Source organism: Marinobacter sp. LQ44 (genome assembly GCF_001447155.2).
Classification (GTDB): Bacteria; Pseudomonadota; Gammaproteobacteria; order Pseudomonadales; family Oleiphilaceae; genus Marinobacter.
On record NZ_CP014754.1, the window covers coordinates 4,293,716 to 4,351,386 of the forward strand.

The 57,671-nt window shown below is 57.6% G+C and carries 43 protein-coding genes and 4 tRNA genes (2 of these 47 running past the window's edge); 28 read left to right on the forward strand and 19 right to left on the reverse strand.

All coding sequences use genetic code 11. The features are described 5' to 3' along the window. Positions 1-679, reverse strand: partial view of a bifunctional methylenetetrahydrofolate dehydrogenase/methenyltetrahydrofolate cyclohydrolase FolD gene (folD, locus tag ASQ50_RS19645; protein ID WP_058090433.1) — the 5' portion only. The gene continues 197 nt to the left of window position 1, outside the view; 679 of the gene's 876 nt are visible here — the first part of the coding sequence; it begins with the start codon at positions 677-679; its stop codon lies beyond the left edge, outside the window. A 246-nt stretch (positions 680-925) separates the two neighbouring features. Here folD and ASQ50_RS19650 point away from each other — a divergent pair. The 11 genes from ASQ50_RS19650 (at position 926) to ASQ50_RS19700 (ending at position 12,289) form a co-directional block, all read left to right on the forward strand. Beyond that, positions 926-1,002, forward strand: a tRNA-Pro gene (locus tag ASQ50_RS19650). Between the two features lie 32 nt (positions 1,003-1,034). Continuing rightward, positions 1,035-1,111: transfer RNA gene (locus ASQ50_RS19655), tRNA-Arg, on the forward strand. Positions 1,112-1,193: 82 nt separating this feature from the next. Further along, positions 1,194-1,269 (forward strand) — tRNA-His (locus tag ASQ50_RS19660). 68 nt (positions 1,270-1,337) lie between these two features. After that, positions 1,338-1,422 (forward strand) — tRNA-Leu (locus ASQ50_RS19665). 216 nt (positions 1,423-1,638) lie between these two features. Continuing rightward, positions 1,639-2,943, forward strand: a complete 1,305-nt coding sequence (gene tig / locus ASQ50_RS19670) for a trigger factor (RefSeq protein ID WP_058090434.1) — start codon at positions 1,639-1,641, stop codon at positions 2,941-2,943. A 164-nt stretch (positions 2,944-3,107) separates the two neighbouring features. Then, positions 3,108-3,743, forward strand: coding sequence for an ATP-dependent Clp endopeptidase proteolytic subunit ClpP (gene clpP / locus ASQ50_RS19675; protein WP_058090435.1), 636 nt, complete (start codon positions 3,108-3,110; stop codon positions 3,741-3,743). Positions 3,744-3,819: 76 nt separating this feature from the next. Continuing rightward, positions 3,820-5,103, forward strand: coding sequence for an ATP-dependent Clp protease ATP-binding subunit ClpX (gene clpX / locus ASQ50_RS19680; protein ID WP_058090436.1), 1,284 nt, complete (start codon positions 3,820-3,822; stop codon positions 5,101-5,103). A gap of 788 nt (positions 5,104-5,891) precedes the next feature. Continuing rightward, on the forward strand, positions 5,892-7,169 hold the full coding sequence (ltrA, locus tag ASQ50_RS19685) for a group II intron reverse transcriptase/maturase (protein WP_068351537.1): 1,278 nt from the start codon (positions 5,892-5,894) through the stop codon (positions 7,167-7,169). Between the two features lie 192 nt (positions 7,170-7,361). Then, positions 7,362-9,779, forward strand: a complete 2,418-nt coding sequence (gene lon, locus ASQ50_RS19690) for an endopeptidase La (RefSeq protein ID WP_058089489.1) — start codon at positions 7,362-7,364, stop codon at positions 9,777-9,779. Positions 9,780-10,016: 237 nt separating this feature from the next. After that, a complete protein-coding gene (locus ASQ50_RS19695) occupies positions 10,017-10,289 on the forward strand; it encodes an HU family DNA-binding protein (protein ID WP_008174603.1) in 273 nt (90 codons plus the stop codon). 146 nt (positions 10,290-10,435) lie between these two features. Next, entirely contained in the window at positions 10,436-12,289 is a 1,854-nt protein-coding gene (locus tag ASQ50_RS19700; RefSeq protein WP_058089490.1) for a SurA N-terminal domain-containing protein, read from the forward strand. Positions 12,290-12,360: 71 nt separating this feature from the next. Here the strand turns inward: ASQ50_RS19700 and ASQ50_RS19705 are convergent, their stop codons facing one another. The 4 genes from ASQ50_RS19705 to ASQ50_RS19720 all read right to left on the reverse strand — a co-directional run bounded on the left by ASQ50_RS19705 (position 12,361) and on the right by ASQ50_RS19720 (position 18,700). Then, a complete protein-coding gene (locus tag ASQ50_RS19705; RefSeq protein WP_058089863.1) occupies positions 12,361-12,789 on the reverse strand; it encodes a hypothetical protein in 429 nt (142 codons plus the stop codon). Between the two features lie 61 nt (positions 12,790-12,850). Further along, positions 12,851-16,009: a pullulanase-type alpha-1,6-glucosidase gene (gene pulA / locus ASQ50_RS19710; RefSeq protein ID WP_068351614.1), complete on the reverse strand. Its 3,159-nt coding sequence runs from the start codon at positions 16,007-16,009 to the stop codon at positions 12,851-12,853. Positions 16,010-16,233: 224 nt separating this feature from the next. Next, on the reverse strand, positions 16,234-17,559 hold the full coding sequence (gene lamB, locus ASQ50_RS19715) for a maltoporin LamB (protein WP_058089492.1): 1,326 nt from the start codon (positions 17,557-17,559) through the stop codon (positions 16,234-16,236). Positions 17,560-17,827: 268 nt separating this feature from the next. Next, entirely contained in the window at positions 17,828-18,700 is an 873-nt protein-coding gene (locus tag ASQ50_RS19720) for a MurR/RpiR family transcriptional regulator (protein WP_058089493.1), read from the reverse strand. Positions 18,701-18,904: 204 nt separating this feature from the next. Between ASQ50_RS19720 and zwf the strand changes: the two genes are divergently transcribed. Genes zwf through ASQ50_RS19735 form a run of 3 tightly spaced genes read left to right on the forward strand, consistent with a single transcriptional unit; the run spans position 18,905 to position 21,789 of the window. Continuing rightward, the gene (gene zwf, locus ASQ50_RS19725; protein WP_058089494.1) at positions 18,905-20,380 is read left to right on the forward strand and encodes a glucose-6-phosphate dehydrogenase; all 1,476 of its coding nucleotides are present in this window, start codon (positions 18,905-18,907) and stop codon (positions 20,378-20,380) included. After that, positions 20,373-21,086: a 6-phosphogluconolactonase gene (pgl, locus tag ASQ50_RS19730; RefSeq protein WP_082888526.1), complete on the forward strand. Its 714-nt coding sequence runs from the start codon at positions 20,373-20,375 to the stop codon at positions 21,084-21,086. Before zwf ends, pgl begins: the two co-directional genes overlap by 8 nt. 52 nt (positions 21,087-21,138) lie before the next feature. Then, positions 21,139-21,789, forward strand: coding sequence for a bifunctional 4-hydroxy-2-oxoglutarate aldolase/2-dehydro-3-deoxy-phosphogluconate aldolase (locus ASQ50_RS19735; protein WP_058089496.1), 651 nt, complete (start codon positions 21,139-21,141; stop codon positions 21,787-21,789). A gap of 81 nt (positions 21,790-21,870) precedes the next feature. Here the strand turns inward: ASQ50_RS19735 and pyk are convergent, their stop codons facing one another. Together pyk and gap are read right to left on the reverse strand one after the other, a co-directional pair. After that, complete coding sequence (pyk, locus tag ASQ50_RS19740) at positions 21,871-23,319, reverse strand: pyruvate kinase (protein WP_058089497.1); 1,449 nt, start codon at positions 23,317-23,319, stop codon at positions 21,871-21,873. A gap of 22 nt (positions 23,320-23,341) precedes the next feature. Then, positions 23,342-24,346: a type I glyceraldehyde-3-phosphate dehydrogenase gene (gap, locus tag ASQ50_RS19745; protein ID WP_058089498.1), complete on the reverse strand. Its 1,005-nt coding sequence runs from the start codon at positions 24,344-24,346 to the stop codon at positions 23,342-23,344. A gap of 163 nt (positions 24,347-24,509) precedes the next feature. Between gap and edd the strand changes: the two genes are divergently transcribed. The 3 genes from edd to ASQ50_RS19760 are packed head-to-tail and all read left to right on the forward strand — an operon-like array spanning position 24,510 to position 27,937. Then, positions 24,510-26,330 carry a phosphogluconate dehydratase gene (gene edd / locus ASQ50_RS19750; protein ID WP_058089499.1) on the forward strand — a complete coding sequence of 607 codons (1,821 nt, stop codon included), beginning with the start codon at positions 24,510-24,512 and terminating at the stop codon, positions 26,328-26,330. Beyond that, positions 26,327-27,292 (forward strand): glucokinase, encoded by a 966-nt coding sequence (locus tag ASQ50_RS19755; protein WP_058089500.1) that lies wholly within the window; start codon positions 26,327-26,329, stop codon positions 27,290-27,292. Before edd ends, ASQ50_RS19755 begins: the two co-directional genes overlap by 4 nt. Before the next feature lie 42 nt (positions 27,293-27,334). Continuing rightward, the gene (locus ASQ50_RS19760) at positions 27,335-27,937 is read left to right on the forward strand and encodes a uracil-DNA glycosylase family protein (protein ID WP_058089501.1); all 603 of its coding nucleotides are present in this window, start codon (positions 27,335-27,337) and stop codon (positions 27,935-27,937) included. A gap of 2 nt (positions 27,938-27,939) precedes the next feature. Here ASQ50_RS19760 and ASQ50_RS19765 read toward each other — a convergent pair whose 3' ends face one another. Together ASQ50_RS19765 and ASQ50_RS19770 are read right to left on the reverse strand one after the other, a co-directional pair. Further along, positions 27,940-28,824: an aldo/keto reductase gene (locus ASQ50_RS19765; RefSeq protein ID WP_058089502.1), complete on the reverse strand. Its 885-nt coding sequence runs from the start codon at positions 28,822-28,824 to the stop codon at positions 27,940-27,942. Continuing rightward, entirely contained in the window at positions 28,824-30,653 is a 1,830-nt protein-coding gene (locus ASQ50_RS19770) for an alpha-amylase (protein WP_082780491.1), read from the reverse strand. The genes ASQ50_RS19765 and ASQ50_RS19770 overlap by 1 nt, the downstream gene beginning before the upstream one ends. A gap of 263 nt (positions 30,654-30,916) precedes the next feature. Here ASQ50_RS19770 and malE point away from each other — a divergent pair, with 263 nt between their 5' ends. From malE to malG, 3 genes are all read left to right on the forward strand, one after another. Further along, positions 30,917-32,116 (forward strand): maltose/maltodextrin ABC transporter substrate-binding protein MalE, encoded by a 1,200-nt coding sequence (gene malE / locus ASQ50_RS19775; RefSeq protein WP_058089503.1) that lies wholly within the window; start codon positions 30,917-30,919, stop codon positions 32,114-32,116. 109 nt (positions 32,117-32,225) lie between these two features. Next, entirely contained in the window at positions 32,226-33,767 is a 1,542-nt protein-coding gene (malF, locus tag ASQ50_RS19780) for a maltose ABC transporter permease MalF (protein ID WP_058089504.1), read from the forward strand. A 10-nt stretch (positions 33,768-33,777) separates the two neighbouring features. Then, complete coding sequence (gene malG / locus ASQ50_RS19785) at positions 33,778-34,668, forward strand: maltose ABC transporter permease MalG (RefSeq protein ID WP_058089505.1); 891 nt, start codon at positions 33,778-33,780, stop codon at positions 34,666-34,668. Positions 34,669-35,096: 428 nt separating this feature from the next. Here the strand turns inward: malG and malK are convergent, their stop codons facing one another. From malK to ASQ50_RS19810, 5 genes are all read right to left on the reverse strand, one after another. Then, the gene (gene malK, locus ASQ50_RS19790; protein ID WP_058089506.1) at positions 35,097-36,212 is read right to left on the reverse strand and encodes a maltose/maltodextrin ABC transporter ATP-binding protein MalK; all 1,116 of its coding nucleotides are present in this window, start codon (positions 36,210-36,212) and stop codon (positions 35,097-35,099) included. 31 nt (positions 36,213-36,243) lie between these two features. Further along, positions 36,244-37,857, reverse strand: a complete 1,614-nt coding sequence (locus tag ASQ50_RS19795) for an alpha-glucosidase family protein (protein ID WP_058089507.1) — start codon at positions 37,855-37,857, stop codon at positions 36,244-36,246. 211 nt (positions 37,858-38,068) lie between these two features. After that, positions 38,069-40,843 carry an HTH-type transcriptional regulator MalT gene (malT, locus tag ASQ50_RS19800; RefSeq protein ID WP_227510064.1) on the reverse strand — a complete coding sequence of 925 codons (2,775 nt, stop codon included), beginning with the start codon at positions 40,841-40,843 and terminating at the stop codon, positions 38,069-38,071. Positions 40,844-40,898: 55 nt separating this feature from the next. After that, on the reverse strand, positions 40,899-42,431 hold the full coding sequence (glpD, locus tag ASQ50_RS19805) for a glycerol-3-phosphate dehydrogenase (protein ID WP_058089508.1): 1,533 nt from the start codon (positions 42,429-42,431) through the stop codon (positions 40,899-40,901). 149 nt (positions 42,432-42,580) lie between these two features. Beyond that, complete coding sequence (locus ASQ50_RS19810; protein WP_058089509.1) at positions 42,581-43,831, reverse strand: ABC transporter substrate-binding protein; 1,251 nt, start codon at positions 43,829-43,831, stop codon at positions 42,581-42,583. A gap of 362 nt (positions 43,832-44,193) precedes the next feature. Between ASQ50_RS19810 and ASQ50_RS19815 the strand changes: the two genes are divergently transcribed. Next, a complete protein-coding gene (locus ASQ50_RS19815; RefSeq protein ID WP_058089510.1) occupies positions 44,194-46,341 on the forward strand; it encodes a methyl-accepting chemotaxis protein in 2,148 nt (715 codons plus the stop codon). A 23-nt stretch (positions 46,342-46,364) separates the two neighbouring features. On the opposite strand, the gene ASQ50_RS19820 is transcribed toward ASQ50_RS19815, so the two are convergent. Both ASQ50_RS19820 and ASQ50_RS19825 read right to left on the reverse strand, forming a co-directional pair. Further along, complete coding sequence (locus ASQ50_RS19820) at positions 46,365-48,089, reverse strand: diguanylate cyclase domain-containing protein (protein ID WP_058089511.1); 1,725 nt, start codon at positions 48,087-48,089, stop codon at positions 46,365-46,367. Between the two features lie 132 nt (positions 48,090-48,221). Continuing rightward, positions 48,222-48,395 (reverse strand): phasin family protein, encoded by a 174-nt coding sequence (locus ASQ50_RS19825; protein WP_082780492.1) that lies wholly within the window; start codon positions 48,393-48,395, stop codon positions 48,222-48,224. A gap of 140 nt (positions 48,396-48,535) precedes the next feature. On the opposite strand from ASQ50_RS19825, the gene ASQ50_RS19830 reads away from it, so the two are divergent. From ASQ50_RS19830 to ASQ50_RS19855, 6 genes are all read left to right on the forward strand, one after another. Further along, positions 48,536-48,856 (forward strand): TraR/DksA family transcriptional regulator, encoded by a 321-nt coding sequence (locus ASQ50_RS19830; RefSeq protein WP_058089512.1) that lies wholly within the window; start codon positions 48,536-48,538, stop codon positions 48,854-48,856. 38 nt (positions 48,857-48,894) lie between these two features. After that, positions 48,895-50,358, forward strand: coding sequence for an SLC13 family permease (locus ASQ50_RS19835; RefSeq protein WP_058089513.1), 1,464 nt, complete (start codon positions 48,895-48,897; stop codon positions 50,356-50,358). A 242-nt stretch (positions 50,359-50,600) separates the two neighbouring features. Then, positions 50,601-51,401 carry a C39 family peptidase gene (locus tag ASQ50_RS19840; protein ID WP_058089514.1) on the forward strand — a complete coding sequence of 267 codons (801 nt, stop codon included), beginning with the start codon at positions 50,601-50,603 and terminating at the stop codon, positions 51,399-51,401. 56 nt (positions 51,402-51,457) lie between these two features. Continuing rightward, positions 51,458-52,468: a hypothetical protein gene (locus ASQ50_RS19845; protein ID WP_058089515.1), complete on the forward strand. Its 1,011-nt coding sequence runs from the start codon at positions 51,458-51,460 to the stop codon at positions 52,466-52,468. Positions 52,469-52,506: 38 nt separating this feature from the next. Further along, positions 52,507-54,132: an OmpP1/FadL family transporter gene (locus ASQ50_RS19850; RefSeq protein ID WP_058089516.1), complete on the forward strand. Its 1,626-nt coding sequence runs from the start codon at positions 52,507-52,509 to the stop codon at positions 54,130-54,132. 22 nt (positions 54,133-54,154) lie between these two features. After that, positions 54,155-55,174 (forward strand): MalM family protein, encoded by a 1,020-nt coding sequence (locus ASQ50_RS19855; RefSeq protein ID WP_058089517.1) that lies wholly within the window; start codon positions 54,155-54,157, stop codon positions 55,172-55,174. Between the two features lie 4 nt (positions 55,175-55,178). On the opposite strand, the gene ASQ50_RS19860 is transcribed toward ASQ50_RS19855, so the two are convergent. Genes ASQ50_RS19860 through ASQ50_RS19870 form a run of 3 tightly spaced genes read right to left on the reverse strand, consistent with a single transcriptional unit; the run spans position 55,179 to position 57,579 of the window. Continuing rightward, positions 55,179-56,207, reverse strand: a complete 1,029-nt coding sequence (locus ASQ50_RS19860) for a polysaccharide deacetylase family protein (RefSeq protein ID WP_058089518.1) — start codon at positions 56,205-56,207, stop codon at positions 55,179-55,181. A gap of 34 nt (positions 56,208-56,241) precedes the next feature. Continuing rightward, the gene (locus tag ASQ50_RS19865) at positions 56,242-56,904 is read right to left on the reverse strand and encodes a DNA-J related domain-containing protein (protein WP_058089519.1); all 663 of its coding nucleotides are present in this window, start codon (positions 56,902-56,904) and stop codon (positions 56,242-56,244) included. Positions 56,905-56,925: 21 nt separating this feature from the next. Further along, entirely contained in the window at positions 56,926-57,579 is a 654-nt protein-coding gene (locus ASQ50_RS19870) for a TetR/AcrR family transcriptional regulator (RefSeq protein ID WP_058089520.1), read from the reverse strand. 73 nt (positions 57,580-57,652) lie between these two features. On the opposite strand from ASQ50_RS19870, the gene ttcA reads away from it, so the two are divergent. Continuing rightward, a protein-coding gene (ttcA, locus tag ASQ50_RS19875; protein ID WP_058089521.1) for a tRNA 2-thiocytidine(32) synthetase TtcA crosses the window boundary here: on the forward strand, positions 57,653-57,671 show its 5' portion. Its footprint extends 890 nt past the window's final position; the window shows 19 of its 909 coding nt (coding positions 1-19); the start codon lies at positions 57,653-57,655; its stop codon lies off the right edge, out of view.

Consider the following 57,671-nt stretch of genomic DNA (forward strand, 5'->3'; position numbering starts at 1 on the left):
CGGTAGCGCCGGGTTTTACCCACTCGCCTTTGATAATGCCTGGCTTGCCGACGGCGGCAATCAGGATATCGGCCTCGCCCACAAACTTCTCCAGATTGTCGGTGAACCGGTGGCATACGGTGGTGGTGGCGCCTTTCAGCAGCAGTTCCATGCTCATCGGGCGGCCTACGATGTTTGAAGCGCCGACAATGACCGCGTGCTGGCCTTTGTAAGGAGTACCAATGGAGTCGAGTAGGGTGATCACGCCGGCCGGTGTGCAGGGTCGCAGGCTGGGTTTGCGCTGCATCAGGCGGCCGATGTTGTAGGGGTGAAAACCGTCCACATCTTTGTCTGGGCGGATTTTTACCAGAATCGGGTCGGCGTCCAGGTGTGAGGGTAGGGGGAGCTGAACCAGGATGCCATCGACGGCGGGGTTCTCATTCAACTCATCAATCAGTGCTTCCAGGGCTGCCTGAGGGGTGTCTTCGGGCAAGTCATAGGACAGCGACAGAATGCCCGCTTCATCACAGGCTTTTCGCTTGTTGCCTACGTACACGTGGGAGGCGGGGTCGTTGCCCACCAGAACCACTGCCAGGCCGGGTGCTCTCAGGCCTTTGTTTTTTCGGGCCTGTACGCCCGCAGCAACCTGTTGCCGAACCTGGGCAGCGATCTCTTTTCCGTTAATCAGTTTGGCGCTCATGTTTCCGTCTTGTCGGTTGGGCATGAATAGAGAAGAAGTGAAGGGCGGGCATTGTCTCATGCTTCGGCATCTACGCCAATGCGCTGAACAGGGTCGCAGACAATGCGCCCGGGGAACTTTTTGTGCCTGTCCGGGTCTTCTTAACCAACGTTATCTCTATGATTTTTGAAATCGTTGTTGACGGATGCCTCAGCCGCCGGTAATATGCGCGCCAACTTTGCTGAGGCACTTGTTGTTCAGTCGAAACGGGGTATAGCGCAGTCTGGTAGCGCGCCTGCTTTGGGAGCAGGATGTCGGGAGTTCGAATCTCTCTACCCCGACCATTTTCTGGATATTCAGGTGGGCGAACGGTCAAGCGCCCGTAGCTCAGCTGGATAGAGCATCCGCCTTCTAAGCGGATGGTCGCAGGTTCGAGTCCTGCCGGGCGCGCCATCAAGTCGTGAGTCCGGACCGGATCGCCAAACCAGCAAAGTTGAAGCAAGCAGTTGAGTGCCAAAGGCACCTCCCTGATGTGGTGGACGTAGCTCAGTTGGTAGAGCTCAGGATTGTGACTCCTGCGGTCGAGGGTTCGAACCCCTTCGTCCACCCCACTTTTCCCCTTGTTTGTTTTTCTGCCTGTCTGTACGGCGTTGGGTCGTTTCGGTACAGTGCCAGATACGCGAGAGTGGCGGAATTGGTAGACGCACTGGATTTAGGTTCCAGCGGGGCAACCCGTGAGAGTTCGAGTCTCTCCTCTCGCACCACCCTTTCTTTTTTCGGTAATGCCCCCATTTTTGTCTATGTCGGTTGTGGCGCTGGTCTCAAAGCGATATTCAGCCTTACCGGGTGATTCTCTCGGTGGGGTAAATCGTGATAAACTACCGGCTTTTAATTTTGCGTCCCTTTCGGGCTCGTCGCTTTGAACAGGGTTTTGTCTTAATTTTCATTCACCTACAGAATCTGTAATTTGAGGAACTTCCATGCAAGTGTCTGTTGAAACGACCTCTAACATCGAGCGTCGCATGACGATTGGTGTGCCCGCCCAGGAAATCGATCAGGCGGTTCAGAAACGCCTGCAGGAAACTGCCCGCTCCGTACGCCTGAACGGTTTCCGTCCTGGCAAGGTGCCCATGAGCGTGGTCAAGCGTCGTTTCGGTGACAGCGTTCGCCAGGAAGTGGTTGGCGAGGCCATGCGCGACCATTACATCAAGGCACTGCAGGAGCAGGATATCAACCCGGCTGGCTGGCCGAAGTTCGAGCCGAAAACCATGGAAGAGGGCAAAGACCTCGAGTTCGTAGCCATCTTCGAAGTGCTGCCTGACATCGAGCTGGGCGACCTGTCCAAGGTTGAGGTAGAGAAGCCGGTTGCTGAAGTAACCGACAAAGACATCGATACCATGATTGACAACCTGCGTCGTCAGCAGGCCACCATGAAAGAAGTCAAGCGCAAGTCCAAGAACAAAGATGTTCTGACCATCGACTTCAAAGGCTTCATTGACGGCGAAGAGTTTGAAGGCGGTGCCGCTGAGGGCCATCGTCTGACCTTGGGTTCTGGTCAGATGATCCCCGGCTTCGAAAAAGCCATTGTTGGTGGTAAGGCCGGTGAAGATCTGGAAATCGAAGTGGAGTTCCCCGAGGACTACCACAACGAAGACCTGGCTGGTAAGCCTGCCAAGTTCGAGATCAAGATCCACAAGGTAGAAGAGCCGCAGCTGCCGGAACTGGACCAGGAGTTCTTCAAGAAGTTCGGTATTGAAGCCGAAGACGAAGCGAACTTCCGTGAAGAAGTGAAGAAAAACATGGAGCGCGAGCTCAAGCAGGCGGTGTCCAACAAGGTCAAGAACGACGTTGTTGACGGACTGCTGGAAACCACCGAACTGGAGATTCCGGCTGCCCTGGTGGATCAGGAAATTGATCGCCTGCGTCAGGATGCCGTTCAGCGTTTCGGCGGCCAGGTTGACTTCCAGCAACTGCCCAAGGAAATATTCGAAGAGCAGGCCAAGCGCCGCGTGAAGACTGGTCTGTTGTTCCAGGAAGTGGTCAAGAAGAACGACCTGAAGGCCGAGCCGGCCCAGGTAGATGAAAAGATCCAGGAGATCGCATCTACGTATGAACAGCCTGAAGAGGTTGTTGCGCACTTCACCAACAACCCGGACCAGAAGGCTCAGATCGAGTCGTCTGTTCTGGAAGATGCCGTGGTCGACTATGTGCTTGGTCAGGCCAAGGTGAAAGAGAAGAAAATGAAGTACGAAGAAGCGGTTCAGGCCGGTCAGCCCCAGCGCTGATGGCCCCGGGCCTGGCCCGGAGTCGCTTTCTGGAAACAGCCGGCGTGTCCGGCTGTTTTCATCTGGGCTCACTGGTGGCAGAGTATAAGGGTATCCTGACGATAACTTCCGGATATCCTGCCACAGGAGTCCATGCCCATTGTCCATAAGGAGTTCAGGCGCACATGACGCAGAAACCGTTTGATGGCCCTACAATGATAACCAACGCCGGTCTGGTGCCGATCGTAATTGAACAGACGGCACGCGGAGAGCGTTCCTTTGATATCTATTCCCGGCTGCTCAAGGAACGGGTGATTTTTCTGGTTGGCCCGGTCGAAGACCACATGGCAAACCTGGTCGTTGCTCAGCTGCTGTTCCTGGAATCCGAAAATCCGGACAAGGACATCCACCTTTATATCAACAGCCCAGGCGGCTCTGTGACTGCCGGTATGTCCATCTACGACACCATGCAGTTTGTAAAGCCGGATGTTGCCACCTTGTGTATCGGCCAGGCGGCCAGCATGGGCGCCTTCCTGCTGTCAGGGGGCACCAAGGGTAAACGGGCGTGCCTGCCGAATTCCCGGGTGATGATTCATCAGCCGCTGGGTGGTTACCAGGGGCAGGCGACGGATATTGAGATTCATACTCGCGAAATCCTGAAGATTCGCCATACCCTCAACACCTTGCTGGCGGAACATACCGGCCAGGATCTGGAGACCATCGCGCGCGACACTGACCGCGACAATTTCATGGATCCGCAGCAGGCGAAAGAGTACGGGTTGATCGATACAATACTTGATAAGCGCGTACCGAATAAATAATACTGAAAGTCATCGCATCATCCCTGGTCGGCGTATTGTTTGATTGCGCCGACCAACGAAGAACAGAGGTATTTCAATGGCAGATGAAAGAAACGGCAGAGGCGACGATAACGGCAAGTTGCTGTACTGCTCGTTTTGTGGAAAGAGCCAGCATGAAGTCCGTAAGCTCATTGCAGGGCCCTCGGTGTTCATCTGCGACGAGTGCGTTGACCTGTGCAACGACATTATTCGCGAAGAGATTCAGGAAAACGCCCAGGAAGAGGCCAGCGATCGTCTTCCCACGCCGGCGGAAATCCGCGAGACCCTGAACGAATATGTGATTGGCCAGGATCGCGCCAAAGTTGTGTTGTCTGTCGCGGTTTACAACCACTACAAGCGTCTGCGCTATGGCGAAGGCAAAAGCGACGTTGAGCTGGGCAAGAGTAACATCTTGCTGATCGGTCCGACCGGGAGTGGCAAGACCCTGCTGGCCGAGACGCTGGCCCGGATGCTGAATGTGCCGTTTACCATTGCAGACGCCACCACGCTCACCGAAGCCGGTTATGTGGGTGAAGATGTCGAGAATATCATCCAGAAGCTGCTGCAGAAGTGTGACTACGATGTAGAAAAGGCGCAGCGCGGCATTGTCTATATCGACGAAATCGACAAAATTTCCCGCAAATCCGATAACCCCTCAATCACCCGTGATGTGTCGGGTGAGGGTGTGCAGCAAGCGCTCCTGAAACTGATCGAGGGTACGGTCGCGTCTGTGCCGCCCCAGGGTGGTCGTAAGCATCCGCAGCAGGAGTTTCTGCAGGTAGACACCACCAACATGCTGTTTATTTGCGGTGGCGCTTTTGCCGGCCTGGAGAAAGTGATTCAGGAGCGTTCGGAGCGCAGTTCCATAGGCTTTTCCGCAACGGTGAAGAGCCAGGACGACAGCAAGAATACCGGTGACATCATCCGTGATGTCGAAACCGAGGATCTTGTGAAATTTGGTCTGATTCCGGAGTTTGTTGGCCGTTTGCCGGTGGTTGCTACGCTGACAGAGCTGGATGAACAAGCCCTGGTGCAAATCCTCACCGAGCCCAAGAACGCGCTGACCAAGCAATATCAGAAGCTGTTTGACATGGAAGGCGTGGAGCTGGACTTCCGGGAAGACGCGCTGCGTGCGGTAGCGCGCAAGGCCATGGAGCGCAAAACCGGTGCCCGGGGCCTCCGTTCAATCATGGAAGCCACACTGCTGGATACCATGTATCAGATCCCATCTGAACATGATGTTTCCAAGGTGGTGATTGATGCCAGCGTCATCAGTGGTGACTCTGAGCCGTTCAAGATCTACGCAAGCAGTGACCATGCCAAAGCGGTACCCGAGGACTGACTCAGTTCTGTGGGTATTTGGCAGTGCATTGAAAAGGGGCGGCTATCGCCCCTTTTTCGTTTGCCCGGCGAAGCCGGCAAACCCGGCCATCTGAAAGAAGGTGGCGTCACCCCGACTGAGGGGAAGACAATCCGACTGGCAAGGGCGCCACTGGCCAACGGTGGGGTCTGAAGGAAGCCATAGGAAGTTAACGGTACACAACGCAAGTGAACCTGCTTCGGCAGGTCAGGTGGGCCAGCGTGCGAAATAACGCGACGCCCGATACTCAGTCAGACCTGGGCTGTGTTTGAGGGTGGCATCGTTAACAGGGAGCCGGTGCAGTAACCGGGGAAGCCTGACACCGAATCCGGCGTTGTCGGAGGCTGTGGCGCAAGGTGAAAGCCGAGGCCGCAGTTGGTGCGAGGTGGCAGATGAAGCCGTAGTAGTGAGGAAGTTCCGGCCTGAGAAGCCTGGTAACAGCGTGGAGGATAAAACCGGAATGACCGCTGACGGAGGTTCAGCGGACCGGTCAGGGTCAAAAGCTCTGATCGGATGCGAAGGGCGGAAGTCATTAACGAGAATGACGGACGACGAGTGAGAGGTGGACGCTGTGTTCACAAGCTGCCCGACGGGGCAGGGACGTGCACTGGGGTACTGCGGGAACGCAGTGGCTCTGGTGTTCTCCGAACAAGGGAGTAGAGCGATACCGTGGCGGCAGATTGCCTGAGCGCTAGCACCCGGGCGGATCGCTTGAAACACACCGGCAGCCAAGCCAACCCTCGAAGCCGTCATCGCGGAGATGAGCAGGCATGAGGAAATACTACAGTCTGTACGGGCAATTGCTGTCAAAACAGCGCCTGTATGAAGCCTTCAGACACATCAAACGCAACAAGGGCGCGGCCGGAATCGATGGGCAGAGCCTGAGTGGGTTTGAGGCGAATCTGGAGGTGGAGCTGTCGTGCCTGTTGCTCGAGCTGAAGGAAAAGCGCTATCGGGCGCAGCCAGTCAGACGCGTAGCCATCGCCAAGGATGACGGCGGTGAGCGTCTGCTGGGCATTCCGACGGTTCGGGACCGGGTTGTGCAACAGGCGCTGCGCCGTATTATCGAACCGATCTTCGAGCCGGATTTCCACCCGTCGAGTTACGGGTATCGTCCGGGACGCAGTGGTCACCACGCCATCGGCAAGGCGGAGTTGTTTATCCGCCGATACCGGCGTGACTGGGTTGTGGACATGGACCTGTCGAAATGCTTCGACACGCTCAACCATGACCTGATCATCCGCCAGTTCCGCCAACGGATCACGGACGGCAGTGTCCTGTCACTGCTGCGCCAGTTCCTGGAAAGTGGCGTGATGGTGGGATACCACCTCGAAGAGACGGAACTGGGAAGCCCTCAGGGTGGCGTGATCAGTCCGCTGATCGCAAACGCCTACCTGGACGCCTTCGACCAGTTCATGAAAGCGCGGGGGCACCGGATCGTCCGCTACGCGGACGACATCCTGATCCTGTGCGGCTCACGAGCGGGCGCGGAGAATGCGTTACGGGTGGCCCAACGCTATCTGGAAGAAGAGCTGAAGCTGACGGTGAACGTCACCAAGACCCACATCGCCCACAGCGATGAGGGGGTAAAGTTCCTGGGCGTGGTGATCTACACGAACTACACCCGCATCCAGGACAAGAAGGTGGTGAAACTCAAGCAGAAGCTGAAAGCGCTGACAAAGCGTAACCGGGGCATCGGGCTTGCGGCGATTATCCGCGAGCTGAATCCGGTGCTACGGGGCTTTGCCAACTACTTCCGGGTGGCGAACTGCGCGAGGGTGCTGAAGCAGGTGATGAGTTGGTTAAGGCGGCGCCTGCGCTGCATCCAGCTCAAGCAGTGGAAAAAGCCGAGTCGGCTGCATCGGAGGCTGAAACAGCTAGGTTACCAACCCCCGTTCCGGCATATCAAGATGCAAAGCTGGCGCAACGCGGCGTCCCCACTGGCCAGTCTGGCCCTGCCCAACACCTACCTGCACAATGACCTGAAGTTGATAGATCTTGCGAAGGTTAAAACCGGCATCACTGTCCCCGAGTTCGGGGTAAGTTAATGGCATGAGCCGTATACGTGGCCCGTATGTACGGTTCTGGGAGAGGGATGAGGCGGTAACGCCTCACCCTACTCGCTATGACAGCTGAATGCTGTTCCTGCCCATCGGTTCCTTTCGTAAAAAGATTGCAATTTTCGCCGCCGCCCCAATGATGGGTGATATGCTGAATAAAATGCTGTCAGAGGATTCCCTATGACCCGTATATCTGAAGAAACCGTGCAAGACTACCCACTGCTCCCGCTGCGGGACGTCGTGGTGTTTCCGCACATGGTGGTCCCGTTGTTTGTGGGCCGGGAGAAGTCCATCCAGGCACTGGAAGCCGCGATGGAGGGCAGCAAGGAAATCCTTCTGGTCGCCCAGAAAGACGCCTCAACCGATGAGCCTGGTGCAGTGGATGTGTTCTCGATGGGGACTCTGGCCACCGTACTGCAGATGCTTCGTCTGCCGGATGGTACCGTCAAGGTGCTGGTTGAGGGCAATGCCAGGGCCAGCATTACCGATATTTCCGAGGGTGATTTCCTGTCAGGACAGGCCATTCTGATGGAAGAAGAGTCTTTACCTGAGCGCGAAGAGGATGTGCTCACCAAGACCCTGATGGACGAGTTCGAAAAGTATGTGAAGCTGTCCAAGAAGGTGCCGTCAGAGGTTTCCAATGCCTTGACGGGTATTCAGGAGCTGGAGCGCCTGGTGGATACCATGGCGGCCCATCTTGAAATGCGCATTCCCGAGAAGCAGGAATTGCTGGAGGCGCTGGACGTTCGCAAGCGTGTTGACCTGCTGCTGGGCAAACTGGACGGTGAGATCGACCTGATTGAGGTGGAAAAGCGCATCCGCGGCCGCGTCAAGAAACAGATGGAGCGGAGCCAGCGCGAGTATTACCTGAACGAGCAGATGAAGGCCATCCAGAAAGAGATGGGCAATCTGGGCGAAGGCAATAACGACTTCGAAGAACTCGAGCAGAAGCTTGAGGAAGCCGGCCTGCCGGAAGAGGCGCGCAAGAAAACCGAAACAGAACTCAACAAACTGAAGATGATGTCACCCATGTCGGCGGAAGCCACCGTTGTGCGGGGTTACATCGACTGGATGCTGGCGGTGCCCTGGAAAAAACGCAGCCGCGTGCGTCACGATCTGGAGAAGGCCCGAGAGATCCTGGATAAGGACCACTACGGCCTGGACGAGGTGAAGAAGCGCATCCTTGAGTACCTGGCAGTGCAAAGCCGTGTGAAGAAGGTCAAGGGGCCTGTGCTTTGCCTGGTTGGGCCTCCCGGCGTCGGCAAGACGTCGCTTGGGCAGTCCATCGCTAAGGCGACTAACCGCAAGTATACCCGGATGGCTCTGGGCGGCGTTCGGGATGAGGCAGAGATTCGCGGGCATCGGAAAACCTATATTGGCGCTCTGCCGGGTAAGCTGCTGCAGAAGCTGTCCAAGGTTGGAGTAAAGAACCCGCTGTTCCTGTTCGATGAAATCGACAAGATGGGTATGGACCACCGGGGTGATCCGGCGTCAGCCTTGCTTGAGGTGCTGGACCCTGAGCAGAATCACACCTTTAACGATCATTACCTGGAGGTGGATTACGACCTCTCGGACGTGATGTTCGTGTGTACCTCCAACTCCATGGATATTCCGCCGGCCCTGCTGGACCGGATGGAGATCATCCGGATTCCGGGCTACACCGAGGAAGAAAAGGTCAATATTGCTCTGCGCTACCTGTTGCCCAAGCAGATCAAGGCAAACGGCTTGCGCAAGGACGAACTGAAGATTCCCGAAGCGACACTCCGTGACCTGATCCGCTACTACACCCGTGAGGCGGGTGTGCGCGGCCTGGAGCGGGAAATCGCCAAGATCTGCCGGAAAGTGGTCAGGGAGCACGTAGAGGCCAACGACAAGGCCTCTGTGACCCTCTCGCCCGAGATGCTGGAGGACTACTCCGGCGTCAAGAAATTCAAGTATGGTCTGGCGGAAGAGAAGAACGAGATTGGTCAGGTGACCGGGCTTGCCTGGACCCAGGTGGGTGGCGAGTTGTTGACCATCGAATGTGCTCTGACCCCAGGTAAAGGTCGAGTGGTCAAGACCGGTTCATTGGGGGACGTCATGCAGGAGTCGATTCAGACGGCCCTGACGGTGGTTCGCAGCCGGGCTTCTGGCCTTGGCATTGCCGATGATTTTCATGAAAAACACGATCTCCACGTGCACGTACCTGAGGGTGCAACGCCAAAAGATGGTCCCAGTGCCGGTATTGGTATGTGCACAGCGCTGGTGTCTGCACTGACCAAAATTCCGGTTCGGGCCGAGGTGGCCATGACCGGTGAGATTACCCTCCGGGGCAAGGTTTTGGCGATTGGTGGGCTCAAGGAGAAGCTGCTGGCAGCCCATCGGGGGGGCATCAAGACCGTCATTATCCCGGATGAAAATGTTAGGGATCTCAAGGAGATACCAGAGAATATAAAAGAGTCTCTGGAGATCCGCCCGGTGAAGTGGATCGATGAGGTTCTGGACATTGCACTGGCTTACCAGCCGGAGCCGCGCACGGCTGATTCGGCAAAAGAGGGAGCCTCGTCGAAAGCCGGAGATGATGCCGGCGATGCTGCCGAGCGCATAAATACACATTAAACACCCGATGAGTTGTTGACATGCCTGAGAGCCCGTTGGTATAACTGTTTCGCCGTGAAGCAGCCAATACCAAGGGCTCCCGCGCAGTAAGTGCCTATTCCGAACACCGGTGTACTACCGAAAGGAATAAGAAAACTGAAGAATGGAATTCTCCGACCGCATATGCGATAGTCGGGAACGTCCTCGAAAAACAAACCGACCTATAACATCTTCAACCTGAAATCGAAGGGGTTTAGTGTGAACAAGTCCGAACTTATCGATGCAATTGCAGAGTCCGCAGATATCTCCAAAGCTGCAGCTGGCCGTGCGCTGGATGCCATGACCAACTCCATCACTGGAGCACTGAAGAAAGGCGATCAGGTTACCCTGATCGGCTTCGGTACCTTTTCTGTGAAAGAGCGCGCTGCCCGTACCGGCCGCAACCCGCAGACTGGCGCTGAAATCAAGATTCCGGCCTCTAAAGTGCCTGGATTCAAAGCAGGCAAGGCCCTGAAAGACGCCGTTAAGTAAAGGCTCTTTCTTTGGCAGCTTTCGCTTGCGAAAGCTGCCGCAAGAATTCAAGGCGCATTCCGGACAGGGTGCGCCTTTTTTACGTTAAAGTGCAGCCGTCTCACCAATAACACCAGCACGACCTTGAACAGGGATTCAGGAACAACATGCTTCAAGATATTCGGGATAACGCCCAGGGTACTATTGCAAAGGTTATTATCGGCCTTCTGATTATTTCTCTGTCAATCTGGGGGATGGACGCCATTGTTGGCGGTTTTTCCGGTGAGCCGGAAGTGGCCACTGTTAACGGAGACTCCATCACCGAGCGTGAGTTTTTGCGCACCGTGCAGCTGGAAACACAGCAGCGGCTCATGCAGATGGACAGCCCGGATCCCTCCATGCTGGATGAAGATCAGATCCGCCGGGATGTGCTGGAATCCCTGATCCAGGAGCGGGTACTGACCCTCGACGCCCAAGCCCAGGGTCTGGAGCTGTCGGATGCCGACATCGATGCGCTGATTACCCAGATGCCCCAGTTTCAGGTAGACGGCCAGTTTAACCGTGATCGGTTTGTGGCAACGGTACGCAATGTTGGCATGGGTGTGGGTGAATTCCGCGAGAACCTGCGGAAGAACTACGTGGTCAACCAGATTCGTGCGTCCATCGCGCAGACCGGTATTGTGGCCAGTGAAAACGTCGCACAACTGTTGCGTATCCAGAATCAGACCCGCGATTTCCGTGTGCTGACCGTTAGCGCAGACTCCCTGTCTGAGCAGATTAAGGTAACCGAGGAAGAGATTCAGTCGTTTTACGACGACAACGCCGATCAGTTCCGTGAGCCCGAGCAGGTGCACGTGGCTTACATTACGCTGTCGTTGGGCGCCCTGGCGGATGCGATCGAAATCTCCGAGGAAGACCTGCGGGGCTTCTACGATGAGCGGGCCGAAGAATACGCCCGTGAGGAGCGGCGCGCTGCCCATATCCTGATTGAAGACGGTAGCGATGCTGAGGCTACCATCGCGTCGATTCAGGAGCGTTTGGAGGCAGGTGAATCGTTTGCGGAACTGGCCGAGGAATTCTCCGCTGATACGGTTTCAGCCCGTGACGGTGGTGACCTGGGTTATGCTGGCCGAGGTGTCTACGATGAGGCTTTCGAGAACGCGCTCTTTGCCCTGGAAGAAGGTGAAGTGTCGGGCCCGGTTGAAACCAGCTTTGGTATCCACCTGATCCGGCTGGAGGGCGTGCGTCGTTCCGATGTTCCGTCGTTTGAGTCGTTGCGGGGTGAGTTGCGTGATGAACTGGCCCGCAGCCGCGCCAGTGAGCGTTTCGCTGAAGTACGTGCTCAGCTGGCGGATGCGGCCTACGCTGCGGACGATCTGGCGGGCCCGGCAGCCGAGCTTGGCCTGGAAGTGCGGGAAGTGGACGGGGTAACCCGGGAGGGTGGAGCCGCGCCTTTCGATCACGCCGGGCTGGTGCGTCAGCTGTTCTCTGATGATGTACTGCAGGGCGGTTTCAACACCGAGCTGATCGACGTTGGTGACAACGCGTCTGTGGTGGCTCGCGTCCGCGAATACTTGGAGCCTCGTCAGCGTGAGCTGGCCGACGTTCGTGACGACATTGCCGCCATGTTGGAAGCGCGCAAGACCCGGCAGGCGCTTGAGGCTCGGGTAGACGAGCTGATGGCAGCCCTGGAAGCGGGAGAAGATCCCGAATCGCTGAATGCCGGTGACTGGCAGCGCTTCGAGAACCAGGGGCGAGACGGCGCTAACCTGAGCCGCTTTGTGGTGCAGCGTGCCTTTGCCATGCCGCGCCCGGAGGAAGGTAATCCTTCGATGGCCAAAGCCGTGGGCCAGCGTGAGGCGGCGATTATTCTGGTTGATGCCGTAAACGAAGGTGCGGTGGATACAGATGGCGCTGAATACCAGCAGTTGCGTCAATTCCTGGCCCAGCTCGAGGGCCAGCGTGAGTACATGGCTTATCAGCAATACCTGAGAAACACCGCGGAGGTCGACAGGGATTGATTCCCGGGTGCGATCAAGAGTGATTAAAAAAGGGTGCCGATCAGGCACCCTTTTTTTTACGTGTTAGGGAATCAGTTGGCTTTTTTGATGTACACCGTGGGAGTCTCACCGGTGACGTCGAAATAAAAGCCGTATACCGCCGATTCCGGTGGCGTGAAACGGAAGTTCTCAAACACGGCTGAACAGTTCGCTCGAACCGGCGTGTTGAGCGCTACCTCCTTGTCGTCTTTCTCGGACAGGTAACCGCAGTTGGCCCCATTGCTCCAGTTGGCATCGCCAAACTTGAATTCATAGGGTTGGCCGTCAGCCTTTAACTCGATTTCCGTTCGATAGACGCCGGTGTCCACCTTCTTGACCTTGTATTCGGGTAGCGCATCCCACCAGGCAAACTGCCCGCGCAGATACAGTGACTGGCTGTAGTCACGCTCACCACCGGTGGTGGCACAACCGGTCATGGCAAGCACAGATATCAGAGCCAGATTGCCAAGTACTTTTTTCATGTTGTTCTCCTTGTTATCAATGGTCACAGCCGGCATGGCCGGCTGTGTTGAGGCCCGCCGGTCAGCGGGCAAATACCGCAACCGAGAGCCCGGGCACCAGGAACTCGCCAGCGTCGGCAGCCGCAGACTGGGCCGGGGAGGTATCGGCCCTGACGGAGAAATCCCCGTCCAGGGTGTGGTTCAGGGTCTGGGTGGTGTTGCTGGCGTTGATCACCACCACAATCTCGTTATTGGCATCGTCCAGCTCCCGTAAACCGGCGGTACCGTCATCCAGCAGGCTGAACGCGATCAGCCCCGGAATCTGCTGCGAGCCGGTGTTGAGGAAGCTGAGGCGGTTCTTGATGTCCTCGGCGGTCTGAAGCCGGAACAGTGGGCTTTCCTTGCGCACCCTGAGCAGCTCCAGCACCTGATCCCTGGTGTAGCTGATCGTCGCCGGAGTGGGGTCGGCGTGACTGCCAGCTAAGGTGATGACCTCGGTGATCAGGTCCCAGTTAGAGCCATCCTTATCCTGGCGGGGCAGGCCGCGATTCCAGGCGGAAGCCTGGAAGCTGAAATCCACGTCGTTGTACCAGTCCCCGGAATCGTAGCTGTCCCGTTCCATGGATTTGGAACGCAGCAGTTCAGAGCCCATATGCAGGAACGGGATGCCCTGGCTGAGAATCGGAACGGCCAGGCCAACAACCTGCATTTGCGCCCGCTCCTGGGTGCTGGCGTAGTAGTCGGCTTTGTACTGGTTGTTGTCCCAGAGAGTCTGGTTGTCGTGCTTGGAAACGTAATTGATGATTTCCTGGGGATCTGCCGTGTAACCGGCGGCCTGCCCGTTGTAGTCGATTTCGGCAGCGGTTTTCAGCTCGTCTGTGGCGGTCTCGAACGGGTAGTCTGCGAGGCTGCCGGCGATGCCCACACGAATCCAGTCACTGACCTGCAGTAACCGGTTTCTTTCATCTTCGCTGCCCGTGTTCCGATCATTGGGGTAGGTGAACAGGCCATTGGCAAATCCCTGGTTGGCCCGAATGGCATCACCTTCATCGAAGGGCCCGCCGCCACGTACGGCATCCCGCAGGCGATCGTTGAACGAGCCAATACCGGTTCCGGCCATGTTGGTCTGGATGGCGTTTACACCTCTGGCGTTGTTGGCCACCTCGCCGAAGTTCCAGGCTTCACCATAGAAATAGGTGTCCGGATCGACCGCCTGCACCGCGGCCAGGGCCTTCTCCATGTTGCTCAGCATGTGGTGGCCCATCAGATCAAACCGGAACCCGGATATTTTGTAGTGCTGGGCCCAGGTAACGAGGGAATCCACCATTAGCTTTTCCATCATGGCGTGCTCAGAGGCGGTATTCTCGCAGCAGGTGGACTGTTCGACGGCCCCGGTTTCAGGATTCTGGCGGTGGTAATAGCCGGGTACCAGCTTGTCCAGAACCGAGTTGTCGGCAAGGCCGGACGAATTGGTGTGGTTGTAGACCACGTCCAGAACCACGTTCAGGCCCAGTTCGGAGGCCGCCATCACCAGTTCCCGGAACTCGATAATGCGTTGAGGGCCTTGGGCGTCTGTGGCATAGCTGCCTTCCGGCACGGTGAAGTGAACCGGGTCATACCCCCAGTTGAAGCTGTCCAGGTCGCGGAACGTGTTATACAGAGCCTGGGCGTCACCGGTGAGCGGGTCAAACCCTTCCAGAACCTGGCGAACCGTTTGCCCGCTTGTGCAGTATTCAGAGAACTCGCTGGCAGCTGCTTCAGACAGCTCACACAGCCGGCTGAAATCGTCCTGAATATCGACCACCTGGTTCGGGCTCTCATTCACGGTGGCGATATCAAAGGAGGGCAACAGGTGCAGGTGAGTTACGCCAGCCTCGGCCAGGGCCCTCAGGTGTGCGACGCTGTCGACACTGCCGTCAGAAGGGGCTGTAAAGGCCTTGTATTTGCCTCGATGGGTCCGCTCAACGGTTTCGTCTGTGGCGCTGAAGTCGCGAACGTGCACCTCATACACCACGACATCCTCCGGCGCTGACCTCGCTGGAAGTGTAAGGCTGTCCCATCCGGATGGCTTGTAGTCTGTGCCAAGGTCCACCACCTGGGCGTACTGGCCATTCGCCGAGAGGCTGAGGGCGTAAGGGTCGGATACCAGGGTGGTTTCGATTTCGCCGGTTCTGGGGTGGTAAACGGAGACTTCGTACTGATAGTACATCTCCAGCAGGTCAGTCCGGCTGCCGGAGTGACTCCAGACGCCGTTGGTTTCGGTCATCTGCACCGGATAGCCGGGCAGCGGGGTGCCATTGTCATCAAAGACATGAAGCTTTAGGGTTTGAGCGGTGGGTGCCCAGACGGCAAAGTTGACGTTACTTCCCTCAACGACGGCGCCCAGTTCACCGGTGTAGGCGAACAGGTCATCCAGAACTCCCGGAATCTGCACGCCAGTGGCGGCTACCAGCTCGTCGTTACTGTTGTAGGCGGCGGCGACCAGTTGGCCTTTTAACGCGGATTGGATGGTTTCGCTGTCAGCGATGATCTCGTAGGCTGGCCAATCTGCCAGGTGGGGGAACTTGTTTGCACTGGCTTCAGGTAACGTGGTGGGTGTCAGTTCCAGTACGTTGCCACCACTCAGGGTGTCGGAGTCGCTGACGGCAATCCCTGCATTGTGGTCATAGCGAAGTTCAACCCGTGGCAGATTTCCGGTGTCCCGGAAGACCAGAGTGTTGCGATCAACCCAATGGGCACTGGCGCCGGCAATGGCAATACCGTCGGTCTCGATCGGTGTACTGGATAACAGCTGGCTGCCGCTGACGGTGAAAATGCGGTTGCCGAGTGCACCAAAGTGCCAGCGGTGGTCCTGGCCGCCAAGATCTTTCTCATCACCCTTATGGAGAATGAAGTAGAGGCAGTCCCCGGCCTCGCGCATGGGTATCCGATAATAGGCGCCGTAGGTGTCGCTGATGCCGTCCGCCCGTCTTGGGGTGTCCCAGTCGGTGGGCACACCATCGGCCAGGCCATCACAGCCAGCGCCGGCGTCGTTCCACAGGTGCAGGCCCCAGCCGTCATAGCTGGCATCTGGTCGCTTGTAATAGAGCAGGGCCTCGTTGGCCCCGGGTTCGAGCAGGCCGTCAGCGCCAGTGTTTCCGCCGTTGGCCGGTGAGTCGCTGCTACTGCCGGAGTTGCAGCCGGTGAGAGCCAGCGCAAGGGTCAGCACTATGCCACCCGTGAGCCGTTTATGGTCAGGCATTGTCAACATCCTCTTTCCAATTGTTTTTGTTGGTGGAAGATCCGCTCCGGATCTTCCTCATGGTTGCGCGAAGCATGCACGAGAACATCCCTCCGGGACCGGATTTTCGGGGCGTAGCCGTAGGTGGCAGCGGGGCGTAGATGTCATTGGGTGAGGGGCAAAAAAAGGGCCGGCAAATGCCGGCCCTGAAGGAGGTCCAAGTAGAGCGTGTGGAGTTTAGAGCCTTACCACCAGGCTTCGATCTGGGCGCCGATCTGGATGTCGCCATCGATTCCTTCGCCACCGCGTGCGGCCTCGGCTTCATCTCCGAAGAAGGTAGCAGCGTAAGCGCGGATAACGGGACGCGCCCAGTAGCCAGGGCCGGCCTGCCATTGCTGGGCGATGGCCACTTTCCCGAGGTCCTGGGATTCGGTGAACCAGGGGCGGTCGGTATCGCTGTAGCCGATCTCAATCGCGGTACTCATAACGGTTGACCAGTTGTAGATCGGTCGGGCGATGATGCTCAGGCGCTCACCATCACGGGCGCCGGCATCATGGGGTTTGGCCTTCTCATAGACAACGGAATGGCCCAGATCCCAGTTACTGCCCAGTTTGATCACGCCGTGGTTGAGCACGCGCCAGCTGGACTCGAAGTAGCCTGCAACGTTGCCGTTATCCACTCGCCCGCCACTGCTGCCTTCGGCATTGGCGAAGCCCATGGAGTCGGCGCCATACTGCACGGCGAACTTGTTGAAGCCACCCATAACACCTGAAGACAGCTCGGCGGTGAGAAAATAGCCGTTCTCGTCTTCAATACCGGCGTCTTTCTGCTGGTCGGTCAGGTCCGCCATGGCGTAGATGCCGATCAGCTCAAGGGTGTGGCCGCCGGCTACCGGGAAGGCGTATCGAACGTCAAGTTTGTTGTTCTGAACCAGGCCATCACCGTCGCTGGTGTCGGCATTGGTATAGGCAACGGACAGGTGGCCGGCACCTGCCTTGATGTTCTCGATACCCGCGCCGTAGCCGGAGTTGTTGACGTAGAAGAGATCCATCTGGTGGATGTCTTTACGCTGATAGAAGCGTTTGCCGGCCCAGAGGGTGGCGCCGGGCAACGACTCGACGACGTTTTTGGCAGACACATAAAGCTGTCTCAGGGCAATCTCACCGCCGCCGAAGGGGTCTGCGTTGTTGCGGGTGACTTCTTCGTTGGCGAAGTCGATACCGCTGATGTTGTTGCCGCCATTCAGTGCCTGGTAATCGTTGCCCTGGGGCTCAGCGCTGTAGGCAAGCATGGAGTCAATGCGGAAGGTCTTGCCGTCCTGGCTGAACAGCTCGTCGCCCAGTGACAGCTCGGCATAGGTGTCGCATTCGTCAGCCAGGCGGCCTACATAGTGACCGCTGGCGCCATTGCCGAAACAGGTTTGTTCGCCGCCGCTGCCGATATTGGTGGAGGCTCCTGCCCGGGCATAGCCGTGGAAGTCCACCGCGATGGCCGGTGTTGCCATGACCGCTGCGGTGATGGCAGCTGCCAGTGGGAGCTTGCTAGCGAAGAGAGGCTTTTTATTGTGCATCGTTTGAGTCCTGTGTTTTTGTCATTCTTGCATGTCAGGGAAGCGGAATTTCCGGTTCCTAGGTCCCGGTCAGGCTTCCGGTTCCCTTGATTGCAGCTTCTGCCAATCAGACATTGGGAAACCGAATTTCATGGTTCCTCAAGGCGGGTCTTTGTACATCCTCCGAGTCAGGGAATTTGGGGGGTGAGTTTCAGGGGGGAGGAGGGGCGTAGATGGCTGCGCCCCTGCCGGAGGATGTCTGAGTGGTTCAGGCGAGTACTATGTGTGACTACTCCAGCGGATAGCGGGTTGCCTTGAGGCTTTCCTTTATCTTCTTGAGATGGCTCAGGAAATCCTTTCCGCGCTTGAGTGTCACACCGGTTGCCAGGATGTCGATCACGGTCAGGTGGATAATGCGTGACGACATGGGCATATAGACTTCGGTGTCCTCCGGAGCGGTTACGCCAAGCACCGCTGTGCAGCATTCGGCCAGCGGAGATTCCGGATTTGTGATGCCAATCACGGTGGCACCATTGGCGCGTGCCACCTTGGCAATCTCAACGGCCTCTTTGGTTCTGCCGGTGTAGGAGATTAATACGATGACATCACCTACTTGGGCGCCGGCGGCTACCATGCGTTGCATCAGGGCGTCGTCGTAAGAGGTGACCGGAATGTTGAAGCGAAAAAATTTGTGTTGTGCATCCAGGGCAACGGACGCCGAACCACCCATACCGAAGAAGTTGATCTGTTTGGCTTGAATCAGGTAGTCAATGACGGTGCCCAGTGCTTTGGGGTCCAGGGACTGGCGGGCTTTGTCCAGGCTGGCGATGGTGCTGAGCATGATCTTGTCTGCGAACTCCGCCACGGTGTCGTCTGGCTCGACATTCTGGCCCACGTAGGGGGTGCCGGTGGCGATGCTCTGAGCGAGGCGGATTTTGAAGTCGGGGAACCCGGTGGCCGAGAATCCCCGGCAAAAACGATTCACCGTGGGTTCACTGACATCGGCAGCGCGGGCGAGGGCAGCTATGCTGTAACGAGTAGCTGCGCTGGGGTCACGAAGGATGGCTTCCGCAACCTTGCGTTCAGATTTGTTCAGGCTGTCGAGCCGGGACTGAATGTCTTCCAGCAGATTGTCGTCACGGTGCGCATGGTTTGCGGCCATGTTTGGGTACTCCCTCGGGGTGTGCCATCGTTGTTGGAAATTGTAGTGATTATACCGTGTTTATGAACTTTTTGGTGTAGTAAAAATATCAATTAATGAAAAATACCCTTGGAAAATGCCGGTCAAGCTGTCATTATTTTTATAAAATTACTACATTATGCCTTTCAGGCGGCTGGTGTCGCTTTAAACTGAGAGAAGGAACCGATGGTCAACCGTACCGCTACCCGTTGTGACCTAATGCTATTCGGGGCGCTGGGGGATCTTGCCCAGCGCAAACTCTTCCCGGCCCTGTATCAACTTGAACGGGCGGGCCTGCTGGCGCCTGGCAGTCGCATACTTGCCGTTGCGCGAACCGAGGCCGGCACGGACAAGGTGAAAGAACAGCTGTTGGAGAAACTGAAAAAACACGTGAAGTCCGAAGAGTTTGACCCGGATATCGCGCAGTCTTTTCTCCAGCGAGTGGAATATCAGCGTCTCGACTTCAATGACCCGGAGGGCTACCAGGCGCTTCGGGACTGGCGGGACGAGCCGGATAACCAGTTGATTGTCTACATGGCAACTCCGCCATCAATGTACGGGGTGATTGCCCGCAACCTCGAGGCAACCCGTTGCTGCAATGAGCGGACGAGGGTTGTGGTTGAAAAACCCATTGGGCACGACCTGGAAACCTCCAGGGTGATCAATGATGAGTTGGGGCAGGTATACAACGAGAATCAGATCTTCCGGATTGATCACTATCTGGGCAAGGAAACCGTGCAGAACCTGATTGCCCTGCGCTTTGCCAACAACCTCTTTGCTTCCCAGTGGGATCAAAATCACATCTCCCACGTGGAAATTACGGTTGCGGAAAGCGTGGGTATCGAAGGGCGCTGGGGGTATTTTGACAAGGCCGGTCAGATACGGGACATGATCCAGAATCACCTGCTGCAGTTGCTTTGCCTGATTGCGATGGATCCGCCGGCGGATCTGTCCGCGGACAGCATTCGCGACGAGAAAGTGAAGGTGCTCAAGGCGCTCAAGCAGATTACCCCTGAATTGATGGGCAGCCATGTGGTTCGTGGCCAGTACACCGCAGGCACCAGTGGCGGCCAGCCGGTACCGGGGTACCTGGAAGAAGAAGGGGCGAACAAGGGCAGCGAGACGGAAACCTTTGTGGCCTTGAAGGCGGAGATCGACAACTGGCGCTGGTCTGGCGTGCCGTTCTATATCCGTACCGGCAAGCGGCTTCCGGAAAAGTTGTCCCAGATTATTATTCATTTCAAGCCGGCGCCCCATTACATCTTTGATCCAGACCAGAAGCATCTGGCCAATAACAAACTCATTATCCGCCTGCAGCCCGATGAGGGCATGTCCCTGAAGATTCTCACCAAGGACCAGGGACTGGATAAAGGTATGCGCCTTCGCCAGGGGCCGTTGGAGCTGACGTTCTCGGAGACGTTCGAAACCGACCGGATTCCTGATGCCTATGAACGTTTACTGTGGGAAGTGATGAAGGGGAATCAGTACCTGTTTGTGCGTCGTGATGAGGTTGAGTACGCCTGGCGCTGGGTGGATCAGGTTATTGCAAACTGGCATGACAGCGGCGAACCACCCAAACGCTATGCCGCAGGAACTTGGGGGCCGGTGGCATCCATCGCCATGATTACCCGGGATGGGAGAAGCTGGTATGAAGATGCCTGATATTCGCCTGCCGGATGGCGTGGTTTTGGAGGCGGGGGAAGATCCTCAACAGGTGGCTGAAGCCCTTGCCACTGATGTCGCCCGTTTTCTGGTGCAGCGTCTGGAGAGAGCTGACAGGGCGAGCCTGGTGGTTTCCGGTGGGTCCACGCCTTTGCCGTTTTTTAAGGCGCTTTCACAGGTGGATCTGGATTGGTCACGGGTGGATGTGCTCCTGGCCGATGAGCGTTGGGTGCCCGAGGGAGATCCGGCCAGCAATACCACCCTGGTGCGTGAGAATCTGCTGCAGAACAGGGCTGCTAATGCCAGCTTTCTTTCTCTGAAGCAGGTTGGTGCAACGCCTGAGGAGGGCCTGCCACGGGTTCGCTCTGCACTTGCCGGGCTGAAACTGCCGCTGGATGTGTTGATCCTGGGTATGGGGAATGATGGTCATACCGCGTCTCTGTTCCCGGACGCGCCGGAGTTGCCAGCGGCCATGGACCCGGAGTCCAGGGATCTGGTCCTGGCGATGAATCCGCCGTCCCAGGCCCAGCAGCGCATTACCTTGACGCGTCCGGTGTTGGCCGGTGCCAGGTATACCGCCCTGCACCTGAAGGGGAATGACAAGCTGGATACCCTGACCGCAGCCATGGCCAGGCCGGAGGCCGTTATGGCTATGCCGGTCAGGGCCTTTCTCAAGCCTGGACTGAAGGTGTTCTGGAGTCCGTGATGATGAGGCAGTACGAAACAAAGCGGTCAGTAACTGCATTCAGGAGAACTATATGACTCAACTTTCCGATTATCACAGAGACCGTGTTCAGGCAGTACTCAGTGCCTCGCCACTGGTGCCGGTTATTGCCATCAATGAACCGGAAGATGCCATTCCCTTGTGTCGTGCGTTGGTGGATGGCGGTATCAAGGTGCTGGAAATTACCCTGAGAACCGAACATGGGGTGCGGGCCATTGAACAGGTTCGAAAAGCCATTCCCGAGGCATGGGTTGGTGCGGGTACAGTAACCAGTATCGCCCAGTACCGGCAGGTGGAGGCTGCGGGTGCCCAGTTCGTGATTACGCCGGGTGTTACCGAGGCGATTCTGGAGTTTGCGCTAACCTCTGAGGCACCATTATTGCCAGGTGTGGCCACGGTCTCCGAGCTGATGTTGGGGTACTCGTTGGGTTACCGTGAATTCAAGTTCTTTCCGGCTGAAGTGTCAGGCGGTATGCCGGCGCTGAAGGCATTTCGGGGCCCTTTCCCGGACGTGACCTTCTGCCCGACTGGCGGGATTAACCAGGATACCGCGCGGGACTACCTGGCGCTGCCCAATGTGGCGGCCGTGGGTGGTTCCTGGTTGACGCCAGCGGAGGCGATCCAGCGCCGGGAGTGGGAGGTGATCACCGAGGTGGCGCGGGCCAGTCTTGATCGGCTCAGGTGACGTTGTTTGCCCACAGGCATGAAAAAGCCCACTTCCAGGAGTGGGCTTTTTGCTATCAGGCTGCGTTGCTCGGGCCCGGCGTCAGCGAATGTCGGCTCCAACACGGACAATCTTCATGGTGTTGGTGCCTCCCTGGGCGTTGACGTAATCACCCTTGGTAATCACCACCAGGTCGTCTTCCTTCACCACGCCCCTGCGTTTGAGTTCGGCAACGGCATTGGCGTTGGTTTGCTCATTGGCAATCTTGGCGGAATCAAAAGGCACGGTTTGCACCCCGCGGAAAAGGGCAACACGGTGTTGCGTGGAGTGGTGCCGTGAGAAAGCAAATATCGGCAGGCTGGACTTGATGCGGGACATCAGTCTGGGAGTGGCGCCGGTTTCGGTCATGCAGATGATGGCGCGAACGCCCTCCAGATGGTTGGCGGCATACATGGCCGAAAGGGCGATGGCCTCATCAACCCGCTCCATGCTCTCGTGGATACGGTGCTTGGACTGATGCATGGAAGGGTGGCGTTCTGCCCCAAGGCAGATGCGCACCATCGCTTCAACGGCCTCCGTGGGGTAGTCGCCCACGGCCGTTTCCGCCGACAGCATCACTGCGTCGGTGTAGTCCATCACGGCGTTTGCCACATCCGACACTTCTGCCCGGGTTGGCATGGGGTTGGTGATCATCGATTCCATCATCTGGGTGGCGGTGATCACCGCTCGGTTCAATACCCGCGCCCGGGAGATGATGTGTTTCTGAACACCAACCAGTTCGGCATCGCCGATTTCCACCGCCAGATCACCTCGGGCAACCATGACAGCGTCGGACGCCAGAATAACGGCATCCAGTGCCGCTTCGTCATGGGCCAGTTCGGCCCGCTCGATCTTGGCGACCAGCCCGGCATCCGAACCGGCGTCTTGTAGCAGTTTCCGGGCGATGTGCATATCATCGGCCGTTCGAACGAAAGACACCGCTACATAGTCCGCGCCCAGGCGGGCTGCAGTGACGATGTCCTGTTTGTCCTTGTCGGTGAGGGCTTCGGCAGACAGGCCGCCTCCCCGTTTGTTCAGGCCCTTGTTGTTGGAAAGCGGGCCGCCAATCAGAACCCGGGATGTGATGCTGTGGCCATCCACGCTCTGGACTTCCATTTCGATGCGACCATCATCGAGGACCAGAATGTCCCCCGGTTCTACATCCTCGATCAGTTGCTCGTAATCGATGCCAACCCGCTCATTGGTGCCGGCCTCTTTGTCCATGGCGGCGTCCAGAACGAAGGTCTGGCCGGCCACCAGAATAACTTTGTTCTCAGCAAATCTTGCTATTCGCAGTTTCGGGCCCTGCAAGTCGGCCAGCAAGGCAACGAAGCGCCCCTGGGCTGCAGCTGTTTCTCTTACCCGTCGGGCCCGGGCGATATGCTCATCAGCACTGCCATGAGAAAAGTTAAGCCGGGTGGCGTCTACCCCGGCTGCAATAATGGCGGCCAGGGCTTCCGGGGTATCGGTAGCGGGGCCGAGTGTGGCGACAATTTTGGTGCGCCTGAGCATGATGTGGATCCTTTATTGGGTGTTACTGAGCGGCTTTCATAAGCTCGATGGCGTTGTCGAGCATGCGGTTTGAAAAGCCCCATTCATTGTCATACCAGGCCATGACTTTTACATGACGGCCGATGACCCGGGTATGATTTGCGTCAAACACGCTGGACAGGGCGTTGTGATTGAAGTCGATACTGACCAGCTTTTCGGTATTGTAGCCGAGTATCGGGCTGTTCTGCGCGGCGGCGCGGACGGCTTCGTTGATCTCGGCTACGCTGGTGTTGCGGTTGGCAATAAATCCGAAATCCACCAGCGACACATTGATGGTAGGAACCCGAACGGCCAGGCCGTCGAGTTTTCCGTCCAGGTCCGGGATAACCTTGCCGATGGCAGCGGCAGCACCGGTCTTCGTGGGGATCATTGATTGGGTGGCAGACCGGGCCCGGTACAGGTCAGAGTGGTAAACATCACTCAGTTTCTGGTCGTTGGTGTAGGAGTGGATGGTGGTCATCAGGCCACTCTCGATACCCACGGTGTTGTGCAAGGCAGCCACCACCGGTGCCAGGCAGTTGGTGGTGCAGGAGGCGTTTGAAATGATCTGGTGCCTGGCAGTCAGTTCCTGGTGATTGACGCCATAGACAACGGTGGCATCTGCGTCTGCGGATGGGGCGGAGATAATCACCTTCCGGGCGCCGGCGTTGAGGTGTGCGGCGGCTTTGTCCCGGTTGGTAAACAGCCCGGTACACTCGAACACCACATCCACGTGGTAGTCTTTCCAGGGCAGCTCTTCCGGGTTGCGGATGGCGGTAATGGCGATACGGTCGCCGTTGACGGTCAGCGATTCTGCGTCGTGACTGACCACACCGGCAAATCGGCCATGTACACTGTCGTATTTGAATAGGTGAGCGTTGGTTTCGGCGTCGCCAAGATCGTTGATGGCGACTACCTGTAGTTGATTTCGGTAGTTATTTTCGTAAACGGCCCTCAGGATGTTGCGGCCAATACGCCCAAATCCGTTGATGGCGATGCGGATAGTCATGACCAGACTCCTTGTTGTCGGTTTTTTGTTCAGTCTTCAGGATTGATGTAGTAAATATAACAACAAAAATTTCATAAATGAATGTCGATTGGCTGTAATGATGAAAAAAAGTAAGTAAACTTACGTCATATAGCAAAACATAAGTGAAATCACGGAGTCTGCCATGCACCCCATCATTACCAAGGTCACGAACAGGATCATCGAACGCAGCCGGCCTACCCGGCAGGACTATCTGGCTCGAATGACCACGTTGAAGGAGCAATCTCCGCATCGCAGCACCTTGTCCTGCGGCAATCTGGCTCACGGCTTTGCGGCTTGTGGTCAGCAGGACAAAGACACCTTGAAGTTTATGAACAAGGCGAATGTGGCGATCGTTTCGGCCTATAACGATATGCTTTCTGCCCACCAGCCCTATCAGACATTCCCGGACGTTATCCGTGAGGCGGCTCGCGGTATGGGCTCGGTGGCCCAGTTCGCCGGCGGCACGCCCGCCATGTGCGACGGCGTTACCCAGGGCCAGCCGGGCATGGAGCTGAGCCTGTTTTCCCGCGACACCATTGCCATGAGCACGGCGGTGGCGCTGAGCCACAATATGTTCGATGCCACGCTGTTACTGGGGATCTGTGACAAGATCGTGCCGGGGCTGTTGATTGGCTCCCTGAGCTTCGGTCACCTGCCCACCATTCTGGTTCCCGCCGGCCCAATGCCGTCCGGGCTTCCGAATAAAGAGAAGCAGCGCATCCGCCAGCTGTATGCAGAGGGTAAAATTGGCCGGGATGAGCTTCTCGAAGCGGAAAGTAAGTCCTACCACAGCCCGGGTACCTGCACCTTCTATGGCACGGCCAACAGTAATCAGTTACTGGTGGAGGTGATGGGGCTGCATCTGCCGGGTTCGGCATTCGTCAACCCGGGCACTCCGCTGAGGGACTCGCTGACCCGTGCCGCCACCGAACAGGTGATCAAGCTGTCCAGGCCCCACGGCGGAGATCTGGGGCTGGCCGACATGGTGGATGAGAAAGCCATCGTCAACGCGCTGGTGGCCTTGCTGGTGACCGGTGGCTCCACCAATCACACCATTCACTGGATTGCGATCGCCCGCGCCGCCGGCATTATCATTGACTGGAACGACTACTCGGAGCTGTCGTCGGTGGTGCCGTCCATGACCCGTATTTATCCGAACGGGCAGGAAGATATCAACGCTTTCCATGAAGCCGGCGGCACGCCGTTCCTGATTCGGGAACTTCTCGAGGGCGGCTATCTGCATAACGATGTGCAGACCGTCGTGGGGCAGGGACTGGAGCGCTACACTCAGATGCCTGAGATGGAAGGTGAGCGCCTGGTGTCGAAGCCCGCCGTTGAGAAAAGCCTGGCTCCGGATGTGCTGAGCAGCGCGGCTGAGCCTTTCGCCCCTGACGGTGGCCTGAAAGTGTTGGACGGCAACCTTGGCCGGGGGGTGATCAAAGTATCTGCGGTTGCCCCGGAGCATCATGTGATTGAGGCACCCGCCGTCGTGTTTAATGAGCAGAACGAACTGAAGGCTGCGTTTGAGGCCGGTGATCTGGATAAAGACTGTGTGGTTGTGGTTCGCTTCCAGGGTCCGAAAGCCAATGGCATGCCGGAATTGCACAAGCTGACGCCTTACCTCGGGGTGCTCCAGGATCGTGGCTTCAAAGTGGCCCTGGTGACCGACGGGCGGATGTCCGGGGCTTCCGGTAAAGTGCCGGCGGCGATTCATGTGTACCCTGAGGCTCTGGACGACGGCCCGCTGGCGCGGGTGCACAACGGTGATCTCATCCGCCTGGATGCCGTCAAAGGCACTTTGAGTATTGAACTCACTGATCAGGAGCTTGCCGCCCGTGAGCCTGAAAAAGCGGACATTAGCAGCTATCATCACGGGTTTGGCCGGGAGCTGTTCGGTTGGCTGCGTCGGTCGGCCAGCAATCCGGAACAGGGGGCGAGCTTTTTCTGGAATCACGAGTCATGACAGACATGCTGTATTCACTGGTCGGTGATATTGGGGGTACCAACGCGCGCTTTGCTCTGGTGGCGCAGGGCGACGTGCGGCCCCGGGAAATCGAGGTGCTTGCCTGCCGTGACTACGAAAACCTGGACTGTGCCGTGGTGGATTACCTTCAGCGCGTCGGGGTCGAGGAAGTTGGTCAGGCGTGCCTGGCGGTTGCATCCCCGGTCCGTGGTACTCAGGTTCGAATGACCAACAACCACTGGCGCTTCGATACCGAAGAGATTCGCCGGCAGTTTTCCTGGTCGGCGTTCAAGGTCATCAACGACTTTACCGCCATGGCCCTGGGCGTGCCCCATGTGCCGGAAGCCAATCTGGTACACGTTTGTGGTGGCCCGGGTGACCCCAGCCGGCCCCGGTTGGTGATGGGGCCGGGCACGGGTTTAGGCGTGTCGGGGTTGGTGCCCATCAACAATGGCTGGGTGCCCTTGATGACCGAAGGCGGACACGTGGACTACGCACCGACGGATGACCTGGAAATGGACGTGTTGCGGATTCTCCGGGCCCGGTTCGGCCGGGTGTCGGTGGAGCGTATTCTATGCGGTCAGGGTTTGCTGAATCTGTATCAGGCCCATGCGGAAATCCGGGGTGTACCCGCAGCTCTGGATTCCCCGGAGAGAATCACCGCGGCAGCAGTGGCCAACGAAGATGCTCTGGCCAGGGAAAGCCTTCGTCATTTCTGTGAAATTCTTGGCCGGGTGGCTGGCAATGGTGTGCTGACGCTGGGTAGTCTGGGTGGTGTTTACCTGTGCGGGGGCATTCTCCCACGTATCCTCGAGTTCTTTCTGGAAAGCCCGTTCCGGAACGGGTTCGAGGACAAGGGCAGAATGCGGCCCCTTCTGGAGTCCACGCCCGTATACGTCGTGACGGAGCCTTATACCGGACTGCTTGGCGCCGCCGAGGCCCTGTCGAATCCGGAGGTTTAAAGGCCAGAAATGGCGTCGGGCAGGCAAACGGAGAGCCACAGTATGCCAGGCAATCTGGACCATCTTTCCTTTCCCGAACTGGTTGCCCGTGTGCGTGCCTGCACGCTATGTGCCGAGGTACTGCCGGAGGGGCCGCGCCCTGTGGTGCAATTAAGTGAATCGGCTCGCATCCTGGTGGTCGGCCAGGCCCCCGGGCGCAAGGTTCACCAAACGGGCCTGCCTTTCAATGATCCCAGTGGTGATCGGCTCCGGGGCTGGATGGGCATCGACCGGGACACCTTCTATAACGAGAAGGAGCTGGCCATTCTTCCGATGGGGTTCTGCTACCCGGGCACCGGCAAATCCGGTGACCTGCCTCCGCGCCCGGAGTGCGCGGATACCTGGCGGGAGGCCCTTCTGGCTCGTCTTCCCAACATCGAATTGACCCTGTTGATCGGTCAGTACGCCCAGGCCTGGCATCTGCCCGACGGCAGCAAAAAGGTGACCGCTAATGTAGAACAGTGGCGTCATTACTGGCCTCAGCAGCTACCCATGCCGCACCCCAGTCCCCGCAACAATCTTTGGCTGCGCCGTAACCCCTGGTTTGAAAAGGACGTGATTCCGGCGCTTCAGGGACGTGTCAGAAGGTTGCTTGCGACTGCCTGAGCTCAGGGGGCCGGGTTTCCCTGCACCGCTTCGAGCAAGGCATACCAGAGCCCCCGGGGCAGATCAGCCTGGGCGCCCCGCGAAGCGGCTTGAAGCCGATCTGATCGAAGCGAGCCAATCACCGGAATCGGCGCGCCGGGCAGTTGCCGAATCCACGCGATGGCCAGCCCCGTCTCACAGAGCCCGGTTTCCCGTTGGGCGTCGGTAAGCAGTTGCCCTGGAATGCGTTCCGGCAACTTGCCGCCGGCCAGCGGTGACCAGGCAAGCCAGCGTAGCCTGTCAGACAGCATGGCTTCCAGGCCACCATCGAAGAGTGGTTGAGGGTGACCAAGAGACAGTTCGGACTGGTTGCAGACCAGTGGCAGATGGGTGTTTTGTTGTAACCATCGCCATTGCTCCGGCAAAAAGTTGGACACACCGATATGCCCGACCTTGCCGGACTCGACGGCTTGCTCAAGCACCCTGGCCAGGGCCGGCGCTTCCAGCAACGGGTCGGGCCGATGGATCAGGAAGGTGTGTAGCTGGTCTACCTGCAATCGTTGAAGCGACGCGTCAATGGCGGCGCTGATATAACCTGCCTCCGCCCGGTAGTGCTTGCTCCGCCAGGGGCTTGTGTCCTGATGTTTCAGCACGATACCGGCCTTGCTGATGAGTTTTACCTTGTGCTTCAGGTGGGGAGTTGCCCGCAGGGCCCGGCCAAACAGGAGTTCGCATTCACCGTCACCGTAGATATCGGCATGGTCAAACACCTCAAGGCCATCGTCCAGGCACTGTGTAATCCAGTCGGCCAGAGCCCCAGGGGAGTGCAGCTCCCGATGTTCCAGAAGGCGCATCAATCCGACAACCAGAGGCGTTTGTTTGAGATATTCGGGCCCGGCTGTTTGCATCAATTCCCGCTCCCGAACGCGATGACCACCGTGTCATCCCCATGCTGTCGTGAGAACACATAAGGTTGCTGGCTGATCAGCTTATGCTCCCCGGCACCGATGGCGGGGTGGCGTTGGCGGAACTGACCCAGGGTGCGCCAGTGGTTCAGGATGTCGGAAACCTCACCAGCCTCTATGGCCTGCCAGTTCATGGCAGAGCGGGTGCCCTGATGAGGGTCAGAGCCGGTGGGGCCAAAGGCACGGCCGGACTCGTCACCGTAGAACAGCTGGACTGCCCCTGGCGTGAACAACAGGGCAGCGGCCGCGCGTTTTTTCAGCGTATTGTCATCACCGGCAATCTGGGCGAACAGTTTGGTGTCGTGGGACGAAATGTAACTCAGCACGTTGAACGGGTCATCGCCGTGCAGCTTATCGGCGTATTCGCGGTAGACTGGCTCCATGGCCTGCAGGCATCGGGCGCCTGCTTTGGCCTCTGCCTGCAGATCGAAGTTGATGACAGCATCAAAGCCTGCGTCAAAGTAGCCGGTCTTGCGAACCGAGTGCGGAAACACTTCGGCGACCATCCAGAATTCTTCGGAGGGCAGGGCAGTGTCCGGGTGTCTCTCGCGGTAATCGTCCAGGGCCTCCTGCGCCCGCGCTTTCAGTTCACGCCAGGCGTCGGGTTCTACATGCTTGGCCGTGTCTACGCGAAAACCGTCAACACCGAACTCCCTTACCCAATCCGTGAGCCAGGTAATCAGGTACTCGCGAACAGTAGCGTTGTCCAGGTGTTCCGCCCGGCTGCTCTCTTTATTGCGCAGGAAGACGGGCAGCTCCACGGGGTTGGTCGATTCGGTCTTGAAGTCCGGCAGAAAGGCGAGGGACCCACGTACCGGGTCGACGGATGCGCTGGGTGGCGTGTCGTAATCGGCGATACCAGCCCGCACCCAGTCCTTACCCCACCAGTTACGCCAGTCCGCGTGATCGTAATCGATCAAGGCGTGATAGGCATGATGGTTTTCCCAGGATTCCGGGCGCCAGTCACCCCAGTGCTCCGGCAGGTGTTTTTCGAAACCCGAGTGCAGGGCGCCAAAGTTAAAGGTCTGCATATCCTGAAGCGAGCTGTAGCCGGGGTGGTTCATCACCACATCCATGACCACCCGGATACCCCGTTGATGGGCCTGTTGCACCAGCGTCCGGAATTCCTCCCGGGTGCCAAAATTCGCATCTGGTACCGTGAAGTCCAGGGCGTAGTAGCCATGGTAGCCGTAGTGCCGAAAGTCGCCCCGATCACCGCCGCCAACCCATCCGTGCATCTGCTCGAAGGGTGGGGTAATCCACAGGGCGTTGACGCCCAGATCAGCCAGGTAATCCAGTTTCTGGGTCAGGCCGGCGAAATCGCCGCCATGGAAGGTGCCAATCTCGTCTTTTCCGTCTTTCTGCCGGCCATAGTTGATGTCGTTATCGGTGCGGCCGTTGGCAAACCTGTCGGTCACCGCGAAGTAGACGGTGGCGCCAGCCCAGGTAAAGGCGTGTACCGTCTCGTCTACCGGCTCCAGCAATAGAAGACCCTCGGCGTTATCGTCTGGAGTCATCCTGACCTGGCCATCGCGAACGCGGGCGGTGTTGCCGGTGTAAAAATCCTTCACCAGAGAGCCCTCGGCAAAGGCCCCGCCGACCGGAATTACCAACTCAGTCCGGGAAGCCTCGCAGAAAACGTTGCTATCATTGAGCGCCGGAGGGCCGGGAATGGCCTGAGCTGGCCCGTCGACAGTGGTGGCACAACCAGCAAGCCCAAGAAAGGCAGACAGCAGAAGCGGGCGTTTGAGCGGCGAAGTAATGTGAACCATGGCAATGACTCCAGGTCGGATTGTCGTTGTTGTTGGGCACATCAAACCAGAGTCCTGGGGTAACGGGTAGAAGGAATTTTCTACTCCCTACTACTCCCCCGTTCTACGCCTCGGGGAATGATATAAGGGGTGATGCTTATTCCCCGGATTTGCAACACAGTTTGAACACTCGCAAAAGAAGGTTTTGCGGCAAGCCCGGCCAGGCGACCTCTTGGCAGGCCGGACAAGAACAAAAAGGCAGGAACACACAGAGGAAAGACCTGATGAATCGTCGAACTTTTATTCGCAGCACGCTCGCCGCTTCGGTAATGGCCGCCACCCTGGGCGCCGGATCACCCGCATTCGCGGGTATTGAAGAAGGCAAACTGCTGGTCTGGATTAACGGTGACAAAGGCTACAACGGCCTGCAGGAGGTGGGCGACTGGTTCACCGAAGAGACCGGCATTCCGGTGGAGGTGGCTCATCCGGACAGCGCCACCGACAAGTTCCAGCAATCGGCCGCGACCGGAAACGGCCCGGACATTTTCATCTGGGCCCACGACCGTTTCGGCGAATGGGCGCAGAGCGGCATTATTTCTGAAATCCAGCCCTCCCAGAATGTCATTGATGCCAACTACGACTTTACCTGGGAAGCCGTCACCGTCGACGGCAAGATGTACGGCTACCCGATGGCCGTTGAGTCCATCGGCCTGATCTACAACCGGGATTTGCTGCCGGAGCCGCCCGCCTCGTTTGAAGACATCCCCGCGATTCACAAGAAACTGGCAGAGGATGGCAAGCGAGCCATCCTGTGGGATTACAACAACACCTACTTCACCTGGCCGATGCTGGCCGCCGCTGGCGGTTATATCTTTGGCGAGAATGGCGACGGTAGCGTTAATGTGAAGGATACCGGCGTGAACAACGACGGTGCCATGAAAGGTGCCAAGGCCCTGGCGATGCTGATCGAGGAGGGCGTCATGCCCCGTGGGGCAGATTACAGTGCCATGGAATCCTCGTTTAACAAAGGCGAGACGGCGATGATGATCAATGGCCCCTGGGCCTGGGCCAACCTCCGCAAGAGCGGTATCAATTTTGGGGTGGCTACCATTCCGGCGATTGACGGCAAACCTGGCAAGCCCATGGTTGGTGTAATGGCCGCCACTCTGAATTCTGCAAGCCCCAATAAGGACCTGGCCGTTGAGTTCCTTGAGAACTACGCGCTGTCGGTGAAAGGCCTGAAGATGGTGAACGACGATGTTCCCCTGGGTGCTGTGGCCAACAGGGAATTCATGGAGGAACTGTCCTCCGATGACAACATCAAGGCTACCTTCGAGAACGCCCGCTTGGGTGAGCCCATGCCTAACGTACCGGCCATGGGTGCGTTCTGGTCTTCCATGGGGCCGGCACTTCAGAACATTACCTCTGGACGCCAGTCCGTGGAAGACGCCCTCAACTCCGCGGCCCAGCGCATTACCCGCTGATCGCCTGTGATTGTGCCGTGGCAGGGTAACGCCTGCCCGGCCTGTCATGCCGGACCCTGAGTGATGAAGCCGTTGCCCCGAGGCGACGGCAACCTACAGGCTGACTACAATGATAACGGAAACCCTGTCTCCCTCCGCGACTGATAGCAGACACTCCATGACACGAGTATTCCTGAAGTGGGGCACGCTGGCGGCATTGCTGATAGCGGCGCTCTACCTGATCCTGGCGTTGTACGCCCAGCGCGAATTTGTGTTCGCCATGTTGTTTCTGGTGCTGACCGCCTCTGCCGTGGCAGTGTTTGTCAGCCGGAAACTCTATGCGCATCGTTACATATTTCCGGCGGTCGCCGGTATGGGCGTCTTTGTGATCTTCCCGCTGATGTACACAGTGGGCATCGGTTTCACCAATTACAGCGCCAGCAATCTTCTGAGCTTTGACCAGGTGAAAGAAAATCTGCTTGGCCGGACCTATCAATCCGAGTCGGTTCGCTATGACTACCAGCTGTTTCAGACGGATCAAGGCTATGTCCTGTACCTGGACGGCGTCCATCAGGACCTGGTGTCGCCCCCCATTGAACTGGGAACGGAAGAGTCCCGTTTTCCGGTATTGCCATCGGCGGACCTCCCGGAGGGCGAGCCTCTGGCCATCCGCGACATCATCCAGCTGCGGAGCGACCTGTCGAAGCTGAAGCTGGTCACCGAAGATGGCCGGGAGCTGAGCCTGGCGAGCCTGCGCTCCTTCGCGGCGATACACAGCCGGTTTACGCTGCACGATAACGAAACCCTGACCAATAACGAAACCGGCGTGACCTACTTTCCAGACCACGAGACGGGGTTCTACCGTGACGCCGATGGCAATGCCATTTCTCCGGGCTGGACAGTCAATATTGGCTGGGACAATTATCTGAAAGTGGTGAGCGACCCCAGTATTCGCGGGCCCTTTTTGCAGATTTTTGTCTGGACGCTGTCGTTCGCCCTGGCAACGGTGGTGTTTACCCTGGCGCTTGGGCTGGTACTGGCCAATCTGCTGCAGTGGGACCAGATTCGAGGCAAGGGCTTTTACCGCACCATGCTGATATTGCCTTATGCGGTGCCCGCCTTCATCTCGATTCTGGTATTCAAAGGTCTGTTCAACCAGAACTTCGGGGAGATCAACCTGGTTCTGGAAGGTTTGTTCGGTGTTCGCCCGGACTGGTTCAGTGATCCGGCCCTGGCCCGTTCGATGATTCTTATCGTCAACACCTGGCTGGGTTATCCCTACATGATGCTGTTGTGCATGGGCCTGTTGCAGGCTATCCCCCGGGATCTCTATGAGGCTTCGGCAATGGATGGAGCCGGGCCCATCAGCAATCTGTTCAACATCACTCTGCCGCTGATTATCAAACCGCTAACGCCGTTGCTGATTGCCAGTTTTGCGTTCAACTTCAACAACTTTGTTCTGATTGCCCTGTTGACCGGTGGCGCACCGGATATTATCGGAGCCAGCACGCCCGCTGGCACAACCGATTTGCTGGTGAGTTACACCTATCGCATTGCATTCCAGGATTCCGGGCAGAATTTCGGGCTGGCGGCTGCCATCGCCACAGCGATCTTCCTGGTGGTTGGCGCGCTGTCGTTGATCAACCTGAAACTGTCCAAGGTCAAGGTATAAGGAGCTTCCCATGGCGATGGTTCAACCGCGCTCCACTAAATACCGTGTGCTGGCATCCCATCTGGGCATGCTGGCATTTATCGCGGTGATTCTGTTCCCGCTGCTGATGGTGATCTCCATCTCCTTCCGCAGCGGTAACTTTGCCTCCGGTAGCCTGTTGCCGGAGAATCCCTCGCTGGAACACTGGTATCTGGCGCTGGGTATTCCCTACACAGACGACGCCGGCATTACTACCCAACCGCCGTTTCCTGTGCTGCTCTGGCTCTGGAATTCAATCAAGGTGGCGGTGGTTTCGTCCATTCTGATTCTGGCATTGTCTACCACCAGTGCCTATGCCTTCGCCCGCATGCGGTTTGCGGGCAAAGGCGCAGTACTCAAATCCATGCTGATCTTTCAGATGTTCCCGCCGGTGCTGTCCCTGGTGGCGCTGTATGCGTTGTTCGACCAGATCGGCAATCATGTCAGCTGGCTGGGTTTGAATACCCATGGTGCCGTCATCGTGGCCTCTCTGGGCGGCATGGCGCTGCACATCTGGACAATTAAAGGCTACTTCGATTCCATCGACCGGTCACTGGAGGAAGCCGCCATCGTTGACGGTGCCACCACCTGGCAGGCATTCCGCTACATCCTGCTGCCGTTGTCGGTGCCCATTCTGGTGGTGGTGTTCATCCTGGCGTTCATCATGACCATCATGGAATACCCGATGGCCTCGGTGCTGCTGGTGGATACCAACAAGCTGACCCTGGCGGTGGGTGCTCAGCAGTACCTGTACGAGCAGAACTACCTGTGGGGCGACTTTGCCGCGGCGGCGGTGTTGTCTGGTCTGCCGATCACCGTGATTTTCCTGTATTGCCAGAAGTGGATTGTCGGCGGGCTGACCGCCGGTGGTGTTAAAGGCTAGCTTTGTTGTTGCTCTCAGGGCCCGCGAGGGCCCGCTCTCCCAGGCCGTAGCGGAAGATCCCGCACGGCTTCCTTACGCGACCTGCGTCTTCCCGCGTTATCTTTCGCGACCCGGTCAGAGTTATCCCCCCTGCTGACCGGGCTTTTTTTTGTGGACTTAACAGGATGGTGCACAGCCCCTTGATTCCGGTTGCCTATCGCCTGATGTAGCGCGCCCATGTGGGAGGCCCTTTCCAAAACCGTGCGGAGCCAGGGATGGCGGAGCCGAGCGTACAGGGATGTATTCACAGCGTGTTTTGGAAAGGGCCTCCCACATGGGCGTGCGGCCGGCTGTCACCAGTGAGGTCAAGATAGTGGGCACAAAAAAGCCGGTAAAAAATACCGGCCAAGGAGAGTGTACTGCAGATCAAATCAGAAGCGGGCAGGGCCCTAGAAGTCGATGCACGGTTCCCGATAGAGGCGGGGGCAGGCGGTGCCGTCTTCCCGGAACAGGTGGCATTTGTTGGCATTCAGCCCCAATGTCATGGGTGCGCCTTCCTGAACGGGGTTACCGCCATCGGTGCGCATGGTCAGCACGCCCTCAACGTTGTTAACGTCGAGGTGCACCAGGGTCTGATAACCCAGACGCTCAACAACGTGAACCTCACCTTGCAGGTACATGTCGGCCTCCTGGTCTTCGGTCAGGTGTTCCGGACGTATACCCAGGGTGACGTTTTCGCCCTCAAGCAGGTTATGACCGTTCACCGGCAACTCCAGCTGATGGTCACCCGGCAGGGTCACGGTGACCGACTGGTTACTGGCAGAAGCCACCTGGCAGTCAATGAAGTTCATCTTCGGTGAGCCGATAAAGCCTGCCACAAAGCGGGTGGCCGGATAGTGGTAGAGTTCCATGGGCTTGCCCACCTGGGCAATGCAGCCGTTATCCAGCGCCACGATTTTGTCGGCCATGGTCATGGCTTCTACCTGATCGTGGGTGACATAAATCATGGTAGCGCCCAGGCGTTTGTGCAGGCGTGATATTTCGATCCGCATCTGAACGCGCAGCGAGGCATCCAGGTTGGACAGCGGCTCGTCAAACAGGAACACCGCCGGCTCGCGAACGATGGTGCGGCCGATGGCGACCCGCTGGCGTTGGCCGCCAGACAGGTCTTTGGGCTTGCGCTCCAGGAGCTTGTCCAGTTGCAGCAGGGTGGCGGCATCCTGAACCCTCCGGTTGATTTCGTCCTTGTGGGTTTTCGCGAGCTTCAGGCCGAAGGCCATGTTCTCCGCCACATCCATGTGGGGGTAGAGGGCGTAAGACTGGAAGACCATGCCCACTTCCCGTTCCTTGGGGGGCAGGTCATTCACCCGGTCATTGCCGATGTACAAGTCGCCGGTGGTTATGTCCTCCAGCCCGGCAATCATCCGCAGCAGGGTCGACTTTCCGCAGCCGGAGGGGCCGACGAACACCACAAACTCGCCGTCATCGATGTCCAGGTTAACGTTCTTGGTTACCTGGGCGTCGTCATAGCTTTTACAGATATTTCTCAGGGTTACACTGGCCATAGCGTTTATCTTCTTGTTCGATGGTCACCCGTCAGAGCCTGGCGATTTCAATACCCCAGGGCCCCAGTTTCAGTTGTTTTCCGTGCCATTGACCGCCGATGAAATCGGGGGTTCCGGTAATGGGAGAGCCTTGCGCCGGCAGGGTCACGGTACTTCCGGTCTCGCTCAGGTTCAGAGCGATGATCAAGCGTTCCTCACCAAGACTTCTGACGAATACCAGTGTGTCTTTCGGGCTCTTGAGGAATTCGATATCTCCTTCCAGCAGTACAGCCTGCTCCCGGCGCCAGCCCAGAAAACTCCGGTAGGCGGTGAGCACGGAATTATCTTCGGCATGCTGCAGGGCAACGGCGGCGTTGTAATGATCATCATACACGGGCAGCCAGGGGCTGGTGCTGGAAAAGCCGCCGTGGGTTTCTTCGTGATGCCAGACCATTGGAGTCCTGCAGCCGTCCCGGCCTTTGTACTCTGGCCAGAAGTTGATTCCGTAGGGGTCCACCAGGTCTTCGTACTGGAGCTCGGCTTCGGTCAGGCCAAGTTCTTCGCCCTGGTAGATACACACGCTGCCCCGCAGTGTCAGCAGCATGGCCATGTAGGCTTTAAGTTGTTGTTCCGAGCGGGCCTGCCAGCGCGTGGCCACCCGTGCCACATCGTGGTTGCCAATAGCCCAGCACGGCCAGCCATCGGTCAGTTTCTGTTCAATGGTGTCCACGGTTTTGCGGAAAAAGTCGGCACCATGTTGCTCGGTCAGCAGGTCAAACGAGTAGGCCATGTGCAGCTTGTCACCGCCGCTGGTGTAGTCTGCCATGGTCTGCAACGAATCATCATCGCCGATCTCGCCCACGGTCGTGGTGCCCGGGTACTGATCCAGCAGCACGCGTAACCGCTTCAGGAACGTCAGGTTCTCCGGCTGGGTTTTGTCGTGCTTGTGATGCTGGTAGGCGTAGGGGTTTTCTTTGCGAACACCGATGGAGCCCTCCTGCAATGCCTTGCTTGGTGGGTTGTCCCGCAGCTTGCGGTCATGGAAGCAGAAGTTGATGGCGTCCAGGCGGAACCCGTCAACTCCCCGGTCCAGCCAGAACTTCACATCGGACAGCACCTGTTCCTGAACCTCCGGGTTGTGGAAGTTCAGGTCTGGCTGACTGGCCAGGAAGTTGTGCAGGTAGTACTGCTTGCGGCGACTGTCCCAGGCCCAGGAGGAGCCGCCAAACACTGACAGCCAGTTGTTGGGCGGCGTGCCGTCTGGCTTGGGGTCGGCCCACACATACCAGTCGGCTTTTGGATTGTCACGGGACTGGCGACTTTCCACAAACCAGGGGTGTTGGTCGGAAGAGTGGCTCAGCACCTGGTCGATCATGATCTTCAGGCCGCGCTTGTGGGCTTCGGCGATCAGTTCATCGAAATCTTTCAGGGTTCCGAATATCGGGTCGACATTGCGGTAGTCAGAGACGTCGTATCCAAAGTCTTTCATCGGAGAGGTGAAAAACGGGGACAGCCAGATGGCATCCACATTCAGGCTGGCGATGTAGTCCAGCTTCGCGGTCACCCCGGGCAGGTCGCCCACTCCGTCGCCGTTGGAGTCATAGAAGCTGCGTGGATACACTTGATAGATAACGGCGCCACGCCACCAGTCCGGATTTCTGCTCATCTTGCCTCACTTACACCCTGGTGGTGAAAAGTTCTTGTTGTGCGATGGAGGCGAGTCCCCACCGATCAATACACCTGCCATGGTGCGATGTTGCCTTGGGTGGTTCATCCTCCTGCCCGTGTTTTTGTCGGCGTAGCCGGGGGGAGGAGGGGGGCGTAGCGGGGCGTATAGGGTAGTAGTGGGCGTGAGGGGTGGAGGAGCCGATGCCGGCTCACTCCCCCTGGATCTTGCTCAGCAGGTCCTTGGCCAGTTCAATCGCTTCGGAGCGGTGGCTGATGTTCTGCTTCTGGTACAGGCTGCGGATGTGGGTTTTTACCGTGGTAGAAGCCACTTTAAGATGCTCGGCAATCTGGTCGTTGGACAGGCCGGCATGAATCAGGCTCAGTATCTGCCACTCTCGTCGGGTCAGGGGTGAGGTGCGAATCAGCTCCGGCACATCGGGCCGGTCGATGATGTCCTGGATGATGGCTTCGTCCAGGGAAATCCGGATCGCCCGGCTGAAATCCCGCTGCTGTTGGGCAAGCTGAATCAGGCGTTCGGCCCGCTGTTGTTCCATGCCCTCAATCAGGCCGTCGTTGATCAGCGCTTTGAGAATGACAATCAGAACCTTGCCCAGGCGCAGAAAACTTCCCACTGCGCCGGTGGTGCTGGCAAGTTCCAGGGCCAGGCGCATGTGTTCCAGAGCCTTTTCGCGGTTTTCGATCTGCCAGAACAGATAGGCCAGCGCGATATGGTTGCGGTTAAGGTCGGTTTTCAGGCCAATCTGGCCGGCAACGCTGGTCAGTGCCTCCAGGATTGGCCGGGCGCCCTGATATTGGCCCAGACTCATCAGGGCACGGGCCCGGTTTCGACCGTTGCACTGATAGAAATGGTTGGTTGCCTCCTCCGGTTTACACGGTGGTGCAATGGTCAGCCAACGCTCAATGGCGTTCTGGTCCCGCACGGCGTCCCAGTACGTCAGCATGGTGGCATGGGCGTTGGCAACCCAGTCCAGATGGTAGTCGCCAGCGGCGAGCATCTTCTGGACCTTGGCTATGTAGTCTGCACACAGGCTCTGGCGGCCGCGGGCCTGTGCAACCTTGGCCAGAGTGGTGTAGCTCTGGACATACCAGCGTTCGCCCTGGGCTTCCAGAATCTCTATGCCCTGGAGTGCGCAACGTTCCGCGCTCTCCAGGTGATGCCATTCCCACATCACCTGACTGCGAATGCGGAACAGGAACTCGAGAATGGGCAGGTGGTTCAGCTGGTTTTCTTCGGCATATTGAAATGCCCGCTCCTGAATGTTGTAGGCCTTTTGCAAAAGCCCCATGGCCACGCTGATCTCGCTTTGCTGGCACAGGGCCCAGATCACATTCTGGTGCGCCTGATGGGCCCGGGCCATATGTTCGGTTTCCTGCATCCGGGTCAAGGCTTCCTGCAGCTCGCCCCGGACAAACAGGGCTTCACCCAGAACCGAAGCAGCTGCAACCCGTGAGGTGGGCAGGTAGGCGGCTTCTTGCGCTACCGCTTCCCGTGCCAATGCCAGGGCGCGGTCGCTGTCGCCATAGTTCATGGCCACCTGTGCCCGTATGGCACTGAATTCGCCATGGACCGTCCGCTGGGACTCCTCGCTCATGACCGCTTTCAGTTGGGTCTCAGCGGCGGATAGCCAGTTTTCCACCTCGTCGAACTTGTATTGTCCCTGGGCTACCCAGGCCCGAAGCAACGTCAGTGTTGGATCTTCTGCAATGATTTTCTGGGGCAGGGCGTCCAGGCATCGTTGCAGCAGCGTAAACTGGCCTTCGGTAAAGAACTTTCGGCCATGCTGGTTCAGGACCCGGGTAATGCGCTCCGGGTCTTCTGCGGCGACTGCATGCCGGGCGGCTTCCTCTGCGTGGTCCAGCTCCAGCCAGGCATCGGTGGCGCGCTGGTGCAGGGCTTTCTGATTTTCCTGTGTGGTACTGGCAAGCAGGTGCCGCAGGTAGACAGAGAACAGCTGGTGGTAACGAAACCAGAGCGCGCTGTTATCAACGGGCGTGATGAACAACCCCATGGCCAGCAGGCTGCCGAGCAGAGCCTGGCCATCGGAATCGTTCATTACCCGCATGACCATGCCCGCGTTGAAACGGTCAAGGATGCTGGTGCGCAAGAGGAAGGAGCGTTGTTGTTCACTCAGGTCCTGCCCGACCAGTTCGTCAAAGTAGTCAAAAATGTGCTGGTTACCCTGGTCAAGCTGGTCGACAAAATGACTGAACTCGATGCTGGTGCGGGCGGAGGCAGACAACAGTTGCAGCGCCGAGACCCAGCCTTCTACCCTTCGAACCGCACGCTCAATGTTTTCCCGGGAAACCTCAAATGGCAGCCGTTGCTCGAAGTAGCTTTGCGCCTCATCGGCATCAAAGGCGAGATCCCTGCTGGTAATTTCAATCATTTGCCCCTTCATCCTGAGCTGGGCAACACCCAGGGGCGGGAGTGTTCTGGAGATGACAACAAGAGTGAGGTAGGGCGGCAGATGCCGCAGCAGGAACCTGATCCCTTGATGAATCTCCGGGTTGGTGATGATCTGGTAGTCATCAAGAACCAGGTAACTGGGCTCCTCAGAAGGTGGCAGTCCGGCGAGGAGTTCTGTGAGAAATGATTCGAGACCGTGACCCTGTTGGTCCCCTGTCGGATCAATTGCAGGCATATCCGGCGTATCGACAATCTGACCAACGGCATGGGCCAGGTACCCGGCAAACCGGACGGGGTCGTTGTCGGTATTTTCCAGGCGGTACCATGCGGCCTTTGCCTCCAGATCGTCCAGGCGTTCGGCCAGGGTGGTGGTTTTGCCATAGCCTGCCGGGGCATGAACCAGCAACAGGGAGACCGGCTCCCGAGTCTGCAGCAGGTCGTTAAATTTTTCCCGGGCTAACAATCCGGCCGGCGGCAAAGGGGCGCTGGTTTTAGCGGCAATAAAGGTCAGATTTGATGGCGCCGGTGTGGTTGGCATGAGCGGTTTCTCAGACATCTTATTATTGTCCTCTGGCCGAGCCAGGGTTAAACGTATTAGTCAATCATTGTGATCAGGAAGAACACTCTAGCATTTCCGGGCTGAATTGGGACTGCAGGTAGTCTTTTAGCTTCTGGAGTTCCGCCTCGTTGATGTAGAGCCCCTGTTTTGTTCTTCGCCAAAGGACGTCTTCCGGAGTAACAGCCCATTCCCTCGTCACCAGGTAATCGACCTCCCGTTGGCTGAGAGTGTCGGTAAACCAGTGCCCGAGGTCGTCCCTGGATTTGCAGCCGGCCAGGATCTGATGGCTGTCGGTACCATAACAGCGCACGAATCTTCGGATACTGTCGGTGTTCAGCCACGGGTAGTTAATCTCAAGCTCCGCCGCCAGTTGTTGCTGGTTACCAAAGTCACCACCCGGCAGAATGGCCTGCCTGGTCCAGGATTTTCCGGCGCCAGGGAAGTACTCGCATACTTTGTCGGTCACCGCCTCGGCCAGCTTCCGGAAGGTGGTGATCTTGCCGCCGAAAACGGAGATCAGGGGCGGCTGGCCGTCCTCTTCGTCTACCTCAAAGGAGTAGTCCCTGGAGGCAGTCTGGGCGGTCCCCTGTTCATCATCCATCAGTGGCCGGACACCGGAGTAGCTCCACACCACATCTTCCGGCCCAAGCTGTCGACGGAAGTACTGGTTGACGATGGTCAGCAGGTAATCAGTTTCTTCCGGTGATATCCGGGCCTCGGACGGGTTGCCTTCGTAATCCACATCGGTGGTGCCAATGAGGGAGAAGTGTTCTTCGTAAGGGATGACGAAGACGATGCGCTCGTCCTGATTCTGCAGGATGTAGGCCTCGGTGTCGGCGTTCAGGCGGGGCACCACAATGTGGCTGCCTTTCACCATCCGTATCTGTTTCGGGGCCTGCATGCCGAAACTGTCACCGAACAACTGGCTGACCCAGGGGCCGGTGGCATTGACAATAACCTTGGCGTGGACCGTGTGTTGGCGATCCCTGCGGGTGTCTTCCAGTACTGCTCTCCAGCGCGGGCCCTGGCGGCTGGCCTGAATACACCGGGTTTGTGTCAGTATGGTGGCGCCTTTCTGTTGCGCCTTGCGGGCGGACAGCACCACCAGCCGGGCATCGTCCACCCAGCCGTCTGAATACTCGAAACCTTTGGTAATGTCGGGTTTCAGGGGAGAGTTCTGGTCAAAGCTGATGGCCCGTGAGCCAGGTAGCATTTCCCGCTTTGCCAGGTGGTCGTACAGAAACAGCCCGGTACGAATCATCCATGCAGGGCGCAAGTGGGGCTGGTGAGGCAGTCGAAAGCGCATGGGCCACATGATGTGTGGCGCATTGCGTAACAGCGCCTCTCGCTCGGCCAGGGCCTCCCGGACCAACCGGAATTCATAATGCTCCAGGTACCGAAGCCCGCCGTGGATCAGCTTGCTGCTGCTTGATGAGGTGGCGGATGCCAGATCGTTCATCTCGCACAGTATGACGTTCAGGCCACGCCCGGCAGCGTCCATGGCAATACCGGTACCGTTAACACCGCCGCCGATAACCAGCAGATCGCACTGGTCAGGAACGCCTGACGGTTCATTTGCTTCCATTCGTTGACTGCTTTGCCCTGTTAACACGCCTGCTTGCCCCTGATCATCCTTTGAGTGAATGCTGATTATCAGAGAATGAACGCAGGGGGTAAAGCGACGGCGTCACTGAATGGCCGCCCCGTGGGCAGGATGCCCCGGGGCCGGCCGGGTCAGAGTGAAACCGGTTTGCCGGCTTCACGGCGGCGAGCTTCCCACTCTTCCCTGGTCTGGGCGGCCTCGTCGCCGGGCATGGAATCGATGATGTCGAAGTAGTCCGAGCTGAACTGGTCCGCCATGATCTTCTCACGGGGTTTTACCTTCACCACATAGACGGTCTGCACGTTCTGGTGGTCAAACGCCCGCCAGTACTGCTCGTCTTTCAGGAAGCTATAGCGATGCCCCTCAAGTTCCCGGATGACCGCTCGGGTATTGGTGGTGCCGGCCCGTTCGACGGCGGCTTTGTACTGGTAAACAATGCTGTAGGCCGACGCGGCAGACGAAGATGGGCGCATTTCATAGCGGCTGGAAAAGGCCTCAACAAAATCTTTGCCGCGCTGATAGTTGTTTTCATAGGGCAGGTTCCATACCCAGGGGGCGGCGCCTACCACCCCTTCCATGATGGTTGGTCCGACCTGGCGTGCCATACCCAGAGTGAGGTTTGGCACCACAACCTGCATTCGTTTGGTCAGGCCCATTTCATAGGCGGCGTTAAGGGCTCTGACCATGTCGTCGCCAAACAGCACCAGCATCAGTACTTCGGCGTCACTCTCGGCTGCTTGCTCCAGGGCCACCCGGAAGTCAGTAATCAGCGCCCGGGGGAAGGGCGTTTTCACGCCTTTATGCTGTTCTGTGTCTTCGGTGTTGGAAAACTTGCGCACAGACTCTTCCACTGACCAGCCCCAGGTGTAGTCAGCAGTGATGTAGAAGTAGTTCTGGTCTGCGTGGTGGCGATTGAGGTATTGGCTCAAGGCCTTGGCGGTCATCCAGGCATTGTAGGGTTCCCGGAACATATGGCTGTGGCCTTCACTGCCGGTGGTGGCATTGGAATAGGTAAGGGTGCCGAAATAGAGTCGATTGCGATCCCTGGCTGCCTTGCCTGATGAAATGGCAACGGCACTGGATACTCCGCCAAAGACCATCTGTGCACCCTCACGGTCGATAAGCTCGGCAGTGTTCTGCGCGCCCTGGTCGGGTTCACCGCGGGAATTGCGGATAACCAGTTCCAGGGGTTGCCCCATCACGCCGCCGGCTCGATTGATCTCATCAACCGCCAGGAAAGCCCCCAGTCGTTGTTGAAGCCCCTGGTCTTTGTACCGGCCAGTCTGTGGGTAGTTGAGTCCTATCTTGAGTGCTTCTGCATACACTACCGAGCTGCCCAGCAGCAGTAGACATGCCGTGAGCAGGAAGTTTCTGAAAGTCATTGTGGTTGGCCTCCAACGGTTTGGACCCCGAATGCGGGTTATTTTTGTTGTTCGGATCAAACAGGATTAGTGTCTGCCCTCGTTAGTGGACCAACAATGGGACTAAAGTGGAATTTGGCGTAACAATTTGTAGGGTCTTGATATACATCAGGTTGTGCGAAAATAGTGCGTAATCTGGTGTCAGGTTTTGTGTGTGCACCAAACTGGTGCCCGGTAATCTGTGTGTTGCAGGGGGATTGGTGTGAATTGGCTCACGTTTGGGCGTTGGGGCGCTGGCAGGCCCGATCTTTGCTGAGGTCTCAGGGTTCCGAGGGGGCGAATAACTCTGTTCTGCTCCGATGTCCGGTCTGGAGAATCCTGAAATGACTCTGAAAAGCTACAAAATGAACCTGTCTGCCGGTGAGCGTTCCTGGTTGCCTGTCTTTGGGCGTAACGGAAAGCTGGCCATGCGCTGGTCCAGTTTCCTGAACCGAAACATGTACGAGACCAATGAACAGATATTCGAGAACCTGGCCAGAACCAGGCGTGATGCCCTGATTGGGTGGGCAGACCACAAGTGGTCGTTTCTGGAATCCGTTGCTGGCCGCCTGTATGGCAAGAACCCCGAAGCTCTGGGGGAGACTATTGCCCAGACCTCCACCCGGCTAAGGGAGATATCCGAGCTGTTTGTGGTGGCCGAGGATGGCCAGGTTGTTGCGTCCAGCGTGCCTGTCCGCAACGGCAAGCGTGACCTGGCTCCGGAGGCAGTCCGGAGGGGAACGGGTGAGCGTTTCCTGCATGGTCCTTACCGGGACCCGGTAACGGCGTCGTTGGGCAAAACCACCAGTCGGTTTCACGATGCGGTGACTCTGATGTTCTATCAGCCGATCGAGTTGGCCGGGGGGCAGCGGGCAGCTGTGTGTGCGCGAATTCCCAATGATGTGATGAGCGATCTGATTCAGCGTGAGGCCGGACACGTTTTTGAGGAGTCCGGCGACAACTACCTGTTCATGATCGACAGTCGTTTTGACAAGTCCATCTCGCCGGGAACGGCGCTGTCCCGATCCCGCTTCGAAGATGCCACCTTCAGCCACGGCGATAATCTCAAAGACGGCATAGAAACCGGCTTTGGCGTGGTGCGTATTCGGGAGCACACTGAATTCGAGATCCGGTTTACCGATCCGGCAACCGGCCGCTTGCACCCCGGTGTCAGGGAGACCATTGCCAATGGTGAGAACCTGTACGTGCTGTACCCGGGCTATTCCGACTATCGACACATCCCGGTGATTGGCAAGGGCATCACCTTTCAGATGCCTGGTTCGCCTGATACCTGGGGCATGATGTGTGAAGGCGATCTGGAAGAGGTATACCGACGGCGCTCCATCAGCTGGCGGTTATCCAGTCGTTTGGGCTTGCTGGCCGCGGCGCTGTGGCTGGTGAATGTTGCGTTGTCCACGTTGGGGGTGTCGGTATGGCTCGAAAGCGGGATCAATGCCCTGGCGATTTTCGCCATGGTGATGATCTTCCGGTCCACTTCCGTCAAACCGGTGTCGGAGCAGTTGTCCGCCATGGGGGATATCATCCGTGACATTGCCGAGGGCGGAGGCAACTTGCGGCAAAGGATTGACCTGAGCCGGACGCGCCGGGATGAGAGCGGGGATCTGGCCCGCTGGACCAACAGCTTTATTGACAGCCTGGATGGCATGGTGGGCCAGGTGTTGACACTGGCCGCAGACTCCCGGCAAGCCAGTGACCAGATGGTGACCCACAATCGCAGCGCCTATGAGCGGGTTCAGTCTGTGTTGGCTCATATCGACGATATGGTGCACGGTGCCGGTGTTCAGGAAAAAGAAATCAATAACGCGTCAACGACCGCTGAGGAAATGCGGGAAGGCATGGACGCGGTGGTCAGCCGTGCCCAGGCGCAATTTGCCCGGGTCAGTGAGGAAGCACGGAGTATCCGGACGGTGATCACTCGTTCAGCCGATGGAATCCGGGCTGCCAACGATCGGACTGAGGAAATCAGCAAAACTGCCCTGGTCATCAACGATATTGCAGCCCAGACCAACCTGCTTGCCCTGAATGCGGCGATTGAAGCCGCCCGGGCTGGGGAGTCAGGCCGCGGATTTGCGGTAGTCGCGGATGAAGTGCGCCAGCTGGCCAGCCGCACAGCAAAGGCAACGGAAGAGATTGGCCAGCGTCTGCAAGGCGTGCAAGACGAGACACAAAGGGCCGTGGCCGTTATGGAGGAGGGGATTTCGGAAATGGAGAACCGGCTTGCCAAAGCGGAAGCTGCCGCCGACGACAGCTCGGACTTGCATCATATGGTTGGCAAGCTGTTTCGGGCCATTGCCAGCATTGAGCAAACGAATCGCGAGCAAAGTCAGCAGACCCACGGCGTCTCGGAAAGTGCGGCGGCCATGCGTGGCGTGGTAGAACAGCTATCTGCGAGCTCAGAGCGAACGCAGGCCGCAGCGGCAAAGTTGCAGAGGCTGACGGGACAGTTTCAGGTCTCTGCCGAGGTTGCCTGACGGATAGTCGCAGCCCGGCGACCTCAGGCCGTCTCTGCGACGTCCGGATTAAACAGATGGTACTGGTTTCGGCCGTCCCGCTTGGACCGATACATAGCGATGTCGGCTCCGTGCAGTAGCTCTTGCACCGTGGTTCCGTCTTCCGGATACAGGCTGATGCCGATGCTGGAGCCGATCTGGATATTGTCGTTATTGATCCTGTAGGGATTTCGGTTCAGCTCGATCAGCCGCTCCGCCACCTGGATGACGTCCGAAAGCTTGTCGAGTTCCGGCAGCAGCACAATGAACTCATCGCCGCCGAGCCGCGCGAGGGTGTCGTCCTCACGCAGGTAATCGCGCACCCGGGTGGTAAATTGCAGCAGAAGCTCGTCACCGACCGCATGGCCAAGGGTGTCGTTTACCTCTTTGAACTGGTCCAGGTCGATAAACATCACCGCCAGCAACATGTCTTTTCGGTGTGCGTGGCGTATGGCATGTTCCAGACGATCTTCCAGCAGTCGCCGGTTGGGAACGCCGGTAAGTGCGTCGTAGTAGGCGAGCTGGCGGATCTGCTCTTCGTTCTTGCGATTCTGGGTAATGTCGGTGAACAGGCCGGCGTAGTGCGTGGTCTGCCCGTGATCATCAGTGATGGCGGTGATGGTCAGGAGTTCCAGGTAAAGCTCGCCGGTTTTGCGCCGGTTCCAGATCTCACCGCGCCAGTAGCCATGGGTTGTCAGGGACTGCCACATGCGCTTGTAGAACTCCGCATCGTGCCGGCCGGAGGATAGTACCTCTGGTGTGCGCCCGATGACCTCGTCCGGACTGTATCCGGTCAGTTGGGTAAAGGCCGGGTTCACGAATTCGATCCTGACATCCTTGTCGGTCACCATAATGCCTTCGAACGAGGATTCGATAACCCTCTCGGCCAGCTGCAGAGTACGGCGGGACTTTGCCAGCGCCTGGTCCCGCTGTTCGAGCGCTTCCCGCAGGTCATCCAGGTACATCTGTTCGGCGCCAGCGAGCATATCCTGGTAGCCGATCAGACCGGTCACTTCACCACTCAGGTTGACCACCGCCAAGTGCCGTATCCGGTGATCAATCAGCAAATCCCGGGCGTGGATCAACGGGTCTTCTTCGTTGACGGTGAGCAGGGGGCGCGTCGCCAGCTCATGTACCGGAGTGTTGCTGGTGTGGCGGGCGATAAAACGCACCATATCCCTTTCGGTCAGGATGCCCAGTTCACCGTCGCCACAAGTCACCACCACCGCATCTGCGTGGTGATGGTGCATCTGGCTGGCTACTTCAGCGAGTGATTGGGTTCCATTGGCCAACAAGGGTGGCCGGGCAACCACGGCCCGGACTTCCCGGAGTTTCAGGTAGGGTTCCAGCCCCTGATTGAGCGCCAGGTCAGTCTGGGACAAGATGCCAACGGGTGCTTCATTTTCATCGACGACCAGGAAGTGTCGCTTGCCGCTGTCTCTCAATCTGATGGCTGCCTGGCCGGCGTCCATGGTGCTGGGTAAGGTCAGAACCGGAGAGCTCATCACCGTGCTGACCGGCTGGTTGAACCGGTCGGGGTCACTGAAATCCAGTGCCAGGGCATCATGTTCTGTCCAGATGCCGATCACCTGATCCTGGTCCGCGATCAGGATCGAGCTAACGGAGTTTTCCGACATTCGCGCCGCTGCGTCGGCAATACTGGTTTGAGGACTACATTGCAGTAAAAGCCCGCTGTACATAATGCGGGAAATGGGGAGCGGCTGCGCCATCGATAATCCTGTTTTTATCAGCGTTTTATCACCGCTCCAGTTTAGCAACGACCGGCCTCCGCTGCCTTAACTTTCACGTAGCTGCAGGGCTTTCACTTTAGCTGGTTCAGTGGCTTCGGTCTCGAACACTTTCTACACCTGCTTCAGGCCATCCAGGTCGCGTACTTCGGATACCTTGCGGGCCTGATCCATGGCAACGTCGGCATAGCGACGAAAGGCTTCCATCTGCATTTCGGTAGCTTTACTGAACTGGGCGAACAGGGTTTGGTTCAGACGGTTGGCTTTTTCGAAAAGGTCTGTGCTCATTTAATACAACTCCTTTGTATATGGGATGACTGAGCAGCTAGTCTACCGTATGGGGAATGACACGATTTTGACAGGCGTCAAACCCGGATTCAGCATATTCTCTAGGGTATAGACCAATAACAACCCGCCGGGAGATGGCCATGAGCAATCGCAAATCTGAACTTGAAACCCTGAAAGCCGATCTTGAAGCCAGACTGGTGCGTTACCAGGCCCATCAGCGTCGTGAAACCGGTGCCCTCGACAAGGATTTTGAAGAGCAGGCAACCCAGACCCAGAACGATGAAGTAGTGGATTCCCTGGAAGCGGAAACCCGGGCAGAACTGGTGCAGATTGCCCATGCTCTGGATCGTATGAATAGCGGGCTTGGGGACGAGTGCGAGAAGTGTGGTGAGGAGATTGACCCCAGACGTTTGCAGGTGTTGCCTTACACCACAGTTTGTGTAAATTGCGCCGCTGACTGAGCAGGCCAATCCATCGTCCCAAACCAGGGTGGTACTACATGACAGCAACGCACTCTTCTGAGAGCAAACCCAGGGGGTTACCCAAAAGCCAGGTTATCGGTTTCTTGCTGGGTGTCCTGTTTCTTCTTATAACCCTTATGGTGCCGGCGCCGGCGACTATGAGTCCGGAAGCTTGGGCGGCATTGGGGCTGATGTTGCTGATGGCAACCTGGTGGTCAACCGAAGCCATCCCGATTCCTGCAACCGCATTACTGCCGATTGTACTGATCCCGGCCCTGGGGCTGGGATCCATTGGTCAGGCGACGTCACCTTACGCCAATCCGATCATTTTTCTGTTCCTGGGTGGTTTTACCCTGGGGCTGGCCATGCAGCGATGGAACCTGCATCGTCGAATAGCTCTGCTCACGCTCAGGGCCGTGGGTGACCAGCCCAAGCGCCAGGTGGCCGGGTTCATGTTGGCCACCGCATTTCTCAGCATGTGGGTCAGCAATACGGCCACGGCCATCATGATGTTGCCCATAGGTTTGTCTGTGGTGGCGATGATGGATAGCTCCAACCCTGAGGGTGTTCGGCGCTATGCAACCGCCTTGCTGTTAGCCATTGCCTATTCGGCGAGTATTGGCGGAATTGCCACCCTGATTGGCACGCCGCCTAATGCCTTGTTGGCGGCGTACCTGAGCGAAAACCAGGGCATTTCCGTGGGTTTTGCCCAATGGATGCTGCTGGGTGTGCCGGTATCGGTGGTCATGCTGGTTCTTGCCTGGTGGTGGTTGACCCGTAAGGATTTCGGTATTGGGGGCTCGGCAGACAGCGGTGAGATGATTCGTGATGAGCTGGCCAAGCTCGGCGCTATGAGCCGGGGTGAAAAGCTGGTTGCCCTGGTGTTTCTGGTCACGGCGGCCGCCTGGATTTTCCGGCCTTTGTTGTCCGCCAACCTGATGCCGTGGCTCAGCGATACCGGTATCGCGATTGCGGCTGCCATTGCCATGTTTGTTATTCCTGTTAACACCGCCGAGCGGGTGTTTGTGCTGGACTGGGATTCGGCCAACAAGCTGCCCTGGGGTGTGCTCCTGCTATTCGGTGGTGGTCTGGCCATGGCGGGTGTTATCAGTAGCTCAGGGCTGGCGGAGTGGATTGCCCAAAGCCTTGGTGTTGCCGGGGCGTTGCCGACACTGGTTATGATTGTTCTGGTGGCTACCGTCATTATTTTTCTGACGGAAGTGACCAGCAATACCGCCACCGCCGCAGCGTTCCTGCCCCTGTTGGGTGCCCTGGCCATGTCGCAGGGTGTGTCGCCGTTGTTGCTGACGGTGCCTGCGGCCATCGCGGCCAGTTGTGCCTTTATGATGCCGGTAGCGACTCCGCCCAACGCGATTGTGTTTTCCAGTGGCCATATGCGAATTGCCGATATGATTCGTGCCGGCTTTGCCCTGAACATTATCGGCATCATCGTTGTTACCCTGCTCAGCTACCTGCTACTCGGGATTGTCTTTACCCTCTGATGGGGTACCTTGCCCATCGGTTTTCCTTCCCACCTGCCTGTTTCCGATACCTTCGGGAACAGGCGGGTGTTGCCGGCTACCTTGAGCCTTGAACCAGTTCTCAGTCCATCCATGTCAGGCCCCTTCTGCAGCGACAGATTTGAGGCACAGTTATCTTTAAGCCAGTCGCGATTTCGGTATCGTACCGTAACAACATGTAACCCGATAAGTTGCACGTCTAATAAAAACAGGGACTTTCCAAGATGCTGCTGGTGCTGGCCGGATCCATTCTCACGTTCACTATGGTGCAGGAAGCCACCGAGGTTGAGCCGTTTGATCGGGGCACGATTGTTATCCAGCAGAACGTGGACACCAGCCCGGCGCTGCTACGTTCTGATGTTCGGGTTGAGCCTCTGGTTGAACAGAAATTCCGTAATATCGTGCGTCAGGCATACGACTACAGCTGCGGCAGTGCGGCACTGACAACCGTCCTGAATTTCTATCTGGGCAGAAATCTGTCTGAACGTCAGGTGATGGAAGGATTGCTCCACTACGGTGAAAGTGAGCGCATTGTTCAGCGCCGGGCGTTTTCAATGTTGGACATGAAACGACTGGTCACTGCCCTGGGTTATCCCTCCGGTGGCTTCCGGGCCAAGATTGATGACCTCATGGAGCTGGACCACCCCGCCATCGTTCCCATCGATCACGCCGGTTTCAAGCATTTTGTGGTGCTCAGGACCATTCGTGACGGGCGGGTATACCTGGCGGATCCTGCCGTTGGCAACATCTCCTTCACGCTCGATCAGTTCGAAGAAAAATGGGACGACAACGTTCTGTTTATCGTTTTTCCGGGTAGCGACAAGCCGCTGGATAACCTTGAACTCAAAGAAGAAGATCTGCGATTTGTGGATGACCAGACAATGACCCTGCTGGCGTTACAGCAAATGCCTGTATTCCATGAATCTACCGAAAGACGTATCCAGAATGTGCTCGAACGTCAGAAAAACAACCCGGACGGCAGCGTAGAGAATACTCGAAAACAGCTGTACTACCGCCGCAACTAATTTTTCGGGTGGTAAGCCCGGAACAGGAATAAAACCAATAAAAGTAGGGAGTCAGGATGAATCGTTGGTTAGTGCGAGGCTTTATCCTTGTTTCCGCCTCGGGTCTGCTTCCGGCCATGTCAGTGGCGCAGGATGGCAATGTTGATCAGGCGCGGGAAGCGCTGGCCCGTCAGGAAGGCGATGAGGATGCCACAAGGCAGTTGGAGGAAGTGTTCCAGGCGGCGGAAAAGAACTATTCGCTGCAGAAAAAGGGCACTCACTCCCTGAACTATTCCTTTGACTACTCCTACACCGGTGACCAGCGTCTCGATCTAGCCATTACCAATGGTTCGGTCAGGAATCTTGATGTTGTGCCCACAGCCACGCACAACTTCACCAACGCTTTCTCATACGACTACGGCCTGCTGGATAACCTGACCATCGGCACGCGTATTCCCCTGGTGGTGAAATACGACACCGAGGACGAATTGTCCGTGTATGACTTCGGCGACATCTCTTTTACCGGCCGCTGGCAGCCGTTCGCTTACGTGCCGGGCAAGGTATCGACCACCTTCTTTGGAACGCTGACCTCGAAAACCGGTGTCAGCCCCTATGAAATTGACATCAAGGAGCAGCTGTCCACGGGCAGCGGATATTACTCCATCGGCGGCGGCCTCAGTATGTCGAAGGTGTTGGACCCGGTGGTGGTCTTCGGCTCGGTCAGTGCTACCTACAACATTGAAGAGGATGGTCTGGAGCAGGTCCGGGGCGCTCGCCTGCTGACCAAGGTTGAGCCCGGCTTCGGGTTGTCCGGTTCTGCCGGTTTTGCCTACTCGCTGTCTTACGATATTTCCCTGAGCATTTCCGCCCAGCTCAGTTACAGCGATGAAACTGTGCTCACGTTCCGCAATGGCGATCAAGCCGTTGCACAAGACCAGATGACCGGCTTTCTGAGCATGTCTCTGGGTACCCGGGTGAGTGACACCACCATCGTCAACACCAGCCTGGGCATTGGGCTGACCGAAGATGCTCCGGATTTCTCCCTGGGTATATCCCTGCCCATTAATTTCTCCGGCCTCAAAGAGTGATTGGAGCTGCAGACGATTTAAGGGAAGGGACGAATTTCATGGCACATTTCAGCCAAACAAAGCAGCTTCTGGGGGCCGTCATCGCCGCGACACTCTCATGTGGAGCACAGGCGCAGCTTGCCCAGAATCTCACCATCCATCCCAAGGCGTTGGCGCTGGGCAATGCCGTGACAGCGGATCCACCCGGTGTCATGGCCATCCATTATAATCCGGCGGGCCTGACCAAACTGAAAGACCGGCAACTTGAGGTAAACCTCCTGAGTGTTTACCTGGACATCGATGCCGACTTTATTGCTCCGGATGGTTATGAAATCTTCGGTATCGACGGACTTGAAATCGACCCGAACACGGGAAAACAGCGGGATCCCGTGGCCAATACCCACAGTCATACCAACAATGTTGCACTCTACGTTCCGGGGTTCGGGATTCTGAAAGCGCCACCGGGCCCTGCGGTTGCGCCGTCAGCTGGCATCAGCATCAATCCTCCGGGGTCAAAACTGACCTTTGCCAACGCTTTCTACCTGCCGCTGGCTGCAGGTTTCTATCGGGACAAGGATGATCCGGGCCGTTACCAACCCCAGGCCACGGCTTTGCAGCGCACCACCTATCTGTCGCCAAGCGTTGGTTATGAAATCAATGACCAGTGGTCGGTGGGTGCGGGTATTCACCTGTCACACATGGGTATTGCCGCCGATCAGTATATGCGGGCGCCCAACATGTTGTTGGGTGTTGCGGAAGTGCTTCAGGATGCGTTCAACTGTGAGAGTGGCGATGAGCCCCTGCAGCCCTGGCTGGCCCTGTGTGGCGGTAACGTGGGCCCCTGGGATGATATTGGTGCTTTGAGCATCAATGTTCAGGAAACCATATCGCCAACCTACACCCTGGGGGTGCTCTGGGAGCCGAACGACTGGTTTCGCTGGGGGGCAAGCTATACCTCTGAAGCGGACATGAACCTCAAAGGGACGTTCGAGATCCAGTACACCGACGACTGGTCCGGTTTCTGGCAGAGTGTTAACGGTTCGGTATTGGGGGCTATTACCTCTGCCATCCTGAGCCTGCCGTCTGGGGCACCCCGGGAAGCGGGTAATGTCAGCATGGATCTGGTCTACCCACAGCATTTCCAGACCGGTATCAGTGTCGATGTTCACCCCAAACTGACGTTGAATGCTGATGTGGGTTGGACAGACTACGCCCAGTGGGATGCCTTCGTGTTCCGCTTTGACCGAAATCTGGAATTCCTGAACGCGGCGCGGATTCTGTCGCCCGACAATGCAACGCCAAACACTCTCCGACTGCCGCTGGGCTTCAAGAGTCAGTGGAACTGGGCGTTTGGTGCTGAGTTCCATGCGTCATCACGACTGGATCTACGGGCCGGTGTCGAGATTCGAGACTCAGTCATTCCCGATGACCAGCGATCGATCATGGCACCGTTCGGTGGCGCCAATCTCTACAGCATCGGGATGGGGTACAAGTGGGACAAAAACACCGAGATCGATATGAACCTGTCCTACCTGCAGTCCATTGAAACCATTCCGGCCAATACCAGCTGCAACGTGAACTGTGACAACATCACCAATATCATCTATAACCCCTATGCCGGGCTGGATATCAAAACCTCGTTGCGGGTGGTCATGGCGGGGCTGAGCTTCCGGACCAAGTTCTGATTGTTGCTGGCGGGAAACGGGTATGACAACGGCTCAATTGAGATGCCTGACGGCATTCATGGCAGCGATGGTGATGATGGGGTGCCAATCGTCTGGAACACCCGCAGGGGAGCGGGAGGGCTATTTCTCATGGGTGGATGAGCAGGGGCGTGTTCAGTACACCCGCATTCCGGACGCAGAAGCCAGGCCGACATCTTCGCAGGCGGAGGGCGCCCGGCGCCCCGCCGAGCGGGAGGAACCAGCGCTTGAGCCGGATGAAGAATACACCCTCGACAGCTATCCCGATGGCGATGAACTCAACAAAGCCGGCAATCTTCGGCCGGGTCAGCGACAACCCTATTTCACCTGGCGGGATGCCGACGGCAATGTGCGTGTCAGCTATTTTACGCCCGACACCCGTAGCGACGTTGAGAAGGGCCTGATTGCCGCCCCAGTGGAACTGAGCCCGGCCAGCGTTTATCACCCGAGTGAAGGCCGCTATGCCGAACCGGTGGAGGGTTACGATCCCGATGCCTTTGCCATACTGGGCATCGAGCAGGAGCCTGAAAGTGAGTTTGATGCATTCAGTCGCCAGTGTTGTGACAGCTTGACATCCCGCTCCAGCCAGACCTGGCAGGGCGGGCGTGAGTTTGCTGTCCGGCTTGAAGCGTCGTCACCGGAGCATGATTTTGACACCGGCCGATCTCCGTTCCAGTTGATCGCCCTGCCAGCGCGGTCCTCTGTAGAGGCCTTTGTCGCCCGAATACGTAGTTATCACCACAACGGTCTTGTTATTCCAAGCCTGGCGTTTCTTGACGAGGATTTGCGCCCAATCCGGTTGGTGACCGATCTGGTCATGGATTACTCACCTGAGACCTGGCGCAAACGAGGATATCTGGAAGCCTGGGTGCCGGTATTCCCGGGCCAGGGCGAGCGTTGGCTGCTGCTTTATACCCGTGAGCAGGATTTGCAGGCTCAAACCGTTGTTGAGACCCGACAGGGTCCGAAGGCGATACCGCACGTCCGGTTTGGGGAGTTCGGTATCGCCACCTTCGAAGATTAACCGCTCAGTCTTCGGGTTTCGACCGGTCCAGCCATTGTTGTGACAACCAATAGAAGCTGCCCTGGCCGGCGGGGTGGGTGCAGTTGTAGCGGAAGCGCCGGCTTTGCCCGGCTTTGGGAGCCTGAACCCGGACGACGCCGTCAACCACGTCGAAGTCGATCCGGCCCTGGCCGGTGGCAAAGCAGGTGAGCCGGTTGGCATCCAGTTTGTCGCCCAGTGGGAAGGTCAGTAGGGGCGGGTTTTTATCCAGAATACCGTCTGGCAGGTCTTTGGCGGGGGCGGGGAAGCCTTTGCTCAATAGCTTGTCTTTCAGGCTACCAAGCTGGCCGTATGGGTTGGCCATGGGGAACCTGGGCAGGCGTGTCTCGTGTGACCAACGGCCAATGGCACCGGATTGCTGCCCGTAGCCGTACCAGCCTCGCTCCGCTAGTTTGGCTTCCAGGGCTTCGTCATACTCGCCGTAAGGATAGGCAAACATCGGCTCTTCAACGTTCAGTCTTTCCTTGAGAACCTTCTGGGCAACATCCAGGCTGCGGGTTACCCGTTCTATCCACACGGCTTCGGGTTCATCGATCTTGCGTGCCAGGTGCCCATGGTCTGTGCTGTGGTTGGCAATGGTTACGCTTTCATGGCTACCCAGTTCCCTGAGTTCGTCCCACGTCATGTAGCCCCTTGAGCCGATGGCATCAGTATTCACGAAAATCGTATAGGGCATATCGAAACGTTCGAGAAGGGGAGCCGCTGCGCTATAGACGGATTCATAGGCATCGTCAAACGTGATGGCAATCTGCTGGCGGCTATCCAGATCGCCGGCCAATGCCTGCCGGGTACCTTCCAGAAGCGGCACCACCTCCAGTTCCAGGTCTGCGATCATCTGCAGCTGGGCTTCAAACAGTGACCGGGAGGTACTGGTTGATGCCGGCGTACTGTCGTCCACGTGATGGTATTGCAGAACCACCAGATCCGCTTTTGCGCTGGCGCCCGCCATGGAGAGGGCGGTGATCATCATAAGGAACGTAAACCATTTGATCATGATCGTCGTCTGTCCTGAATATCGGTTAAATGGATTATGCGTAGTGTGCTTTCAAGACCGAAAAGGCCTCATTAAGTTTCTGGACTGCTTCGGTATTGCCGCCCCGGTCGGGGTGAGCCTGCATCACCAGCTTGCGAAACCGCTGTTTGATCGGGGAGAAGTGTTCAGGCAGTTCGGTAAAACCGAGTGTTCCGGCGGCCTCTGATACCGCCGGCAGGTCTGGCCGTGTGCGGCACTGCCCACGCCAGAAGTTATCCATCATCTGGTGGATGGTTGCTTCGGGCATATGATACTGGGACAGATCCAGATAGAACGCCCTGAGTTTGTCTTCTTCCCCCGGCAATCCATCACCAGCAACGGTTTGCTGTTGGGTAATGGTCAGGCGCAACGGTGAAATCAGCAGCGACTCCCCACCGGGAGCCAGTTGGTCCCGCAGTCGGTAGAGTACGTGAAAGAGCAGAAAATGCACCGGGTAGAGCTGATCCGGTTCGTGGTAATTGACGCTGCCAATCAGCGCCCAGGGTTCTGCCTGAAGCGCCTTGATCAGCTCCAGCTCACTTAATCCGCCTGGCCCCACCTGGCGTAGCTCATGCTCGACCGCCACCAGCAAGTGCTCAGTGTGTTGCTCCAGCCATCGCAGTTCTGAGCTGGCGACAGTGGTATCCGGTTCTGTTGCGGTCACGTCTGGGGAAGTCATCATGACTCCATGGTATGCGACTCAGCCCTGGCTTGAAAGCTCGGCCATGGCGGGTAGCCCGCCCAGGAACAGCTCGGTGGAGAAACGGGCCGCCTTCTCGGCCTCCTGCTGAGCAAGCTCCGGCTCTTGATGTGCGCGCCTGGCCACCACTGTACTGATGTCATAGGCAACACCGAAGAAAGCTGCGCACAGGTACTCCGGGTCGAGATCCGGCAGCAGGCCCCTGGTGATGGCGTCACGCACGTCTTCTTCCAGTGATAACATGGCCAGGCCAAGAATGTCTGAGCCGAAAAGATCCCGCAAGGCGCGTTGGTTCTGGTGTGCCAGTTCATAGATCGCCGGGTCTCTGGCGGTGGCGGAATAGAGTGCCAGGTAGGCGTAGTAGATAAAGTCGCGGGTTGAGCTGGCGGACCGGCGGTAGCGGCTCATATCTTCATTAAGGTGACTCAGGAAATCCGTCAGAAGTGCGGCAAAGATGTCCTGTTTGCTGGAGAAGTAATTGTAGAAGGTACCCGCCGCCAGGCCGGTTCTGCGGACCATGTCACGGATGGTGGAGTTATCGTAGCCATTTTCGCGAAAGCATTCCCTGGCCGCGACCAGTATGGCATTGCGGTTGCGGATCCGGTTCATTGCCCGTTTTCCGCCAACGTCGTCGCTCAATTTCAACATATCCATGTTGCTATCCTGTCCCTGATACTTTGTGACGCGTATAATTGCCCGCTCACTTATCCTGTGAACGTGCGAGAGTATGTCCCAAGCAATGACCG

Coding starts and splice junctions, on each gene's coding strand:
- pulA (WP_068351614.1), bottom strand. CDS start 16,009: ATGCCTGACCATAAACGGCTCACGGGTGGCATAGTGCTGACCCTTGCG.
- ltrA (WP_068351537.1), top strand. CDS start 5,892: ATGAGGAAATACTACAGTCTGTACGGGCAATTGCTGTCAAAACAGCGC.
- ASQ50_RS19760 (WP_058089501.1), top strand. CDS start 27,335: ATGCCAGGCAATCTGGACCATCTTTCCTTTCCCGAACTGGTTGCCCGT.
- ASQ50_RS19735 (WP_058089496.1), top strand. CDS start 21,139: ATGACTCAACTTTCCGATTATCACAGAGACCGTGTTCAGGCAGTACTC.
- ASQ50_RS19755 (WP_058089500.1), top strand. CDS start 26,327: ATGACAGACATGCTGTATTCACTGGTCGGTGATATTGGGGGTACCAAC.
- ASQ50_RS19765 (WP_058089502.1), bottom strand. CDS start 28,824: ATGCAAACAGCCGGGCCCGAATATCTCAAACAAACGCCTCTGGTTGTC.
- ASQ50_RS19810 (WP_058089509.1), bottom strand. CDS start 43,831: ATGACTTTCAGAAACTTCCTGCTCACGGCATGTCTACTGCTGCTGGGC.
- malT (WP_227510064.1), bottom strand. CDS start 40,843: ATGTCTGAGAAACCGCTCATGCCAACCACACCGGCGCCATCAAATCTG.
- ASQ50_RS19820 (WP_058089511.1), bottom strand. CDS start 48,089: ATGGCGCAGCCGCTCCCCATTTCCCGCATTATGTACAGCGGGCTTTTA.
- zwf (WP_058089494.1), top strand. CDS start 18,905: ATGGTCAACCGTACCGCTACCCGTTGTGACCTAATGCTATTCGGGGCG.
- pgl (WP_082888526.1), top strand. CDS start 20,373: ATGCCTGATATTCGCCTGCCGGATGGCGTGGTTTTGGAGGCGGGGGAA.
- ASQ50_RS19770 (WP_082780491.1), bottom strand. CDS start 30,653: ATGGTTCACATTACTTCGCCGCTCAAACGCCCGCTTCTGCTGTCTGCC.
- malG (WP_058089505.1), top strand. CDS start 33,778: ATGGCGATGGTTCAACCGCGCTCCACTAAATACCGTGTGCTGGCATCC.
- clpX (WP_058090436.1), top strand. CDS start 3,820: ATGGCAGATGAAAGAAACGGCAGAGGCGACGATAACGGCAAGTTGCTG.
- ASQ50_RS19865 (WP_058089519.1), bottom strand. CDS start 56,904: ATGACTTCCCCAGACGTGACCGCAACAGAACCGGATACCACTGTCGCC.
- malE (WP_058089503.1), top strand. CDS start 30,917: ATGAATCGTCGAACTTTTATTCGCAGCACGCTCGCCGCTTCGGTAATG.
- malF (WP_058089504.1), top strand. CDS start 32,226: ATGATAACGGAAACCCTGTCTCCCTCCGCGACTGATAGCAGACACTCC.
- ASQ50_RS19815 (WP_058089510.1), top strand. CDS start 44,194: ATGACTCTGAAAAGCTACAAAATGAACCTGTCTGCCGGTGAGCGTTCC.
- tig (WP_058090434.1), top strand. CDS start 1,639: ATGCAAGTGTCTGTTGAAACGACCTCTAACATCGAGCGTCGCATGACG.
- ASQ50_RS19860 (WP_058089518.1), bottom strand. CDS start 56,207: ATGATCAAATGGTTTACGTTCCTTATGATGATCACCGCCCTCTCCATG.
- clpP (WP_058090435.1), top strand. CDS start 3,108: ATGACGCAGAAACCGTTTGATGGCCCTACAATGATAACCAACGCCGGT.
- pyk (WP_058089497.1), bottom strand. CDS start 23,319: ATGCTCAGGCGCACCAAAATTGTCGCCACACTCGGCCCCGCTACCGAT.
- lamB (WP_058089492.1), bottom strand. CDS start 17,559: ATGCACAATAAAAAGCCTCTCTTCGCTAGCAAGCTCCCACTGGCAGCT.
- ASQ50_RS19825 (WP_082780492.1), bottom strand. CDS start 48,395: ATGAGCACAGACCTTTTCGAAAAAGCCAACCGTCTGAACCAAACCCTG.
- ASQ50_RS19855 (WP_058089517.1), top strand. CDS start 54,155: ATGACAACGGCTCAATTGAGATGCCTGACGGCATTCATGGCAGCGATG.
- ASQ50_RS19795 (WP_058089507.1), bottom strand. CDS start 37,857: ATGAGCAGAAATCCGGACTGGTGGCGTGGCGCCGTTATCTATCAAGTG.
- lon (WP_058089489.1), top strand. CDS start 7,362: ATGACCCGTATATCTGAAGAAACCGTGCAAGACTACCCACTGCTCCCG.
- ASQ50_RS19720 (WP_058089493.1), bottom strand. CDS start 18,700: ATGGCCGCAAACCATGCGCACCGTGACGACAATCTGCTGGAAGACATT.
- ASQ50_RS19850 (WP_058089516.1), top strand. CDS start 52,507: ATGGCACATTTCAGCCAAACAAAGCAGCTTCTGGGGGCCGTCATCGCC.
- gap (WP_058089498.1), bottom strand. CDS start 24,346: ATGACTATCCGCATCGCCATCAACGGATTTGGGCGTATTGGCCGCAAC.
- ASQ50_RS19700 (WP_058089490.1), top strand. CDS start 10,436: ATGCTTCAAGATATTCGGGATAACGCCCAGGGTACTATTGCAAAGGTT.
- ASQ50_RS19840 (WP_058089514.1), top strand. CDS start 50,601: ATGCTGCTGGTGCTGGCCGGATCCATTCTCACGTTCACTATGGTGCAG.
- malK (WP_058089506.1), bottom strand. CDS start 36,212: ATGGCCAGTGTAACCCTGAGAAATATCTGTAAAAGCTATGACGACGCC.
- ASQ50_RS19835 (WP_058089513.1), top strand. CDS start 48,895: ATGACAGCAACGCACTCTTCTGAGAGCAAACCCAGGGGGTTACCCAAA.
- ASQ50_RS19870 (WP_058089520.1), bottom strand. CDS start 57,579: ATGGATATGTTGAAATTGAGCGACGACGTTGGCGGAAAACGGGCAATG.
- glpD (WP_058089508.1), bottom strand. CDS start 42,431: ATGGAAGCAAATGAACCGTCAGGCGTTCCTGACCAGTGCGATCTGCTG.
- ASQ50_RS19705 (WP_058089863.1), bottom strand. CDS start 12,789: ATGAAAAAAGTACTTGGCAATCTGGCTCTGATATCTGTGCTTGCCATG.
- ASQ50_RS19845 (WP_058089515.1), top strand. CDS start 51,458: ATGAATCGTTGGTTAGTGCGAGGCTTTATCCTTGTTTCCGCCTCGGGT.
- ASQ50_RS19830 (WP_058089512.1), top strand. CDS start 48,536: ATGAGCAATCGCAAATCTGAACTTGAAACCCTGAAAGCCGATCTTGAA.
- edd (WP_058089499.1), top strand. CDS start 24,510: ATGCACCCCATCATTACCAAGGTCACGAACAGGATCATCGAACGCAGC.